This is a genomic window from Marinifilum sp. D714 (genome assembly GCF_030851345.1).
In the GTDB taxonomy this organism is placed as follows: Bacteria; Bacteroidota; Bacteroidia; order Bacteroidales; family Marinifilaceae; genus Marinifilum.
This window is the reverse complement of the sequence record NZ_JALPNU010000014.1, coordinates 1-57,671: the sequence shown is the minus strand read 5'-3', so window position 1 is coordinate 57,671 and position 57,671 is coordinate 1. Positions and strand designations below refer to the sequence as shown.

The 57,671-nt window shown below is 34.9% G+C and carries 47 protein-coding genes and 1 riboswitch (1 of these 48 running past the window's edge); of the genes, 25 read left to right on the top strand and 22 right to left on the bottom strand.

Annotated elements, in window-relative coordinates; genetic code table 11:
* The 9 genes from M0051_RS13305 to M0051_RS13265 all read right to left on the bottom strand — a co-directional run.
* Positions 1–753 carry the 5' portion of a galactokinase gene (locus M0051_RS13305; protein WP_306742004.1) on the bottom strand. 411 nt of this gene lie to the left of the window's left edge, so the window shows 753 of its 1,164 coding nt (coding positions 1–753); it begins with the start codon at positions 751–753; the stop codon falls past the left edge of the window.
* 126 nt (positions 754–879) lie between these two features.
* Entirely contained in the window at positions 880–1,893 is a 1,014-nt protein-coding gene (locus tag M0051_RS13300) for a GntR family transcriptional regulator (RefSeq protein WP_306742003.1), read from the bottom strand.
* 89 nt (positions 1,894–1,982) lie between these two features.
* Positions 1,983–2,891: a substrate import-associated zinc metallohydrolase lipoprotein gene (locus M0051_RS13295; protein WP_306742002.1), complete on the bottom strand. Its 909-nt coding sequence runs from the start codon at positions 2,889–2,891 to the stop codon at positions 1,983–1,985.
* A 2-nt stretch (positions 2,892–2,893) separates the two neighbouring features.
* Positions 2,894–4,315: a RagB/SusD family nutrient uptake outer membrane protein gene (locus tag M0051_RS13290; protein WP_306742001.1), complete on the bottom strand. Its 1,422-nt coding sequence runs from the start codon at positions 4,313–4,315 to the stop codon at positions 2,894–2,896.
* A 21-nt stretch (positions 4,316–4,336) separates the two neighbouring features.
* Positions 4,337–7,966, bottom strand: a complete 3,630-nt coding sequence (locus M0051_RS13285) for a SusC/RagA family TonB-linked outer membrane protein (protein WP_306742000.1) — start codon at positions 7,964–7,966, stop codon at positions 4,337–4,339.
* A gap of 122 nt (positions 7,967–8,088) precedes the next feature.
* Complete coding sequence (locus M0051_RS13280; RefSeq protein ID WP_306741999.1) at positions 8,089–9,249, bottom strand: FecR family protein; 1,161 nt, start codon at positions 9,247–9,249, stop codon at positions 8,089–8,091.
* Positions 9,250–9,345: 96 nt separating this feature from the next.
* A complete protein-coding gene (locus M0051_RS13275; RefSeq protein WP_306741998.1) occupies positions 9,346–9,900 on the bottom strand; it encodes an RNA polymerase sigma-70 factor in 555 nt (184 codons plus the stop codon).
* 152 nt (positions 9,901–10,052) lie between these two features.
* Positions 10,053–11,225: an aminopeptidase C gene (locus tag M0051_RS13270; protein ID WP_306741997.1), complete on the bottom strand. Its 1,173-nt coding sequence runs from the start codon at positions 11,223–11,225 to the stop codon at positions 10,053–10,055.
* Positions 11,226–11,255: 30 nt separating this feature from the next.
* A complete protein-coding gene (locus tag M0051_RS13265) occupies positions 11,256–11,609 on the bottom strand; it encodes an MmcQ/YjbR family DNA-binding protein (RefSeq protein ID WP_306741996.1) in 354 nt (117 codons plus the stop codon).
* Positions 11,610–12,043: 434 nt separating this feature from the next.
* Between M0051_RS13265 and M0051_RS13260 the strand changes: the two genes are divergently transcribed.
* The gene (locus tag M0051_RS13260) at positions 12,044–12,445 is read left to right on the top strand and encodes a response regulator (protein ID WP_306741995.1); all 402 of its coding nucleotides are present in this window, start codon (positions 12,044–12,046) and stop codon (positions 12,443–12,445) included.
* Here M0051_RS13260 and M0051_RS13255 read toward each other — a convergent pair.
* Together M0051_RS13255 and M0051_RS13250 are read right to left on the bottom strand one after the other, a co-directional pair.
* The gene (locus tag M0051_RS13255) at positions 12,442–12,807 is read right to left on the bottom strand and encodes a YraN family protein (protein ID WP_306741994.1); all 366 of its coding nucleotides are present in this window, start codon (positions 12,805–12,807) and stop codon (positions 12,442–12,444) included. The two genes, M0051_RS13260 and M0051_RS13255, sit on opposite strands and share 4 nt — an antisense overlap.
* A gap of 7 nt (positions 12,808–12,814) precedes the next feature.
* Positions 12,815–13,723, bottom strand: a complete 909-nt coding sequence (locus M0051_RS13250) for an LD-carboxypeptidase (protein WP_306741993.1) — start codon at positions 13,721–13,723, stop codon at positions 12,815–12,817.
* Between the two features lie 193 nt (positions 13,724–13,916).
* Between M0051_RS13250 and metG the strand changes: the two genes are divergently transcribed.
* A complete protein-coding gene (gene metG, locus M0051_RS13245; protein WP_306741992.1) occupies positions 13,917–15,947 on the top strand; it encodes a methionine--tRNA ligase in 2,031 nt (676 codons plus the stop codon).
* A 69-nt stretch (positions 15,948–16,016) separates the two neighbouring features.
* On the opposite strand, the gene M0051_RS13240 is transcribed toward metG, so the two are convergent.
* Complete coding sequence (locus M0051_RS13240; RefSeq protein ID WP_306741991.1) at positions 16,017–16,964, bottom strand: HU family DNA-binding protein; 948 nt, start codon at positions 16,962–16,964, stop codon at positions 16,017–16,019.
* Between the two features lie 175 nt (positions 16,965–17,139).
* Here M0051_RS13240 and galE point away from each other — a divergent pair, with 175 nt between their 5' ends.
* A complete protein-coding gene (gene galE, locus M0051_RS13235; RefSeq protein WP_306741990.1) occupies positions 17,140–18,174 on the top strand; it encodes a UDP-glucose 4-epimerase GalE in 1,035 nt (344 codons plus the stop codon).
* 17 nt (positions 18,175–18,191) lie between these two features.
* On the top strand, positions 18,192–19,247 hold the full coding sequence (gene rfbB, locus M0051_RS13230; RefSeq protein WP_306741989.1) for a dTDP-glucose 4,6-dehydratase: 1,056 nt from the start codon (positions 18,192–18,194) through the stop codon (positions 19,245–19,247).
* 54 nt (positions 19,248–19,301) lie between these two features.
* Here the strand turns inward: rfbB and glmS are convergent, their stop codons facing one another.
* On the bottom strand, positions 19,302–21,137 hold the full coding sequence (gene glmS, locus M0051_RS13225; RefSeq protein ID WP_306741988.1) for a glutamine--fructose-6-phosphate transaminase (isomerizing): 1,836 nt from the start codon (positions 21,135–21,137) through the stop codon (positions 19,302–19,304).
* A 261-nt stretch (positions 21,138–21,398) separates the two neighbouring features.
* Complete coding sequence (locus M0051_RS13220; protein WP_306741987.1) at positions 21,399–22,208, bottom strand: glycogen/starch synthase; 810 nt, start codon at positions 22,206–22,208, stop codon at positions 21,399–21,401.
* 193 nt (positions 22,209–22,401) lie between these two features.
* On the opposite strand from M0051_RS13220, the gene panC reads away from it, so the two are divergent.
* The 5 genes from panC to M0051_RS13195 all read left to right on the top strand — a co-directional run bounded on the left by panC (position 22,402) and on the right by M0051_RS13195 (position 26,314).
* The gene (gene panC, locus M0051_RS13215) at positions 22,402–23,241 is read left to right on the top strand and encodes a pantoate--beta-alanine ligase (protein ID WP_306741986.1); all 840 of its coding nucleotides are present in this window, start codon (positions 22,402–22,404) and stop codon (positions 23,239–23,241) included.
* Positions 23,242–23,259: 18 nt separating this feature from the next.
* Positions 23,260–23,610, top strand: a complete 351-nt coding sequence (gene panD / locus M0051_RS13210; protein WP_054723000.1) for an aspartate 1-decarboxylase — start codon at positions 23,260–23,262, stop codon at positions 23,608–23,610.
* Between the two features lie 145 nt (positions 23,611–23,755).
* On the top strand, positions 23,756–24,253 hold the full coding sequence (gene rfaE2, locus M0051_RS13205; protein WP_306741985.1) for a D-glycero-beta-D-manno-heptose 1-phosphate adenylyltransferase: 498 nt from the start codon (positions 23,756–23,758) through the stop codon (positions 24,251–24,253).
* A 68-nt stretch (positions 24,254–24,321) separates the two neighbouring features.
* Positions 24,322–25,695: a DNA repair protein RadA gene (gene radA, locus M0051_RS13200; protein ID WP_306741984.1), complete on the top strand. Its 1,374-nt coding sequence runs from the start codon at positions 24,322–24,324 to the stop codon at positions 25,693–25,695.
* A gap of 223 nt (positions 25,696–25,918) precedes the next feature.
* Positions 25,919–26,314, top strand: a complete 396-nt coding sequence (locus M0051_RS13195; protein ID WP_306741983.1) for an HU family DNA-binding protein — start codon at positions 25,919–25,921, stop codon at positions 26,312–26,314.
* A gap of 195 nt (positions 26,315–26,509) precedes the next feature.
* Positions 26,510–26,712: riboswitch (cobalamin riboswitch) on the bottom strand.
* Between the two features lie 148 nt (positions 26,713–26,860).
* Here M0051_RS13195 and M0051_RS13190 read toward each other — a convergent pair.
* Complete coding sequence (locus tag M0051_RS13190) at positions 26,861–29,275, bottom strand: transglycosylase domain-containing protein (RefSeq protein WP_306741982.1); 2,415 nt, start codon at positions 29,273–29,275, stop codon at positions 26,861–26,863.
* 203 nt (positions 29,276–29,478) lie between these two features.
* On the opposite strand from M0051_RS13190, the gene topA reads away from it, so the two are divergent.
* The 6 genes from topA to gldN all read left to right on the top strand — a co-directional run bounded on the left by topA (position 29,479) and on the right by gldN (position 38,034).
* Complete coding sequence (gene topA, locus M0051_RS13185) at positions 29,479–31,902, top strand: type I DNA topoisomerase (RefSeq protein WP_306741981.1); 2,424 nt, start codon at positions 29,479–29,481, stop codon at positions 31,900–31,902.
* A 374-nt stretch (positions 31,903–32,276) separates the two neighbouring features.
* A complete protein-coding gene (locus M0051_RS13180; protein WP_306741980.1) occupies positions 32,277–33,209 on the top strand; it encodes a type IX secretion system membrane protein PorP/SprF in 933 nt (310 codons plus the stop codon).
* Between the two features lie 45 nt (positions 33,210–33,254).
* Positions 33,255–34,589 (top strand): SUMF1/EgtB/PvdO family nonheme iron enzyme, encoded by a 1,335-nt coding sequence (locus M0051_RS13175; RefSeq protein WP_306741979.1) that lies wholly within the window; start codon positions 33,255–33,257, stop codon positions 34,587–34,589.
* 46 nt (positions 34,590–34,635) lie between these two features.
* Positions 34,636–35,589, top strand: coding sequence for a gliding motility protein GldL (gldL, locus tag M0051_RS13170; RefSeq protein WP_306741978.1), 954 nt, complete (start codon positions 34,636–34,638; stop codon positions 35,587–35,589).
* Between the two features lie 24 nt (positions 35,590–35,613).
* Positions 35,614–37,173, top strand: a complete 1,560-nt coding sequence (gene gldM / locus M0051_RS13165) for a gliding motility protein GldM (RefSeq protein WP_306741977.1) — start codon at positions 35,614–35,616, stop codon at positions 37,171–37,173.
* 15 nt (positions 37,174–37,188) lie between these two features.
* The gene (gene gldN, locus M0051_RS13160; protein ID WP_306741976.1) at positions 37,189–38,034 is read left to right on the top strand and encodes a gliding motility protein GldN; all 846 of its coding nucleotides are present in this window, start codon (positions 37,189–37,191) and stop codon (positions 38,032–38,034) included.
* A gap of 70 nt (positions 38,035–38,104) precedes the next feature.
* On the opposite strand, the gene M0051_RS13155 is transcribed toward gldN, so the two are convergent.
* On the bottom strand, positions 38,105–39,193 hold the full coding sequence (locus tag M0051_RS13155; protein WP_306741975.1) for a mannose-1-phosphate guanylyltransferase: 1,089 nt from the start codon (positions 39,191–39,193) through the stop codon (positions 38,105–38,107).
* 155 nt (positions 39,194–39,348) lie between these two features.
* Here M0051_RS13155 and M0051_RS13150 point away from each other — a divergent pair, with 155 nt between their 5' ends.
* The 4 genes from M0051_RS13150 (at position 39,349) to M0051_RS13135 (ending at position 42,530) form a co-directional block, all read left to right on the top strand.
* A complete protein-coding gene (locus tag M0051_RS13150; RefSeq protein ID WP_306741974.1) occupies positions 39,349–40,089 on the top strand; it encodes an ABC transporter permease in 741 nt (246 codons plus the stop codon).
* The gene (locus M0051_RS13145) at positions 40,086–40,838 is read left to right on the top strand and encodes an ABC transporter ATP-binding protein (RefSeq protein WP_306741973.1); all 753 of its coding nucleotides are present in this window, start codon (positions 40,086–40,088) and stop codon (positions 40,836–40,838) included. Before M0051_RS13150 ends, M0051_RS13145 begins: the two co-directional genes overlap by 4 nt.
* Positions 40,839–40,905: 67 nt before the next feature.
* Entirely contained in the window at positions 40,906–41,739 is an 834-nt protein-coding gene (locus tag M0051_RS13140) for a DUF4296 domain-containing protein (RefSeq protein WP_306741972.1), read from the top strand.
* Positions 41,736–42,530, top strand: coding sequence for a hypothetical protein (locus M0051_RS13135; protein WP_306741971.1), 795 nt, complete (start codon positions 41,736–41,738; stop codon positions 42,528–42,530). Before M0051_RS13140 ends, M0051_RS13135 begins: the two co-directional genes overlap by 4 nt.
* Here the strand turns inward: M0051_RS13135 and M0051_RS13130 are convergent.
* Entirely contained in the window at positions 42,527–43,816 is a 1,290-nt protein-coding gene (locus M0051_RS13130; protein ID WP_306741970.1) for a glycosyltransferase family 4 protein, read from the bottom strand. The genes M0051_RS13135 and M0051_RS13130 overlap by 4 nt on opposite strands.
* A 169-nt stretch (positions 43,817–43,985) precedes the next feature.
* Here M0051_RS13130 and M0051_RS13125 point away from each other — a divergent pair, with 169 nt between their 5' ends.
* Entirely contained in the window at positions 43,986–44,882 is an 897-nt protein-coding gene (locus M0051_RS13125) for a hypothetical protein (RefSeq protein WP_306741969.1), read from the top strand.
* Between the two features lie 22 nt (positions 44,883–44,904).
* The gene (locus M0051_RS13120; protein ID WP_306741968.1) at positions 44,905–45,363 is read left to right on the top strand and encodes a hypothetical protein; all 459 of its coding nucleotides are present in this window, start codon (positions 44,905–44,907) and stop codon (positions 45,361–45,363) included.
* Positions 45,364–45,448: 85 nt separating this feature from the next.
* Here M0051_RS13120 and M0051_RS13115 read toward each other — a convergent pair whose 3' ends face one another.
* The 4 genes from M0051_RS13115 to M0051_RS13100 form a co-directional block, all read right to left on the bottom strand.
* Positions 45,449–46,324 carry a hypothetical protein gene (locus M0051_RS13115; RefSeq protein WP_306741967.1) on the bottom strand — a complete coding sequence of 292 codons (876 nt, stop codon included), beginning with the start codon at positions 46,322–46,324 and terminating at the stop codon, positions 45,449–45,451.
* Between the two features lie 250 nt (positions 46,325–46,574).
* On the bottom strand, positions 46,575–49,022 hold the full coding sequence (locus M0051_RS13110; RefSeq protein ID WP_306741966.1) for a TonB-dependent receptor: 2,448 nt from the start codon (positions 49,020–49,022) through the stop codon (positions 46,575–46,577).
* A 147-nt stretch (positions 49,023–49,169) separates the two neighbouring features.
* Positions 49,170–49,529 carry a hypothetical protein gene (locus M0051_RS13105; protein ID WP_306741965.1) on the bottom strand — a complete coding sequence of 120 codons (360 nt, stop codon included), beginning with the start codon at positions 49,527–49,529 and terminating at the stop codon, positions 49,170–49,172.
* A gap of 125 nt (positions 49,530–49,654) precedes the next feature.
* Entirely contained in the window at positions 49,655–50,959 is a 1,305-nt protein-coding gene (locus M0051_RS13100; protein WP_306741964.1) for a hypothetical protein, read from the bottom strand.
* A 76-nt stretch (positions 50,960–51,035) separates the two neighbouring features.
* Between M0051_RS13100 and M0051_RS13095 the strand changes: the two genes are divergently transcribed.
* From M0051_RS13095 to M0051_RS13085, 3 genes are all read left to right on the top strand, one after another.
* Positions 51,036–52,904, top strand: coding sequence for an Ig-like domain-containing domain (locus M0051_RS13095; RefSeq protein ID WP_306741963.1), 1,869 nt, complete (start codon positions 51,036–51,038; stop codon positions 52,902–52,904).
* A 66-nt stretch (positions 52,905–52,970) separates the two neighbouring features.
* A complete protein-coding gene (locus M0051_RS13090; protein ID WP_306741962.1) occupies positions 52,971–53,282 on the top strand; it encodes an MTH1187 family thiamine-binding protein in 312 nt (103 codons plus the stop codon).
* Positions 53,283–53,371: 89 nt separating this feature from the next.
* On the top strand, positions 53,372–54,184 hold the full coding sequence (locus tag M0051_RS13085) for a DUF3108 domain-containing protein (protein ID WP_306741961.1): 813 nt from the start codon (positions 53,372–53,374) through the stop codon (positions 54,182–54,184).
* 2 nt (positions 54,185–54,186) lie between these two features.
* Here M0051_RS13085 and M0051_RS13080 read toward each other — a convergent pair whose 3' ends face one another.
* On the bottom strand, positions 54,187–54,921 hold the full coding sequence (locus M0051_RS13080) for a DUF6261 family protein (protein WP_306741960.1): 735 nt from the start codon (positions 54,919–54,921) through the stop codon (positions 54,187–54,189).
* Between the two features lie 1,051 nt (positions 54,922–55,972).
* Between M0051_RS13080 and M0051_RS13075 the strand changes: the two genes are divergently transcribed.
* Positions 55,973–57,526 (top strand): S41 family peptidase, encoded by a 1,554-nt coding sequence (locus M0051_RS13075; RefSeq protein ID WP_306741959.1) that lies wholly within the window; start codon positions 55,973–55,975, stop codon positions 57,524–57,526.
* Positions 57,527–57,671: the final 145 nt, after the last annotated feature.

Sequence of the window (57,671 nt, the reverse complement as noted above, 5' to 3'; positions counted from 1 at the left end):
CGGGCATAATTCACCCAGATTAGCAATCTTTTTGGAGGGAGAGATTGCTTTTACTGCTGCCCGACATTCAGCAACTCGTTCATTGTATTTTCCTTCATCTAAACTATGAGGGCTATTGGTGTTTCCAATAACTATTTTAGCACCCTCTAAATTTACAGGCACTAATTCGTACTCAAGATTATCACAGTTCAAATATATGGCATGATCTTTCTGTCCCATTCCAGATGCAAATTGATCCATTATACCACACATTACACCAGCAAATTCATGCTCAGCTTTTTGGCTATATTTCACAATACTCAACTGATCTTTGCCAAAATTATATTCTTCGTTAATTGCTACTCCTGTAACAACCTCTAAAGAAGCCGAAGATGATAAACCTGCACCATTAGGTACGTTTCCCCAGAATAACAAATCCGCACCACAATTAGGAATTTGCCCATCTTTTTTAAATTGAGCAATTACGCCAAGAACATAATTTGCCCAGTTTCCTTTTCCTAATCGTTTTGTTATTTCCTCAAGTGATATCTTGTAAAATTTATTCTGATTTAAAGATCTAAGTTGGATATAATCATTATCTGTTTTCCTAATCAAACAATAGGTTCCAAATGACAATGCACATGGAAAAACAAATCCTCCGTTATAATCGGTATGTTCTCCAATTAAATTTACACGACCCGGAGAAAAATACACATGACAATCACCTTGCCCATATAATTTTTCAAACTCAATCTTTAATTCTTCAACTTGCATATTTATTTCTTACTGGTTGGTACTGGTAGGCAAATTTAGATTTTTTTTATATAAATACAAACGATCTAAAAAAATAAAAGCCCTAATTCATCAGAATCAGAGCTTCACAACTTATTTAATTATTTTTTACAAGGAATTTCTTTTTATCAACTTAGACTCATTTTCAATTAACTCATTTTTAGAATTAATAACCATGTCAGCCAATAACCTACCCATTTCTTTAAAATCTGTACTAATTGTGGTAATTCCATCGGCAACTACTTCTTTTAATGGCGTATCATTGTAAGAAATTATACCTAAATCTGAACCAATTTTCAATTTCTCAGACTTTGCTTCCTTTACAAGAGTTACCAAATCATTATCGCTAGGAACTATATAAACCTCACCTATTGCAATTTTATGACTTTCTAAAGTTTCAATCACTTCTAATTCCCACTTATCCTGATAATGTGTAGCAAACTTTTTAAATCCTTTCAATTGTCCTATTGGCTCTTTTCCTCCAGGATATACAAAATAGATTTTCTTATATTTTTCCAATAGGTTCAATCCTGATTCTAGAGCATTAAATACATCCTTTTCAAAATTCTGATATATCGCAGGGTAATGTTTTTTTAATGCAGCATTAGTTTGGTCAAGAATATAGACTTCATTTTCAGGCAGCTGTTGCAATACATTATAAGCATCATTAAACTTTGCAGGCATAATTATATAAGAAGTATACTTGCCATTGTTGTTATCAATTAACTCTTTAAAAACTTTACGGTTAAAATGATGAAAATAAATATCAACATTTGCCTTATCGTTTAAATTCTCAATAAAGGAATTGTATAATATCTCTTTGAATACATTAAATTCTTCGAAGAGTAGAAAAATATTCTTTTTAAATCGAGTTGAAGTACTTGCCAAGTAGTAGCCCTTACCAGGAACTGAAGATATTACTCCTCGAATTTTTAACTCATTATATGCAACAAGAACAGTATCTCTGGATAAACCAAATTCTTTACAAATTGCATTAATCGAAGGTATCCTATCTCCAACATTTACAAGTCCTTTATCAATTGATTGTAGTAAAGAGTTGATTAACTGTTTGTATTTCGGAATGCCCGAATCAGTACTTACATTAAATATTTTAGAAGGCATCTTTATTGTATTTATTTGCATGCGTATAAATACAAAGGTAACAAATTCCCAACTGATACGAACCAGTATGGTGGATGAAAGATTCTATATTAATTCTTGTAAGCTGACATTCTACTTTGAATCGTATCTCTTAGCACATCTATATTAATGCTAAATTCTTCTGAATAAAACTTCCTGATCAAATCCAATTTTGTTCTAATTAATTCCTTCCCATTGTTAAATTCTATACACGAATTAGGATCGGAAAAATCTTCACAATTCGAATCTTTTAGGTAAGTCGAATTAAAATAAACAGTATCCTGAACAAAAAAGTGAGACGTAAGTTGAGCAAAATCTTCAAATTGATTTTTCGTAGCATAAGCACTCACCATCCCTCGCTTAATCGCATCTGATAATGATACTCCATTTCTCCAACCTTCTCCTATATATCCTGAAGGTGAAATATTATTGTACTCATTGGGTAATCCTTTCTTTTGATGAACAATATGGGAAAATTCATGATGCATTGTTATCAATTGATTTTCTAACCAAATTCGATCATTCAAATCAAATGAATTTAAATTTATTAAAATAACTCTGGCGCCACTTTCGGCATACCCCAACATCCTTTCCCCTTCACTTTCATAAATATATGATCCTATATATACCAACTCTTTAGGCATATATTCATGAATGAATAATTTTGAATCATCAGACAATACAAGAAAAGGTTTTATCCACAGTTCCTCTATCAATTTAGTTACTGGAATAACCAAATCTTCCTTAATTGGATCTGCTGTTTGATCCTTATTCAAAAAACGTTGATCCCACTCCCATCTTATTGCCGTTCCATATCTGTTAAGAATATTCTCCCTTATATAAATATCATTTGGATGGTTAGACAATATTACGTCCGGTGCTTTATATTCGACATCATCTGATTTATTACATGCTGTAATAAGCATTGTTATTACAATACCAATTAAAAAAAGTCCAATATTAAAGTTTCTGTAGTTCATCTCTATCTTGGATTAGGAAATAAACCATTTACTCTGGCAGATTGTGGAATTTGTACTGCAGTTCTTATATCATTCGGAATAAGTTGAAAAGTATTATTCTGAATGTCTTTATGTGTAATCGAAAGTTCGAATCTCTTAATATCAAACCATCTTAATCCCTCATCTAAAAACTCTTTTCTTCTTTCATCCAGTAAAAAAAGTTTCATGGCATTTTTTACATCTGACAGAGAATAATACTCTTTTATTTTATTCAAATCCAGCTTACCTCCATCCAAATATCTTTTTGCCGCAAGAGTATGATAATCCTTTAATGCAATTTCATATTCACCTTGCATAATGTAACATTCCATTCTATTCAGAAGCACCTCTTCTCCTTTTAATTCACTTTGAATAAAATAGGGAAAACCTGTATTGGAAGTTGTATAGCGGAACAGCTCATGGTATTTTGGAACAACAATAGCTCCAGTACTATAACTCCACCGCTGATCCCTAACATCTAATTCCTCTTGAATATTATTATTAAAAAGGTCATTGAAAATCTTTTTATCACTCCTGTAACCATAATTAGCCCTGGCATAAAATGATTCTTTTCGTATTGCAATTAAATTGGATTTTTCATTTACGTCGGAGTTTTTAGCCGCCATTTCATCAAAAGTAGTTCCTTGGTAAATTTTAAATAAATCCCTCACATAAGCATTTGGATCACCATCAAGAACCAAATTACAGTACTTTAAACTACTTGAATAGTCTTTTTTATAAAGAAAGAATCGTGCAGCAAAGGCATACGCTGCTTTTCTTGTGAAATGATATTTTTTTGATCCAATAAAATAATCATCCCTTAATAAAGAGAGTCCTGTAGTTAAATCTCTTTCAATTTTATCGTAAACATCTTTAACCGAACCTCTTGAATAGCTTTTAAACAGTTCATCCTCTACTACTTCCACGTAAGGAATGCCCAAATCATTTTCTGATGTTTCCTCTTTATAATGTTTTGAAAAAATATTCACCAATATGAAATGATTATAAGCTCTCGATATTAATGCTTCACCTCTAACAACTGCTCTAAAATCATCATCACCAGAAACGTTATCAATAACAGCCAAAGCTTCGTTACAATGAGCAATTGCATAATATGAATTTTCCCAAAAGTAAGTAGTAGATTCCTGAGCTTCATAAGAATCCATTGAACTCCATTGAAAGGCCTCTGTCATATGATCTCTTTGTGTATTGTCGGGAATGGCCGACACATTATCTGTCATCCATTCGATAAAAAGATATGTACTTTCATTGTACGAATTAGCAACTAATTTGGCAACATCTTTAACTGTTTGCAGCTCTTTTCTATCATCTGGATTTTCATCAAGATAAGAATCACATGAAATTGAAAATACAGTTATGAGTAATATGCCAAAAATTCTATTCATGAAAGAGCAAGTAGTTTAAACTTAGAAGGCTAAGTTAACAGAAAAACTGTAAGTTCTGGACATTGGAAGTGAAATTCCTCCTGACTGAAAAAACTCAGGATCAACTCCATTTAATTTTTTATCCGAATAAAGTAAGGCAATATTGTAGGCCTGTAATTTTAAACTTGCCGAACTCAAATTCATTAAATTTAGCCAAGATTGTGGCAATTGATATACTATTCCAATATTTTTAAGTCTAACAAAACTTCCATCTGCAACACGAACAGTACTTTTATTATATAGTTTATATGGATTTAATCCTGAATCATTTAATTCTTCAGATTTCCATCGGGTTAATACAACCGGAATATTGGTTCTATTCTCATCGCCGGCTTTCTTCCATCGATTCTTTAGTCCACCTGGAAGGCTTGAATAATCATCATAGCTATTGCTAAATGCATCTTCAAGTCTAATTTTATTTCCAAATCGATAATTTAATCCTATTGATAGTGTCCAATTTTTGTAATGAAAAATGTTCTCCAAACCTCCAAAACCTTTTGGTGTAGTTTGTCCCTCATATTTCAGATATTTTAGAATATCAATTCTCTTCTGTAAATTAAGCTTTTGAATTATTTTACCATTTGGTCCATAAAACTGAGGAATTCCATTAGCATTTAATCCTGCAAATGGTATCGAAAATAAACTATTTGAAGAATAACCTTCGAGATTTGTTCCCAATGACTGAATGGCATCTGCAATTCTAGGTTCATCAAAGTATTTAGAAACTTTATCCTTGGCATAACTAAACGTAAAATGCGTATCCCAATTGAAATATTTTGTATTTACATTTTTTGTGCTGAGTGTAAATTCAATTCCATTAATTTTCATTTCGCCAACATTACCGTACTTCTTTCTTATTCCTCCAATACCACTTGTTGTAACAAAACCAAGTAAATCTTTAGATCTTCTTCTGAAATACTCAATATCAGTATAAAATCTTCCATTAAACATTTCTAATTCTACCCCCAAATTGAACTCATATAATTTTTCCCAGGTAAGACCTTTATTGGCCAATTCATCTATATATAAAATATCTTCTCCATCTTCATCATTGGATCTTAAAGGTGCTCCAGATTTTAAAATTAAAGAAGGACTCACTCCAATTCCATTATCTCCAGATAATCCATAAGTTGCCTTTAACTTTAAACGATCCATAAAGCCAATTGACTTCATAAAGTTTTCACCATGAATATTCCAAGCCCCACTAACATTCCATGTAGGTAGGTATCTTGAATCACTATTTTTCCCTTGTCGATTGTCTCCATCATACCTGAAAGTAGAGTTGAGAATGTATTTGCCCTTATAAGAATATGCTCCTGTTAAAAACACTCCAGCAAACCTGTACTTTTCTTTCCTTCTGTAATAATCTGTTTGATCACGAAATTTCAGATATTTTACAACCATTGGATTGGTAATACTTATTCCTCCTTTATCGTATAAATGACCCCAAATTTCGTTGTGAGTCTCTTTTCTATTTGTATATCTTATTTCCTGTCCGAACAACAGATTGACAATATGATTCTGATCTGATTTCAGGTTCCAATCAATTATATTTCTGATAAAATAACTGGTCAATGAATTTTTAGTGGTGTTATAAAATCCTCCCTGATCTAAAACTGTATATGGCTCTTTTTCTGGATAATCCGGATCATCAAAAAGAAAACTGTTCCTATTAACAAACAAAGGATCATCAGCTCTGTACGCTTCAGCATGATTAGATTTTTCATGAATTTTTTGCTCCCGTAAAGTATTTACCCAGCGTCCTTGAAAAATAGATCTAAATCTCAATTTAGAAGTAATAGCATATTGAACCTCTCCCTGAAATAAAAGATCATCCACATCTACATTTACATAATTGTGATCCAATTCATAAAGAATATTAAAGGGAGTATAATTCCTTCTAAAATACTCTAGATTACCGTTATCATCAAATGGTCTAATACTTCTACTAGTATAGAGTGCATAATTATACGGGTTAACATCGAAATTACGCTCATAAAGTCCATCAATTGGTTCAAATTTTCTATCTTTTGATCCTGGTAATCTTTGATCTCTAATATTCCCTGATACTTTAAATCCCAATTTCAAGCGCTTCGACACATCAAACTCTCCTTTTAACAAAGCAGTATAATTTTTCACTTCATCAGCTAAAGTTTGTCCTTCATCTGTATAATATCCAATAGAGGTATAAAATCTGGATTTATCCGATCCTCCAGAAATACTAAAAGAATGCTGTTGCGATAAAGAATTTCGAAATAAAACATCAAACCAGTCAGTATTCGAATTGGCATATTTTGATAAGAACTGATAATTCAAGCCTCCATGGGGTCCCCAACTTACATTATTGTTAGCAATCTCATAAAACATTTTGCTCATGGCTCCATGGTTTGCCGCTGATGCTGCTTTAGCAATATCGATCCAACCTTTATCATACAACTCTTCATAAACTTCCATTTCTTCATCAGAAGATAATATATCGAACTGTGAATAAGCAGGTTTTTGTCTTACAATTGCACTTCCTGAATAGGTAACTTTTAATTTACCTGTTTTTCCTTTTTTGGTAGTAATTACAATTACCCCATTCATTGCCTTTGCACCATACAATGCAGTAGCCGAAGCATCTTTCAGAATCTGAAATGATTCAATATCATCAGGATTTAAACCTACTACACCTGAACTTAAAACCGTAGAAAGGTTACCTGAAGTTAAGTCATTATTGGTCAACTCTATTATATCTTCCTGAACAACTCCATCAACTACCCACAAAGGTTTATTGCTACCATTTATCGAAGCTTTTCCTCTAATTCGAACAATAGGAGAAATGCCAAAGGTTCCCGAGATATTATCTACCTGAACTCCTGATATGTGACCTTGTAATGACCTACTTACATCTGCAATTCCATTTAAAGCAATATCAATTTGGTTTAACTTATTAGCAGATCCTGTAAATAAGCTTCTATCAATTTTCTGAAACCCAGTTGTAACCAACACTTCATTAAGTTTTTGGTCAGATGGAAGCAGCTCTACATTTATTCTTTCCAATTCACCAACACTTACCTCCTTGGTTTTCATTCCTATAAACGAAAACACCAATACAATATCAGGATCATTTGATGCAATAAGAGAGTAATTACCGTTTATGTCAGTTGATGTGCCAAAATAAGTTCCCTTTATCATTACGGAAACTCCTGGTAAAATCATTCCTTTATTATCAGTAACATTCCCATTAAGCTTTTTTATTTTTTTAATCGCTTTATGAAGTTTTGGATCAGGAATTTTGATATTAGAATCAGGCTTTAAAATAATTACCTTATCACGGATTTCATATGTCAAGCCAGATCCGGCTAAACATTCTTTAAGAATTTCCTTTACACTTTTAGGAATACCAGAGAGGCTAATATTGCGAATTTTCTTAATATCATCAACATTATACAAAAATGTATAATTTGTTTTTTCTTTGATCTCGGACATTACCTCAATCAAACTTGCACCTTTCATTCGCAACTCTAACCTTTCCTCTTGTGGAAATGCTTTAGATTTTAGTCCAAAACACACAAATAGAAAGAAGAAAAACAGGAGTCTTATTGCAAAAAACTCTTTTCTTTTCTGCATAAACCTCTAATTCCGATTTTTTTTAATATTTTTGAGTTGTGATTTGGTTAGTATTACACTCCTAGCGATAGTGGTGTTTATTGGCTTTAACCGAGATTTGTAGCAGCAAATCTCGGTTTTTTTTACCCTTCTTCAACCAAAAGGGTTCTATCCTTAATTGTAAATTTCACTTTTTGAGTAACCTCAATCAACTCTAATATTTGATCGATATTATCGTATCTAGTCAGATCTCCTGAAAATCTTAATTTTTTAACAGACTCGTTTAAAAAGGACACCTCTACATTGTACCATCTTGAAAGTCTTGTCATTATATCTTCCAAACTCTCATTTTCAAAAACAAACCTACCATCTTTCCAAGCAGTATAAATGTCAGTATTAACTACCTGCTTCAATATTTCTCCTGTTGATTTATTAAAACGAAATTGTTCATTTGGTAACAATTTCACCTTGTTTCCAAACAAAGTATCACTAACTTCAACTCTACCTTCAACCAGGGTAGTTACAATTTCATTTAAATCAGAATAGGCATTAACATTAAACGATGTACCAAGTACTTTAACCTGAGCTTTATTCGCATTGACAACAAATGGATGAACAGAATCCTTAGCTACTTCAAAGAATGCTTCCCCTTTAAGCTCAACTCTTCTTATCCCCGATCCAAATTCTGAAGGAAACCGTAGTTTCGAATTGGAATTAAGCCATATTCTGGTTCCATCCATTAGTGTCAACTTATATTCCCCCCCTCTGGGAATAATAATTGTATTGTAGGTTAATTGTGATTTGGTAATATTTGATTTTTTCTGATAAATTAATTCTTGAGTTTTATTTGAAATAAATACATCTCCTTCTTTAATTATAATTTCTTCATCCAGCTGATATCTTTCACCATCACTTGTTATCAGTATAGCCTGCTGTGTTCCCGGACTAATAATATTGGAAACCTTATTCTCCAGTATATTGGAAAAGAAAAGTGTAGAACCAATTGCAAGAATAAGTACTGCTGCAATTTTTAAAAGGTTCATATTTAACTTTCTAACCTTATCCTTTTTAATTTTAGCTTGAATTTTATCCCAATTTGCTCTTTTATTGGATTTCTCCAATTTTGATTCTCTTTTCAAATATTGCTTTTCGGGATTCATAGAAAGCTTTTGGAACAGAATTGCATTTTCTTCATTATCTTGCTTCCATTCCTCCAGGTACTGACATTCCTCTTGAGTTAATCGATTCTCTAACCGTTTAACGATTAAATCAGCAATTTTAAATCCTGAATTTAAATCCTTCATCTTCATTTCGCATTTACATGTACTATAACAGTTTCTCTCAAAAAAAGGGTGACAAACATTTTAAATTTTGTCACCTTCGTAGTTCTTGGATATTTTTCACAAAAACATCAACATTGTAAATAAATCTTTTAGATTCTCTTTCAGAAACTTACTTGCTCTTTGTTTTTGAGTTTTTACCGTGTTTATAGAAATATTTAGGTCTTCTGCAATTTCTGCATTTTTAAGCCCCCTTAAACTCAATAAGTAAATAGCTCTCGCCGATTCAGGAAGTTTTCCAACCGTATCTGCAATGATTCTGTTCACTTCCTCTTCAATAACATTGTTTAAAAAATAATCCTCACTCAAAACATCAGTCTTCGTCTGAGCTACATAATTTCTTTCAACTCTCTGATGATCTATATAGTTTAGACAGGAATTACGAACAGTTTTATACAAAAAGGCTTTGAGTGGTGCTTCATGATAAAAGGAAGATTTTTTTTCCCAAACCTTTATAAAACTCTCTTGGACTAAATCTTCAACAACCTCACTATTGGATATGTATTTTTGACCAAATAAAAACAATGCTTCATAATACTTATCGTATAAATTCTTAAAAGTGGATTGACTTCCTCTTCTGAATTTTTCGATGGATATGTTGGCAGTTGTTGGCATAGGTTCTATTTACAAATGGACAGACAATATTATAAAATAATTTTAGATTACAATAATTGTATATTTTAGATTAGATAAATTAATTAAATAGCATGTTATACAATAAAAAAAGGGTGTCTAAAACAGACACCCTTTTAACGATATAACATCTTCTATAGGTTTAACTTTTTCTTTAAATGCTTTGGCAGTGCATCTTTGTGCACCATAATGGCAACTGTTTTTAATTTAACGTATGCTTCACTCATGTTCAAGTATCCGCCAAATTTATTACTATCATCGGCCCAAGAATTTTTTGTCTTATAGTAAAGCATTCCATTTTGATCCTTTACAATACCTGTTAAATGCATCAAATGATCATCAGTTGTCTGGAAATTATCAAAAGTTTTCTGACGCAACTCTTGCGTTACCTTAGGCTCATTGGTATTTCCTTTACGATTTTCTGTTTTATTCTCAACACCATCTTCCCATTTGGCAATTTCGGAGTTACTCATATCTGTTTCTTTAACAGCGGGTAATACTGCATATCCTTTTCTATGAGAGAATCCTTTTTCACTAACATCTCCATCCCAACAAACAGAATATCCATTTTCTAATGCGTAATTCATAACCTCCATCAATTCATCAATTGGTACATTGTAATATAAATCATCTGACCAATTATCTGGAATCTCAAGATTAATTTTTGAATAAAAAGGATGATGATTGTAAGATGTAAGCTCTACATAATCCGAAGGGTTAAATCCCACTTCTTCGGCAAACTTTTGCGGACTATACGCTTTTCCATTGTACTCGAAAGATTCTGGTAGTTTACCCATATAAGTATCTAAAACACCATTTACTGATGAAAGCCAAACCGGTGTAATTGTTTTATTAGGATTTTTAACAATTTCATCCAACATGGCTTTTGTCGATTTCACCATTTCTCTGTGAATGTGAAAATCTCCTTCATATTGATTTCCTGAATAGATTGATTCCGGCACAAATCCATGAGTTTTTACAACATTCATTACATCATGAGCTTGTCCACCCTCACTAAAATTACCTTTTCCATGCAATCTAAAATATCGCTTGGCTTTTTTTGAATAAGCTTCACGCACAATATACATTTCAGATAAATCCATTTCAGGAGCACCCATTCTTAATAATTCAGTTTCGATAAACGAAGTAGTTGCAAAACTCCAGCAAGTACCTGTACTTTGTTGATTTTTAACCGGTGTAGTCTTTACTTCTGTAACAGTAGTAAATTTCTTTTCATCCTGTTGCTCCTGTGCATTTGCCACATGCAAACCACTTATCAACAACAGTGTAAGGAGTAATTTGTTCATTTGTTTGTGTTTAAGTTTAAAGGTATATTTTTACAATTTTTCTAATTCTAACTGTTTCTTTTTCGGCATTTTCTCAACAACCAATTTATACGATTTATCAATCCATTCTTTTAATAAATCATCCGATACACTTCCATCCATCATTATTGTATTCCAATATCTTTTATTCATATGGTAGCCCGGTAGAACTGCAGCATATCTTTCTCTTAATTCAATTGCCAAATCCTCTTCGCACTTTACATTCATGCTCAATTCTTGATTGATATTTGTAAGCAAAAACATTTTATCTAAAACTTTAAATACCAAAGTTTCTTCATCAAAAGGAAAACTCTCGGTAACGGCTTTTTTCGATAGACAATACAGTCTTAATTCTTCGATATTCATGATTTAATCGTTTATTAAAAATCTGTGCAATTGAAGACTAACAAATATAACGAGTTTTAAAGATATCTGTAATCGCACTTTAAAATTCTAACGGAAAATTTATTCTCCTATTAGTAATCTATTGGCAAAATGTATAAATTACTTTCTTTACTTCATTCAATTTTGACAAAACGATATGATTTGAAGGCAAAGAAATAATAATTGTTTATCAACATAAAGCAAAGTTCCACTCAAACTCCCATTCGGTGTATATTATGATATATTAATTCTTGTTTAAGAATTTATATACTCCATCACAAACCCTCCCAATTCGTTGAGTTTTATCACATATCAGTATAATTACGAATAAGAGCTCTTAAAATGATTTTTTTTTAAACTAGTCTCGATTTCGTATATTTATACCACAAAAACGCTTTTTAAAAGTAGGTTAAATCATGAATCAAGTTAGCTATACTCAAAAATATAACTGGAAGGACAAGAGAATTCTCATTGTTGAAGACGAGGAAATTAATAACATGTTCTTTGATGCTGCATTAAGCAGAACCAAATCTGAATTACTTTGGGCAAAAAATGGCAAAGAAGCAGTTGACATTGTAGATATTACAGAAGATGTTGATGTGATATTAATGGATATTCGCTTACCAATAATGGATGGTTGTGAAGCAACCAGAAGAATTAAAAAACGTCATAGCGAAATTCCTATTATTGCTCAAACTGCTTATGCATTGGAAGGTGATCGTGAACGAATCTTAGATGCAGGCTGTGATGATTATCTTGCAAAACCAATCCGTTTTGAAGAGTTACTAGCAACAATTGATAAATACCTTGCTGACTAATCCACTGGCGCAATAAATGCATCTTCGATGTGTTCTATTACGTACTTCTCTCCTTTTTTTATTACGCTAACAACATCAAATCTGACTTCTTGTTTAATTTCTTTTAAATCTACATATGCCTGTGTAGCTTTTACCAGAAATTTAATTTTTGATAAGGTAATAGCATCAGCAGGATGCTCAAAATAATCCGTCGATCGGGATTTTACTTCTACAACAACTAAAAAATCATTATTTAAGGCAACAACATCGAGCTCTTTTTTTTGGTAAATCCAATTCCTATCCAAGATCTGGTAACCTAATCCGATCAAGTATTTTACAGCCAAGTCTTCTCCTAATTTACCTAATTCGTTGTGCTTTGCCATTATTAGATTATCGTTTATCCCAAATAAATTTAACCTCTTTCTCGTCCACCGATATTTTTACATACCTGCCCAAAGGTATTGTCCAATTATCATTAATATGACCAGCTGGAAAATTATAAACAACCGGGTAAGTATAGCTTTCCACAACTTCATTGATGATTTCATAAGCAGCTTTTCCAAATTTAGGATCTCCTTCTTTCATACTACTAAAACCACCAACCACAAGAGCCTGGAGTTCCGACAGTTTTCCTCCCATTCTTAAATTATGCATCATCCTATCTAAATGATATAACTCCTCGCCAACATCCTCTATGAATAAAATTTTGCCATGAGTTTCAAAATCCATATTGGTACCACGTAAGCTATACAAAATAGATAAATTACCACCAATCAATTCACCTTCAGCAATGCCTAAACGATTCGATTCATGAGGTTGAATTTTATAATCCTCAAATTTTCCCATCATTGCTCCAAATAAACTTTCAACCGATTTTCCAGTTTCATCTTCTATAAAATTAATAGGCATTACAGAATGTAAACTTTCAACATCTAAAATATTATTCAAATAGCTGTGAAATACAGTTATATCGCTATATCCAATAATCCATTTGGGTTTGCGAAGAAATAAGTCAAAATCTAAATGCTCCAGTATTCGTATGCAACCATACCCTCCTCTGGCACAAAGAATTGCTTTTATATCCGGATCATCCAGCATTTGCTGAAAATCCTTCAACCTATTTAAATCCCTACCTGCAAATTGGTGATATTCATCAAACACATGTTTGCCCAAAACTACTTTTAAGTCCAAACGCTCAAGCATGGTAACTGCAATTCCCACTTTTTCTGGCTCTATCTTTCCTGCTGGTGAAATAATCCCAATTTTGTCTCCTTTTTTTAAAGCAGTAGGCTGATACATATTTATTTAGTTTTTATTGTAAACTGTGTTCAAATTAAGAATAAAATACAAAGCAAGAACAATATTTTTGATAATTCTATCTTATCTTTGCCAACGATTTGCTAAATAAGGTGCTAATCAACTAAAAAGTAACCAAAATAATAGTTGGAACAGATTTTTATAACTCTTGTTCCATGTGTAAAAAATATCTCAAATGAAGAAATTTAACAGAACTCTTGTAACTACAGCTCTTCCATATGCCAATGGTCCTGTTCATATTGGACACCTGGCAGGTGTATATGTTCCTGCCGATATCTATGTAAGATACCTAAGGATGAAAGGCGAGGATGTTCTTTTAATTGGAGGTTCCGATGAGCATGGTGTACCTATTACTATTAAGGCTCAAAAAGAAGGTATTACTCCTCAAGATGTTGTTGATAAGTATCACAATATCATTAAAGATTCATTCGAGAAATTTGGTATTTCTTTCGATGTTTATTCTAGAACAAGTAACAAAGTTCATCATGAAACGGCTTCTGAATTCTTTAAAACTTTGCATGAAAAAGGCGAGTTTGTTGAGAAAACCAGTGAGCAATATTATGATGCTGAAGCAAATCAATTTCTTGCTGATCGTTACATAACCGGAACTTGCCCTCATTGTAAAAGTGAAGGTGCATATGGAGATCAGTGTGAAAGCTGTGGAACATCATTAAATGCAACAGATCTTATTGATCCAAGATCATCAATCACAGGAAATAAACCTGAATTAAAAGAAACCAAACACTGGTATTTACCACTTGACAAATATGAGCCATATCTAAAACAGTGGATTCTGGAAGAACACAAAGAATGGAAACCAAATGTTTATGGTCAGTGTAAATCATGGTTAGACAATGGACTTCATCCACGTGCCGTTACACGTGATTTGAACTGGGGTGTTCCGGTTCCTGTAGATGGAGGAGAAGGAAAAGTATTGTACGTTTGGTTCGATGCTCCTATCGGATATATTTCAGCAACCAAAGAGCATACTCCTGATTGGGAAAAATATTGGAAAGCTGAAGATTCTAAAATGGTTCATTTCATTGGAAAAGACAATATTGTTTTCCACTGTATCATTTTCCCTTCAATGCTAAAAGCTGAAGGTTCATACATTCTACCAGAAAATGTTCCTTCGAACGAATTCTTGAATTTAGAAGGAGATAAAATCTCTACATCAAGAAACTGGGCGGTTTGGTTACACGAATACCTTGAAGAATTTCCAGAGAAGCAAGATGTATTGCGTTATGTACTTACAGCCAATGCACCTGAAACCAAGGATAATGACTTCACCTGGAAAGATTACCAGGCAAGAAATAACAATGAGTTGGTTGCAATTCTTGGAAACTTCGTGAACCGTGCATTGGTACTAACACACAAATATTTCGATGGAAAAGTTCCTGCTGCTGGAGAGCTTAATGATTTCGATAAAGAAACATTAGCTGAAATTCCAACGATCAAAGCACAAGTAGAGAAAAATCTTGAAACTTACCACTTCCGTGAGGCTTTAAAAGAAGCAATGAATTTAGCTCGCTTAGGAAATAAATACCTTGCAGATACTGAGCCTTGGAAAGTGATAAAAACAGATGAAGAAAGAGTTAAGACAATCATGAACATTTGTCTTCAGATCTCTACCAACCTTTCTACTTTAATGGAGCCGTTCTTGCCATTCTCGGCTAACAAATTAAGAGAGTTCTTAAATATTGAACCTTTAGCTTGGGAAAATATTGGTGAAAATGTAATTGAAGTAGGTCATCAAATTAACAAAGCTTCATTGTTGTTCGAAAAAATTGAAGATGCAACCATTCAGGCTCAGGTAGATAAATTGTTAGCAACCAAAGCTGCTAACGAAGCTGCTAATAAACCAGTTACTCCAGCAAAAGAAAACATCAACTTCGATGATTTCATGAAGATGGATGTTAGAGTTGGTACCATTACTGAAGCTGAAAAAATTGCAAAGACCAAGAAACTATTAAAATTAACTGTTGATACAGGTATTGATCAACGAACAGTAGTTTCTGGTATTGCAGAGCATTATAAACCAGAAGAAATTATTGGCAAACAGGTAAGTATCTTGGTGAACCTTGAACCTAAAAAATTAAAAGGAATCGAATCGCAAGGTATGATTCTAATGGCTGAAGATGCTGATGGAAAATTATCATTTGTTTCTCCTGATCAAGCTGTAAAACCTGGCTCTGAAATTAGATAAGAAATATCATATAAATAGAAAAGCGCTTCCTAATGGGAAGCGCTTTTTTTATATCGATAAAGTTTATCCTTATTGTTTCAAAACCCAATATGAAGATTTTGGATTGGCTGCAATGGCCTTTTTCTTAAATTGGTCAACTGCCTTTCTATTATTAAATTTGTTAATTGCAACAGAAAACAAATTCTTATTTTTAATGATCTCTGCGGGATAAGATTTAGAAATTAACTCTTCTTGCAAGATTTTAGCATTTTCAATAGTTGTAAAACTTCCAGCAATCAAATAAAATTTCCCTTTACTAGTTTTTGAAATCTTAGCAGGAACTTTATTCTTTTCAATTTTTGGATCAAACTTCACCAATTCTTCTGGAGGAGAAATTTGAGGTTTTAATTGCACATGATTTTCTGTTAAAGAATTCTTATCTCCGGAAAAACCCATCGAAGCCGAATCTAAAACAGAATTTCGCTCCGAATTCAAAGGAAGTAAAGCTACCGCTAACAAAACTGCAGCAGCGGCAGAAGCATACCAAATTCTTTTTGTAGTAAAAAATCCTTTTACCTGATGATCAACAATTGAAGGAATTCTTTCTTCAACTGTCTTATGAAGTTTGGGAAGCTCAAGTTGTTCCAATCCCAAACTATCAACCAAATAATTCAAGTTTGCCACTGGTTCAAATTGTAAATTATGTTTTCTGTCCTTACAAAATGATCCGATGCCATCGATCACAACTTTCTCTCCACGCTGAATTTTCACTCGAATGTCTTCTACAAAAAACATCACAGCCTTCTCAGCTTCAGCATAACTTAAATTCTCCAAGTCGGCCAAATGATTTATCAAAAGACCATCGTTTTGTGTAAGATTGCGATTGAACCCTAAATCTTTCGAAGGAGGAAAAACCATTTGCTGATTTTCATCAATTCTGGCAGAACGATAATTCGCTACAAATCCACCAAAACCAGGCAAAATCACACAATCGTGCACAAATAATAAATCTTGTATGTATTTTGATATCTCATGCATATTAGACAAATATAGTCAAAAATAAATGCCACTCAAATGGATTATTTACACACAAGAACCAACCAATTAAAAATCAACAAATTCCACATTTAATTTTAAATTAATTAAATTATACAAACATTTCGATAAAAAAGGGCTTAATTTTACTTATCAAATAGTTAGACGAATTGTAATTATGAAGAAACAAATTTTAGTTGCAGGTGGTGCAGGATATATTGGATCTCATACTGTTGTTGAATTACAAAACAGTGGGTTCGAAGTTGTAATTGCTGATAATCTGTCAAACTCAAAAATCGAAGTTCTGGATGGTATTGAAGCCATAACAGGAATTCGCCCAATATTTGAAAAAACAGACCTTAGCAAGAAAGAGGAAACGGCTGAATTTTTCAAAAAGTATCCAAACTTATCTGCCATTATTCACTTTGCGGCATCGAAAGCTGTAGGTGAATCGGTTAAAAAACCTTTGCTGTACTATCGCAACAATCTTAATTCCTTGATGAATATTTTGGAGGCCATGAAAGAGCACAATATTCAAAATTTGGTATTCTCGTCATCATGCACAGTTTATGGACAACCTGATAAACTACCCGTTACTGAATCGACTCCACGAAAAGAAGCTGAATCTCCTTATGGAAATACCAAATCAATTTGTGAAGATATTATTCGCGATACAACCAAGGCTCATCCTGAATTGAAGGGAATTGCTCTAAGATATTTTAATCCAATCGGTGCTCATCCAAGTTCTAAAATTGGAGAATTGCCGTTGGGTGTTCCAAACAACCTTATTCCATTCCTTACTCAAACGGTGGCAGGAATTCGTCCTGAACTTAGTGTTTTCGGAAATGATTACAATACGCCCGATGGATCTTGCATTAGAGATTACATTAATGTAGTAGATTTGGCAAAAGCTCATGTAGTAGCCATTGATCGTTTGTTACAAAATAAAAATGCATCCAACTACGAATATTTTAATGTTGGAACAGGATCTGGTGTTTCTGTGCTGGAAATCATTGAATCATTCGAAAGATCAACAGGTGAGAAAGTTCCTCATAAAATAGTTGGCAGAAGAGCCGGAGATATTGAGCAGATATATGCAGACACTTCATATTCTAATAGAGAGTTGGGGTGGAAATCAGAAAAAAGTCTTGATGAAACTTTGCTTTCTGCCTGGAATTGGCAAGTAAGCATTATGACGCAAGAAGAAAAATAATCCATAAACTTATATCCATGAAAAAGAAAATATTAATCACAGGTGGAGCAGGTTTTATTGGCTCTCATGTTATTCGTCTATTTGTAAACAAATACCCTGAATATCAAATTGTAAACCTTGATGCTTTAACCTATGCTGGTAATCTTGAAAATCTTAAGGATATTGATTCAAAACCAAATTACACCTTTGTTAAAGGTGATATTACCAATTTGGAATTTGTAACTGAATTGTTCAAGGATTTTCAATTCGACGGAGTTTTACATTTGGCAGCAGAGTCTCATGTTGATCGCTCTATTTCTGATCCTTTGGCATTTATCACTACCAACATTGTTGGAACAGTTAATCTTCTGAATGCAGCAAAAGAAATTTGGGAAGATAACATGGACGGAAAGAGATTCTATCATATCTCAACCGATGAAGTTTATGGTTCGTTAGGTGAAACCGGGAAATTTTTGGAAACTACTCCATATGATCCAAGAAGTCCATACTCTGCATCAAAAGCAAGTTCAGATCATTTGGTGAGAGCATATTTCCACACCTACAACATGCCTGTGGTATTATCAAACTGTTCAAACAACTATGGAGCAAATCAATTTCCAGAGAAGTTGATTCCTTTGGTAATCAATAACATTAAAAACTCTAAACCACTTCCAATTTATGGTAAAGGTGAAAATGTTAGAGACTGGTTATTTGTGGAGGATCATGCCTTAGCGATTGACATGATTTATCACAAAGGAAAAATCGGAGAAACATACAATATTGGAGGAAACAACGAGTGGACCAATATCGATTTGGTAAGAAAGCTTTGCGATATCATGGACAAGAAATTAAACCAGGAAATCGGAACTTCTCAAAAGCTAATTACCTTCGTAAAAGATCGTGCTGGTCATGATTTACGTTATGCAATTGATGCTTCCAAAATTAAAAATGAATTGGGCTGGGAACCTAGCATTCAATTCGAAGAAGGTTTTGAACAAACTATCAATTGGTATCTTGAGAATACCGATTGGCTGGAAAATATCCTTTCCGGAGATTACGAAAAGTACTACGAACAGCAGTACGAAAAGAGATAAAAACAAAGAGCGATGTCAATTGACATCGCTCTTTTTGTATCTGATACTTTTGATTTATTCTACAGTAACCGATTTTGCAAGATTTCGCGGTTGATCAACATTACACCCGCGTAACACCGCGATGTAATAAGAAATCAACTGGAATGGAACTACAGTTAATAAAGGAGCTAAAGCTTCCAATGTTTCCGGAATTTCAATCACATAATCCGCCATATCAGCAATTACAGTATCACCTTCGGTAACAATTGCAATCACATGACCTTTACGAGCTTTTACCTCCTGAATATTACTTACAATCTTTTCGTAAGATTTATCCTTAGTAGCAGCTACAAATACAGGCATGTGCTCATCAATTAAGGCAATAGGTCCATGCTTCATTTCTGCTGCAGGATAACCTTCTGCATGGATGTATGAAATTTCTTTCAATTTCAAAGCTCCTTCCAAAGCAACCGGGAACAAGAATCCACGACCTAAATAAAGTGCATTTGTAGATTCAATATATCTCTTCGATAATTCTTTAATATCCTGATCTTTTTCTAAAATCTTAGCAATTTTCTCTGGAAGATTAGCAAACTCCTCGATTAACTTGTGGTATTCTTCTTTAGCCAAAGTTCCTTTTCTGTAACCTACCAACATAGCCATCATGGTAAGAACAGTAACCTGAGCAGTAAATGCTTTTGTTGAAGCTACCCCAATTTCCGGTCCTGCGTGAGTATAAACACCCGCATCAGTTTCTCTTGGAATACTTGAACCAACAACATTACAAATACCCAAAACAGTAGCTCCTGCTTCTTTTGCCAACTTAATTGCAGCTAAAGTATCTGCAGTTTCACCACTCTGGCTGATTGCCAATACAATATCATCCTCAAAAATTACAGGATTTCTGTAACGGAACTCTGAAGCATATTCTACTTCAACCGGAATTCTGGCAAATTCTTCGAACAAATACTCGCCAACCATACCTGCATGCCACGATGTACCACAACCAATAATTAAAATTCGTCGTGCATTCACCAATTTTGGAATTACATCGTTAATCCCGCCAAGGAAAACTTCTTTATTTTGAGGTGATACTCTACCTCGAATGGTATCATGAATTGAACTGGTTTGTTCAAAAATTTCCTTAAGCATAAAATGCTCATATCCACCTTTTTCAATCTGCTCGATATCCAAATCCAATTGCTGAACGTGAGGTGTTAATTTATCGTTCTGTAAAGTTTTCAATACCAACTCATCACGATTAATAATAGCAACATCATCATCGTTAAGGTAGATTACACTCTGAGTATACTCAATAATTGGAGTTGCATCTGAAGCTAGGAAATACTCACCATTTCCAACACCAACCACAAGCGGACTACCTTTTCTTGCTGCAATTAACTGATTTGGTTCATCTTCACAAATAACAACCAGACCATATGCACCAACTACCTTAGTAAGTGCCAAACGAACCGCTATTTCCGCAGTAACTTCACCTTTTAGGTAGATATATTCAATAAGGTTAGCCAAAACCTCAGTGTCTGTTTCACTTTGGAAGGAATAACCTCTTTTTACTAGTTTTTCTTTTAAGAAGGCATAGTTTTCAATAATACCATTGTGAATAATTACAAATTTATTATTCATTGAACGGTGAGGATGAGCATTTTCATCATTTGGTTCTCCGTGAGTTGCCCAACGAGTATGCCCTATACCTATGGAACCTGAAATATCGTGTCCCTTTACATGATCTTCTAAATCTTTTACCTTACCCTTGCACTTAAATACCTGAGTTTGGTTAGTTCGAAGTGCAATACCTGCAGAATCATATCCGCGATATTCTAATCTTTTTAAGCCATTGACCAATATAGGATAAGCATCCTTATCGCCAATATAACCAACTATTCCACACATAAATACATAAATTTCAATCTCGGTACCACTCAAGATTGGTTTAATAATTCTAAACTGAAAATCGCACTACAAGTCTAATTTTATATGAGTTAGCCTTAAACCTACAGCCTTATTTCAATTATCAATAAATTTCTCCTAAAAATATAATAAGTTAGCCTACTCACCAAACTTAACCGCAATTTATATCGAACTCACATGAAATAAAAAAAGTGCATTAAAACCGAAGTTAAAATGCACTTTCAATTATATTTTAGAGTTTTACTATTCAGCTACTAATTCATCGTAAAAATCAGAGTAAGCTGTAATGTATTCTTCTTTGTTCTTATAAGGCATAAATGGCTTTCCTGAAGCTTCAGCATAAGCTTTAATTTCCTCATTAATATTTTCACTCCCCATGATAATTGCATCAGACTGGTCGATAGCCAATTTGTGAAGTGCCACATAATTTGCATCCTCCAAAACTTTCACATCATCTTCTTCCACTCCTTCAATAATCGCTTTGGCTTTGAAATCAGAGCTAAATGGAGTTGAGAATTCATCATCGTAAATAGAGAACACCACTTTTGTATCCGTAAACAATGGATCTTCATTAAATGCTTTCTTCAAATACAAAGGAGTCAACCCGGTAAACCATCCCTGGCAGTGAACCACATCAGGAGCCCAACGCAATTTCTTAACAGTTTCTAAAACTCCACGAGCAAAGAAAATCGCTCTTTCATCATTATCTGCAAATCCATCACCGTTTTCGTCCGTCAAAATTTGCTTTCTGTGGAAGTAATCTTCGTTATCGATGAAATATACCTGCATTCTTGCAGCCTGAATAGAAGCAACCTTAATGATCAGCGGGTGATCCGTGTCATCAATAATTAAATTCATACCAGACAAGCGGATTACCTCATGTAACTGATTTCTTCTTTCATTAATGCAACCGTAACGCGGCATGAAAGTTCTAATTTCTTTTCCTTTTTCTTGGATTCCTTGAGGAAGATATCTTCCTATTTCAGACATTTCAGTTTCAGGCAGGTAAGGGGTAATTTCTTGTGAAACAAACAATACTTTTGTCTTTTCCATATAGTCGCTAAATATTAATACAGATTATCTGCGCAAAATTAATAAAAATATTTAACAAACATGATCTTTAGTAAGGGTTAAAGAACCTACAAAACAATTATATGCACTTATTATTTCTCAAATATTATTTATTTATTTTATTTGCAGTCTTAACCGAAAAACCGAAATGGTTTTGTAAGATTTTTAAAATAGGATGGAAATAGTAAAGCTTGTTGCTGAAACAAAAGCAAAAATCAGCAAGTTTATTGAGGAAGGAAAAAGTATAGGATTCGTGCCAACTATGGGAGCTTTACACGATGGTCACTTGTCACTTACAGCCGAATCTGTAAAAGAAAATGACATTACAGTTGTAAGTATTTTTGTGAATCCTACACAGTTTAATAATCCTAACGATTTAAAAACTTACCCAAGGTGCATTGAGGAAGATCTTGAAAAACTTTCAAAATACAATCCTGATTTAATTTTTATCCCTGAAGTGGAGGAAATGTATCCCGAACCAGATACTCGTGTATTTGATTTTGGACACCTTGATAATGTTATGGAAGGCAAAAATCGTCCAGGACATTTTAATGGAGTAGCGCAAGTTGTTAGTAAACTTTTTGACATTGTTACCCCTCACAAGGCCTATTTTGGGCAAAAAGATTTTCAACAAGTAGCTGTTATTAAGCAGATGGTGAAAGATCTTAAGTTAAACGTAAAAATCGTTCCATGCCCTATTATCAGGGAAGAAGATGGTTTAGCAATGAGTTCCAGAAATTTACTACTTACAGAGGATCAAAGAAAAAATGCATCTAAAATATCTGAAACTTTATTTAAAGCTTGTAACTTAGCAGCCGATTTAAGTGTAAACGAATTGAAAGATTGGGTAGTTGATGAAATCAATAAAAACCCATATCTTTCGGTCGAATATTTTGAAATCGTTGATGATACATACTTGCAGCCTATTAAAAGCTGGGACGAAAACAAGGTAAAAGTTGGATGTATCACCGTTCAGGTAGGAAAAATTCGATTGATTGATAATATAACTTTTTAAATATTAGTTAAAATTAAAATGTACATTGAAGTTTGTAAATCGAAGATTCACAAGGCATCGGTAACTGGTGCAGATCTTCAGTATGTTGGTAGCGTAACCATTGATGAAGATTTAATGGATGCAGCAAACCTAATTGAAAATGAGAAGGTTCAGATTGTGAATATTAACAATGGTGAACGCTTAGAGACTTATGTGATTCGTGGCGAAAGAGGTTCAGGTACAATTTGCTTGAACGGGGCTGCTGCCAGAAAGTGTGCTGTTGGTGATGTAATTATCATCATCTCGTATGCATCTATGGATTTTGAGGAAGCTAAAAACTGGGAACCAAGCTTGGTATTTCCTGATACAGCAACTAATAAATTGATCTAAATTCATTTAGAATACATGCAAGGGCTGTTCTTTCGAGATCAGCCTTTTTTTGTGAATGAATCTAAGAAACTTCGAACTCCTCATTCATTAATTCTTTTGCTACTCTCTTAACGATAAATTACCTTTAAGCAAAATCTAAAAAAAAATGGATAAACTACAATTGATAAAAGATAAAATCATCTTCAAGAAAGAAGATGCCTTTAACCAATTACAAACATGGCGATTTAAAGAAGAAAAGATCGTATTCTCCAATGGATGTTTCGACATTGTTCATCGCGGACACCTTGAATACCTTGCTTCGGCAGCCTCAATGGGAAATAAAATGATTATTGGTTTAAATACCGATTCATCAACCCAAAGACTAAAAGGTCCTACTCGTCCAATCAACGATGAATACTCGCGCGCACTTCTATTGGCTTCATTGGGATTTATTGACATGGTAATTCTTTTCGAAGAAGATACGCCATACAATTTAATTGATTTCGTTCAGCCAGATGTACTGGTAAAAGGAAGCGATTATAAAGCTGAGGATATTGTGGGATATGATATCGTTAAAGCAAAAGGTGGAGAAATTAAAACTCTAGACTTTATCGAAGGATTCTCGTCAACAGGAATCATCAAAAAAATACAACAAGAAGGATAAATTTAAGATTCAAACACAAATTTGAATTTATTACACATTGTTAATTACTAATTGCTAATTGTATCAAAGTGGTTGCCAAAGCGAAAACAAAAAGTGCCTGGTTCTGTCAGAATTGTGGAGTCGAATCTGCCAAATGGGTGGGAAAATGTCCTTCCTGTGGTGAATGGAACACATTTGTAGAAGAGATTGTTGTAAAATCAAAAAACGTAAATGTTGTTGGTTCAAATGGCGATTCCAAAAACAAACCTTTAAAGATTTCCGAAATTTCATCTTCCGAAGAAAAAAGATACAACACCCAAAATATGGAGTTGAATCGTGTTCTTGGTGGTGGATTGGTTCCAGGCTCATTAATATTAATTGGTGGTGAACCAGGAATAGGGAAATCGACTTTGGCACTTCAAATTGCTTTACATCTTAAAAGCTACAAAACGCTTTACGTTTCGGGAGAAGAAAGTGCACAGCAAATTAAATTGAGAGGGAATCGAATCAATGCCGATAACGACAATTGCTTAATTGTTAGCGAAACCTCGATGGAAAACATCTTCTCTCACATAAAAAATACCAATCCGAATATTGTGGTTATTGATTCTATTCAAACTTTGGCAACAGAAAGAATAGAGGCAGGTCCGGGAAGCGTTTCTCAAATTAGGGAATGTACTTCTCAACTGCTACAATATGCCAAACAATCGGCAGTTCCGGTTCTTTTAATTGGTCACATTACCAAAGATGGAAATTTGGCCGGACCAAAAATTTTGGAGCATATGGTCGATACCGTTCTTCAGTTCGAAGGCGATCAGAATCACATGTACCGAATTTTGCGAGCTACTAAAAATCGATTTGGCTCTACATCCGAAATGGGAATTTACGAGATGCAGCACACAGGTTTGAGAGAGGTTTCCAACCCTTCGGAATTGTTGCTTTCGCAGGAAGATGAAAGCCTGAGCGGAACAGCCATTTCTGCTTCAATAGAAGGCATGCGTCCATTCCTGATTGAAATTCAAGCACTGGTAAGTTCTGCTGCATATGGTACACCTCAACGATCATCCACTGGTTTCGATTTGCGCCGTTTGAATATGCTTTTGGCAGTATTGGAAAAACGTGCTGGTTTCCGACTATCTACCAAAGATGTTTTCCTAAACATTGCCGGGGGAATTAAGGTTAACGATCCTGCTATCGATTTGGCGGTGATTATTGCCATACTTTCTTCAAGCACCGATATTTCCATTCCTAAAGAGGTCTGCTTTGCAGGCGAAATTGGTTTATCAGGCGAAATTCGTCCTGTTAACCGAATCGATCAACGCATTAGCGAAGCTGAGAAATTAGGATTCAAACAAATCTTTATTCCAAAACACAACTTAAAAGGCTTGGATATCTCCAAGTTTAAAATCAAAGTGCATTTGGTAAGCAAAGTTGGCCAGGTATTCCAAACCTTATTCAGATAGCAAGTAATTGCAGAAGACACAGTAAAAAATCTACATTCTAAACTGTGAACTTAAGGGTTTTCAAACTTTGGCTTGATTTTTTAATACGTATTAAAATATACTTTAACAGCTATTAAATTTATTTTTAATAGCTATTATAATTTCATAACTTGGGGTATCAAGCTTCTATTTGTAGGCATAAGTTCTTTAAAACAACACAATAAATTACCCCAAACCAAATGTTATGAGTGTAGAATATAAAGTAGTAAAACATGCAAGTCCGGGTGTTAAAGGTGGCGGAAAATACAAGTATTACCCTCGAATTACCAATCGAAAAACCGTAAAAATGAAGGAGCTGTGTGAGCACATTGCCTTAATGTCAACTTTTAGCGAAGGGGATGTTATGGGCGTACTACATACTTTCATAACAGAAATTCCTGATTTATTAAAAGAAAATTGCAGTATCGATTTGGAAGGTTTGGGCATTTTCTCTCTTCATGCATCGGGGGAAGGATGCGATACGGTAGAGGAAGTTACTGCACGAAAAATTACAAGTACCAAAATTGCCTTTCGACCAAGTAAAAGATTAAAAACTGAAGTATCAGGTACGCAGTTTATAAAGGCAAGGAATTTTAAATGATGATTATATCGACTTTTTGACCATTTGACTGTTTGACTTTCCTAGACTTTTAAGAAAAAAAGAGGATGCCTTGGCGAGACATCCTCAATAGTAAAACAGTTACTATGAATTTTTTCGAATCGGCTTGGCGTACCGAATCTGCTAGCATCGGAATAGAAAGAATAAACTGAATCTTTCCGCTTTTCATGCCCGAAAGCTAAAATCCATAACCCAGGCAGGTCTTCTGGCTTGTTCCGGTCTTCAACTCCTTCCCATCCCGAAGTATCGGAACAGTGGAACATTTGTTAAAAACACAGATTCACATTTGAATCGGAACTTACAGCTGCGGGGACAGCTCCTGATTTAAACAGGATTCCCTATTATTCTCCTGTCGGAGAACCTGAATCGCAGTACAATTTTAAAAAAAATTACTTGATCTTACAACAGATTTTAAATCTGATTTTTATACCGATTTGTTTCTAAAATGTCGTTCAGTTTCTCTACCCTCACTTTACTCCTTTAGAAATCTATCGGCATAATACATATAAGCTTCTATTTAAAATTGTATTAAAAGAAGTCTTCATCATCAAAATCCTCAGTGGTGCTGTTCGAATTATCATTGCTAACAGCTTCACAATCCAAGTTAATATTAACCCCTCGAGGTTTTTCAAAATCTCCTTTTTTCATGCCTAAGCTTTCATCGGCATATACTTTTTGCATGTACAATCCCCAGATTGGCAAGGCCATATTGGCTCCCTGCCCATAAGTAATCGTTTCAAAACGAATGGCTCTGTCTTCGGCACCAACCCAAACTCCTGAAACCAACTCAGGGGTAATTCCCATAAACCAACCATCGGAATGATTCTGTGTGGTCCCCGTTTTTCCTCCAATAGGATTATACAGATGATATTTAAATCTTAATCTTCTACCAGTTCCTTCTCTAACCACACCTTGTAACAGGTTGGCCATTAGGTATGCGGTTCTTTCATTCATTACTTCGGCTTTTCGTGGAACCGATTGAGCAATTAAATTGCCCTTGCTATCCTCAATCTTGGTAATGAAACGCGGTTTGATATACACTCCTTTATTTGCAAAAGTACCATAAGCACCAACCATTTCGTAAACCGAAATATCAGAAGTTCCCAAGTATATAGAAGGTACAGCATCAATATGACTAACTACTCCCATTTTACGAGCCATTGCAACCACGGCTTCTGGATTGGTTTGTTTCAACACCCATCCCGAAATGTTATTTACCGAATTGGCCAATCCCCATTTAAGGGTTACCATTTCACCACTATGGGCACTCGTTGAGTTTCGTGAAGTCCATGGAGTACCATCAGGCAAAATAAAAGTTTGCGGAATATTTGGCACTTTATCGCAAGGCGTTAAACCTTCCTGCATTGCCAATGTATACAAAAATGGTTTAATGGTAGAACCCACTTGGCGTTTACCAAGCGTAACCATATCGTACATGAAGTGCTTGTAATTTGGACCACCTACATAAGCTCTTACCTCTCCAGTTTGTGGCACCATCGACATGAAACCAGCTCGTAAAAATCCTTTGTAATACAACATGGAATCCATTGGCGAAATAATGGTATCTCGCTCACCTTTCCATGTAAATATTTTCATTTTAACAGGCTTTTTGAAATTTTCTTTGATCTGCTCAAAAGACAAGCCCTTCTTTTTCAGCACACGGTGTCTTTCACTTCTGCGAATCGAAAGATCCATCTGGTGTTCGAATTCTTCATCGCTCAAATCATCCGAGAAAGGTGGGTTTCTATGATTCTCTTTTTCCCTGTCGAATACCTTCTGTAAATCAAGTCCCAAGTGTTCCTCCACAGCTTGTTCTGCATACTTTTGCATTCTCGAATCCAGAGTGGTGTATATCTTTAAACCATCCTTATATATATTGTATGGTGTTCCATCCGCTTTCTGATTTTTATTACACCATCCGTAGAAAGGATTAATTTCCCACTCCAAAGAATCCTGTTCATACTTTTGCATATTCCATGAAGGATAACTTTTTCTTTCCGGCTTATTGGCAGTAAGAGACATTCTTAAATACTCTCTGAAATATGGAGCCATACCTCTTTTGTGATCCACTTTTTGGTAATCGATTCCCAAAGGCAATTGTTTTAATGAATCAGCAATCTGATTTTCCAAATAACCATACTTCACCATTTGAGAAAGAACCGTATTTCGTCGTCCTTTGGTAAGTTCGGGTCTTCTAAGTGGATTGTAGTATGACGAGTTCTTTGCCATACCAACCAACATAGCAGCTTGTTCCAACTTTAATGAATCAGGAGTTGTGTTAAAATATACATTCGCCGCCGATTTAATACCAACCGCAAGATTCAAGAAATCATACTTGTTAAAATACATTGTCATGATTTCTTCTTTGGTATAGCTTCTTTCCAACTTAACTGCAATTACCCATTCCCTAAACTTTCGGAATACGATATCTAATTTATTCTTGAACTCCTCTCGTGGGAACAACATTTTTGCCAACTGCTGAGAAATGGTACTACCTCCACCAGCACTACTATCACCAGTTATCAATCCCTTAAAAACACGTCCCAATCCTCGAAGGTCAATTCCAGAGTGACTTTCGAATCGAACATCTTCTGTTGCAATCAGTGCATCAATCAAATATGGCGACAGCTCATCATGATCAATAAAAGAACGGTTTTGAAAATAAAATTTCCCTAATAATTCTCCGTCTACAGTATAAACTTCGGTAGCCAAACTACTTTTAGGATTTTCCAAGTCTTCAAATGTTGGCATAAATCCGAAAGTACCTTTGGATACTCCTGCAAAAAATAATACCACACAAATAAGTCCTACAATAAAGATCGACCAAAATATAAGCAATGGTTTTTTGTAAATCTTAATTTTAGATTTACTGCACACCTCTTCATTACCAGGATTAAACTCTTCATTAGGATCTATTTCCATATTTGAATTGATTTCAGACATACTTCTGCATTTTTTATGAGCTGTAAAAATAGCAAATTAAATTCTAACATATAAGACGTATTTTTCGGCATTTTATTGGATTTTTGACCTACATTATAATAAGGTAGTATCAAAATAATTACAACAAAATTTTGAACTTAGGTCTCTTATTGTTTTACTTTGCAAAAAATTTTAACCTAAACTTCCCAAAGAACAGATTCGAGATGGTAGAGAATTTAGTAATAGTTGAGTCCCCTGCAAAAGCAAAAACAATCGAGAAATTTTTAGGCAAAGATTTCTTGGTTAAATCTAGCTTTGGGCATATTCGGGATTTGGAAAAAAAGGATTTTGGGATTGATATTAAAAACAATTTCACACCTAAATATATTGTATCTACTGACAAGAAAAAGGTAGTTACCGAATTAAAAAAACTTGCAAAGGAAGCCAAAACGGTTTGGATCGCATCCGATGAAGACCGCGAAGGAGAAGCTATTGCATGGCACTTGTTTGAAGTGTTAAAATTGAAAAAAGAGAACACCAAACGAATTGTTTTTCATGAAATTACCAAGCCTGCAATCCTAAAGGCAATCGAAAATCCTCGCGATATTGATGATAATCTTGTTAACGCACAGCAAGCAAGAAGAATATTAGATCGTTTGGTAGGTTTTGAGATTTCCCCGGTTTTGTGGAAAAAAGTAAAACCTCAACTTTCGGCAGGTCGTGTACAGTCCGTAGCTGTTCGACTTTTGGTTGAAAGAGAAAGAGAAATTATTGCATTTAAACCAGAAGCTTATTACAAAGTAGTTGCCAACTTCTTTATAACTGAAGAAAAAGGAAATCAGAAAACTTTAAAAGCTGAATATCCAAAACGTTTCTCTACAAAAGAAGAAGTTCTTCAATTTTTAGAAAGTTGTAAAAATGCAGAATATAAGGTTAGCGATATTGAGAAGAAACCTTCAATTCGTAAACCTGCAGCTCCTTTTACTACTTCAACTTTACAACAGGAGGCAAGTAGAAAATTAGGATTTTCGGTAGCACAAACCATGGCCGTTGCCCAGCGTTTGTACGAAGCCGGAAATATCACATATATGAGAACTGACTCGGTAAACCTTGCTGATACTGCATTGGCTGCAGCTAAAGAAGAAATTACCAAGCGTCATGGCGAAGAGTATGTGAAAATCAGAAAATATCAAACCAAAAATAAAGGTGCGCAAGAGGCTCACGAGGCCATCCGTCCTACCTATTTAAATAAAGAGGTAATTAATGGCGAATCAAATGAGATTCGTTTGTATAACCTAATTTGGAAAAGAACCATTGCTTCTCAGATGAGCGATGCAAAATTGGAGAAAACCAATATAAAAATTGCTGCATCAACCAATGGCGAAGAATTTATCGCAACTGGAGAAATGATCAAATTCGATGGTTTTCTAAAAGTATACATGGAATCTACCGATGATGAGAATGGAAAACAGGAGGAAACTTTATTACCAATGGTCAAAGTTAACGATCCTGTTACAGAAGATTTCTTGAATGCAACTCAAAACTTCACCTATCGTCCACCACGATTTACCGAAGCTAGTTTGGTGAAAAAACTGGAAGAACTTGGTATTGGCCGTCCGTCTACTTATGCTCCAACCATTACTACCGTTCAAAATCGCGGATATGTAGTGAAAGAATCGAGAGATGGTGTTGAGAGAAAGTATGAGGTAATCAACCTGAAGGAAAACAACATTTCTGAGGAAGTAAAAACTCAGATCACTGGTGCTGAGAAAAGAAAACTTTTCCCAACTGATATAGGAATGGTGGTTACCGATTTCTTGAATGAGCACTTCCCGAATGTAATGAATTACAACTTTACTGCTGATGTAGAGAAAGAATTTGATGATATTGCCTTGGGTAAGTTGATTTGGCATGAAATGATTGGAAAGTTTTACAATCCTTTCCATGATAATGTAGAAAAGACACTTGAACATTCAGAAAGATCAACAGGTGAAAGAATTTTAGGTGAAGATCCTAAAACAGGCAAGGTGATTTTGGTTCGAATCGGAAGATATGGTCCTATGGCTCAATTGGGAGAAACGCCAGAAGATAAAGAAGCTGAAGCTCCTAAATTTGCAAGCTTACGACCAGGACAACATTTGGAAACCATTACGCTTGAAGAAGCCATTGATTTATTTAAACTTCCTAGAGATCTTGGTTTGTACGAAGATAAAAAGGTAGTTGTGGCTATTGGGCGATTTGGTCCATACGTGCGTCACGATGGTAAATTCGCATCTCTTAAAAAGGATATAGATGATCCTATGGAAATCGATCTTCCGAGAGCTATTGAATTAATTGAAGAAAAGAGAAAGAAGGATAGAGAAAAATTCATCAAAGCTTTCGATGAAGATCCTGATTTACAAATATTAAACGGTCGCTGGGGACCTTACATTTCATACAAAAAAGAGAATTTTCGATTAGCAAAGGATATCGAAGATCCTAAATCTTTGAGCTTTGAAGATTGTATGAAAATTATAAAAGAAGGTCCTAAAAAGAAAACCACAAAAAAGGCAGCAAGTAAAAAGACAACTGCCAAAAAAACTGTGACCAAAAAGAAAACTACAACGACAAAGAAAAAAACTACAACTGCCAAAAAGGCAAAAAAGTAAATTTCTGAAAAAAAGTTCAGGGCTGTTCCAATCAACGAACAGCCCTTTTTTATTGCTATTCTAGAAACTCTTCCTTTATATCACGCTCACTATATTGTTAAGCTTGAATTAAAAAAATAAAAATACATTAACAAAATAATAAAATCATCGTAAATAAAGATTACGTAATTCATATACGTTAATAAGACTTATAATGAGTTATACAATTTATTTGTTTAATTTAATATTTTGACAGCTAAATATTTTTCAAAAATAGACATCTTAAAATTGTTGATAAAAGCACTTGAACCTCTGATAAAACTTGTAAGGACGATTTATTTTTATTTACTTTACTCCTCACAGTTTTTGAAAATTACTGAACTATATAAAGTTGCATGAAAAGAACATTTTTCGTCATAATATTTATTTGTTGTACTCTGATTTTAAGGGCACAACAGGATCCTCAGTTCAGTCAAAATATGTTTAATATCCTTTCCGTAAACCCTGCATATGCAGGTGCCGAGAAGGATATTGTTGTATCAGCAATCAATCGTCAACAATGGGTTGGCTTCGAAAATGCTCCCGTTACAACGGTGGTAAACCTTAGTGCTCCTGTTCGTTTTGGTGGCAGAACTCATGGTTTAGGATTAAGCATTGTTAGAGACGAATTGGGTTTTGAAAAAAATACTGGTTTTAGACTAAGTTACTCCTATGAGAAAAAACTTAGCACAGGTTCTTTGTACTTTGGAGCAAGTCTTGGATTACAAAACAATGCATTAAAAGGTGAATGGTTTGTTCCTGAAGGAGATGATTATGTTTCAGCTCAAGATGATTTAGGAAATGGAACTATTGATGAAGGTAAAATGGTTTTCGATCCGGGATTGGGATTTTTTTACCAAACGCATAACTTTTATGCCGGAGTTTCCGTATTGCATGTCACGGAGCCTTCTGTTGCTTATAGTGAATCGGTAGAAACCTATTTGGCAAGACATTATTATGCGACTGCCGGATATACCTTCAATCTTGATGAAAGTTGGGAAATTATGCCATCTGTATTTTATAAAACAGATGCTGTTGTTTCTCAAATTGATATAAACAGTTTGCTACGATACAATAAAAAGATTTGGGGAGGCGTTTCATATAGAGTTGATGATGCAATTGTTGGAATGGTAGGTGTATTATTCAATAATGGAATTCAAGTTGGATATGCATATGATATTTCAACATCGAAAATTGCAAAAGCATCTCATGAGTTTCTGTTAACGTACAGATTCAACACGAAATTGGAAAGCCGAAATCAAAAATATAAGAGTATTCGATTTTTATAACAAAATATTAAAAATCTGTGCTTTAGCACAATTTACAAAACCACTATGAATAAACTACTTACAACACTAGGTGTAATTGTTTTATTGTTCTTATCATCGTGTGGAAGCCGCACAGGAAATGGAGAACTTGTTGGTGTCGGTCAGAGAGGAAAATGGTTTGAGCCGAAACCTTACGGTATGGTACAAATTCCGAGAGGAAGTTTTACTATGGGGCCAAACGACCAGGACGTAGCTTGGGCACTGAACGCAACAACAAAAACTGTTTCTGTTGAATCATTTTGGATGGACGAAACAGAAATTACCAACAATGAATACCGTCAGTTCGTATACTGGGTGCGCGACTCTATTGCACGACAGTTATTAGGGCAACAGTTTGAAGAATTCCTAATTGCGGAAGACAACAATGGTAACCCTATCGATCCTCCTTTCATTAACTGGGAAGAAAGATTGGATTGGAATGATGAAGAATATGTTGAAATTCTTGAGGAAATGTATCTTCCCGAGCATGAAAGATTTTTCCGCAACAAAGAAATAGATACCAGAAAACTGAAATATCAGTACGAATGGGTTGACCTTCAACAAGCGGCTAAAAAATCGAACCGTTACAATTACGAAACGGGCGAGTACGAAGGTATGGTAGATGACTACAAAGGTGGTAGAAAACAAATTGAAGACAGATCTTCTTTTATCATGAAAGAAGCATTAAATATTTACCCAGATACGCTGTGCTGGATTCAAGATTTTACTTATTCATATAATGATCCTTGGACAAAGCAATATTTCTGGCATCCAGGATATGATGATTATCCAGTAGTTGGGGTATCATGGAAACAAGCAACAGCTTTCTCTATTTGGAGAACTCGTTTCCACAACTCAGCACTTAAAGCTGAAGGAGATTATCCAGTTCAGGACTACCGCTTACCAACCGAATCGGAATGGGAGTATGCAGCCCGTGGTGGAATTGCACAAAACATGTACCCTTGGGGTGGTAATTACACCAGAAACGATCAAGGTTGTTTCTTGGCTAACTTCAAACCTTTGCGAGGTAATTATGTAGACGATGGTGGTTTGGTTACTCTTCCTGTTGGAAGCTACGAACCTAACGAGTATGGTCTTTACGATATGGCAGGTAATGTTGCAGAATGGACTTCCGGAGCTTACGATGAATCAGCCTATTCTTTTACACACGATATGAACCCGAATTATGAATACAATGCACTTCCTGATGATCCTCCAGCATTGAAAAGAAAGGTGATTAGAGGTGGATCCTGGAAAGACATTGGATACTTTATGCAATGCGCAACCAGAACATACGAATATCAGGATACTGCAAAATCGTATATCGGTTTCCGCTGTGTGAGAACTCATTTAGGTAGATAATCTACTCATTAACTATTTATTTTTAGACCTATTCAATAAATCCGACATGAATATTACAGAACTGGTACAATCTCCGAGATGGAAAAAATTTATGGGCTACGTGTATGGTTGGGGGGCTTCCGTCGTACTAATTGGTGCCTTATTTAAAATTATGCATTACCCTTATGCAGGCCTACTTCTATCAGTAGGTATGTCTGTTGAGGCAATTATTTTCTTCTTTTCAGCATTTGAACCACCACACGAACAACCAGATTGGAGTTTGGTATATCCTGAACTAATTGGCTTAGAGCCACGTGAACAAATGGTAAAAGGTGGCGGCGTTCAAGTTGAAGGCTTAGAGCAGTTGCAACAACTACTTGAAAAAATTAGTGTTGAACCTGATAAATTGTCACACCTAAGCCAAGGCCTAGCTAAGCTTACAAATGCTGCTGATAGTTTGTCAAATCTTTCAGATGCCGCTACAGCTACTGATGGATACATTCAAACCGTGCAAAAAGCTTCAGAATCTGTTGGGGAATTTTCGGGAAAATATGCTGATACTACACAGCAGCTTTCTGATTCTGCAAATCAACTAAGTGCTTCATACCAAAATGCAGCTTCTTCTGTTGAAAATTCAGGAAAAGAATTTGCTGATAAAGTAAACGAGTCAGGTAATAACCTATTGAATTCATATCAGAAAATCGATCAATCCTTACAGAATGACTTTGGTAAAATTTCTGAAAACAGTGGCAATTTCAATACCTCAATGGAGGCAATGAACAAAAATCTTTCATCGTTGAATGCGATTTACGAATTGCAATTAAAGCAAGGTAATCAGCAGATGGAAAATGCCAAAAATGTACATCAGGATTTAGATAAGGTACTTCAAACTCTTACTGCAACATTAGAGAATGCACAAACTTATCGCAAAGAAACTGAACAATTGAATCAAAATCTATCTGCATTAAATACCATCTACGGTAACATGTTAAGTGCAATGGATCATTCTAAGAAGAACTAGTATTAACAATCAAGCTAAGCTGAAATGGGAGCAAGTAATTGTAAAGAAACGCCACGGCAACGGATGATTGGGATGATGTATTTATTTCTGACAGCAATGTTGGCGATAAATGTATCAAACGAAGTACTGGACGCTTTTACAACAATTGATAATGGTTTATCAAAAACCATATCGACTTTTGAAGAAAAAACTCAAGCTACTTACCTTGATTTTGATATGGCTTTACAGGCCAACCGAAATAAGGTAGAGGAATCATGGGATAAGGCTCAAGTTATTAAAGCCAAATCTGATAGCTTATTCAACTTTATTCAGGAATTAAAAGAAAAAATCGTTGAGAAAGCTGATGGACCAGAATATGATATGAAGAATATCAAAAGTCGTGATAATATTGATGTACCTGGTGAAGTCATGTTAGTTGGAGGTAAAGGAAAACAACTGAAGGCTGAAATTGTATCATACAGAACACACGTCTTAAATCTTGTTGAAGATTCAACACTGTATCATGCGATACAAGAAACATTAGATACTTCAAAACCTGAGAAAAGTAAAAAAGGAGATCCCAATTACTCCTGGGAATCCAAACTATTTAATCATACTCCTTTGGTAGGAGCAGTTACGCTTCTATCAAAAATGCAATCGGATATCAGAAATACAGAATCAGACATTGTAAACTATCTGTATAATCAAATTGAAGCGGAATCATTTAAATTTAATGATTTAAAAGCTGAAGTTATTGCAAAGTCAAGTTATGTATTGAAAGGTGATACTTACGAAGCGGAAATTTTCTTAGCGGCAGTAGACACTACGCAAAACCCTACAATATTTATTAATGGTGCTGGAAAACTTAGTGACAAGAACTTTAATAAAGAAAAAAGAGGTGTCTATAAGGTAAAAGCAAATGAAATTGGTGCAAAAACTTGGGGAGGAGAATTAGTATTTAGAACACCTTCTGGGCGAGAGATAAGAAAGCAGTTTAAAGCAGAATATACAGTAGCAGAACCAAACGTAGTGGTTTCTCCTACCAAAATGAATGTATTCTATGTTGGAGTTGATAATCCTGTTAGTGTTTCGGCACCTGGTTTTACATCAGACAGAATTAGAGCATCAATTTCAAATAAAAATGGCCGCTTAATCAAAAAAAGTGATGACACGTATATTGCAAAGCCACAAGTTGTGGGAAGAGATGCAAAAGTTTTAGTCGAAGCCAATTTTGATGGAGAATGGAGACCGCTAAGAACGGTTGATTTCAGAGTGAAACCTATTCCTGATCCTGTTGCCAAGATTGCAGACAAGAGTGGTGGTAAAATCAAGAAGAATTTATTATTGGCTCAACAAGGAGTTGATGCTGTAATGGACAATTTTGATTTTGATTTGACATTTAAAATCACTGGTTTTACTGTATCAACCATCCAAAAAGGATTTACTGTTGATGAAGTCTCAAGAACGGATACCTTCACTCCTGAACAAATTAAAATGTTCAGAAATCTGAGAAGAAATAACAAAGTTTATATCGAAGACATTAGGGCGGTAGGTCCCGATGGTGTTACCAGAAATCTACCTGCTATTGTATTTAGAATAGAGTAATAAAATTTACATACGATGAAAAAAAGCTTATTACTATTAATTGGTCTGGCACTATTTTGTTCTGCGAATGTAATGTCGCAAACAAAAGCAACCAGTGTGTACAGTAAAAATCACATTAAGAATCGTAAACCAATTCCTTTCTCAAACATTCGTGAATCGGATGTAATGTGGTCGAAATTGGTTTGGAGAATTGTTGATTTAAGGGAGAAAATGAACCTTCCTATGTATTATCCAACTACTCCACAAGACGATCGTTATAGCTTAATTGATTTATTGATGTACGGCATCGAGAATGAAGGTTTAACTGCCTATTCAACAACCAATGATGAATTTAAAGAGCCAATGACATTGGACGAAATTCATGCAAAATTCGATGCTCAAGCTGATACCATTATGCAACGCAACAGGCTAACCGGTGAATTGGAACCAGTAATTATTCCTGGAGAAATGCACACCGATGATGTAAAGCGCTATATGGTAAAAGAGCAATGGTTCTTTGATAAGCAAACTTCAACCATGCAAGTTCGAATTATTGGTATTTGCCCAATTCGTGAGTATGTAAAAGATGGAGATACAGCAATGGATGGCGTTCAAAAGAAACAGCTATTTTGGATTTACTTTCCAGAAGCAAGGCCATTGCTAGCAACACACGAGGTATTTAATCCTTTTAACGATGCAGCTCGTTATTCTTTTGATGATTTATTCATGAAAAGAAGGTTTTCAAGCTACATCACTCAAATCTCTAACGTACACAACAACCGAGGAATTAGCGAATATACAGTTGGTATTAATTCGATGCTAGAAGCTGAAAGAATTAAGAACAATATTTTCGAATATGAGCATGACCTTTGGGAATGGTAGAATTTAATAAGCATTCAAAATAATAAAGGACCTCAAATTGAGGTCCTTTTCTTTTGCTGATATATTGAGTTTAAATGTACTCTTCTCCTTTTGTTATTTTTACATCGTTCACGAACTTTCGAATCTCCTGTTCATCACGCTTACGGCAAATTAGAAGTGTCTTGTCGGTATCTACAACAATGTAATCCTTTAAACCTTGTACAACAACCAACTTTTCATTTGGTGCATTTACCAAACAATCTTTCGATTCGTACAACATTACATTTTCTCCTTGAATGGCATTTTGATTATCATCTTTTGTAGAATGTTCATACATTGCCCCCCAGGTTCCCAAGTCAGACCAACCAAATTCGGTACAGTATACATATACATTATCTGATTTTTCAAGAATACCATAATCAATCGAGATATTCTGACATTCAGGATAAATATTATCAATTGCATCTTGTTCTCGTGCAGTATCAATATCCTCAAGAATTGAATCAAATAATGCATTTACATCAGGCAAGAACTTATTGAATGCATTCTGAATGGCTTGCAACGACCACAAAAATATTCCCGAATTCCAGAAAAATTCTCCAGACTCATAAAATATCTTTGCCAAATCTAAATGTGGCTTTTCGGTAAATGTCTTTACCGGATAAATATCTGAAGATTTCTCTACTGATTTTTTTCCAACCTGAATGTAACCGTATCCAGTTTCAGGTCTGTTTGGCTGCATTCCTAATGTTAGAAGTTTATCCTCATTACTTACAAAATTGATTCCTTCTTTTAAAACCTCCAAAAACTTAACTTCGTTTAAAATTAAATGATCAGCTGGAGTAACAACTACGGAAGCATTGGGATTCCTTTTTAAAATTTTATAATTCGCATAAGCAATACAAGGTGCTGTATTTCTTCTTAGAGGCTCTAATAAAACTTGACCCTCTTTCATTTCAGGAATTTGCTCCAATACCAAATCCTTATAAATGGCATTGGTAACCACAAAAAAGTTTTCTACCGGACAAATCGAAGCAAACCTTTCAAAGGTGTGACGAATTAAAGTTTTACCTGTTCCAAGAATGTCAAGAAATTGTTTTGGTCGCAAATTTTTACTCAATGGCCAGAACCTAGAGCCAACTCCACCTGCCATTATTACGCAGTAGCTATTTGGATTCATATTTAATTATTAATAATATGCATATAAATATTAGATATCCTAAAATACAGAAAACTCAATTCAAATCAAAAATAGTTTTGGTATTACTAAACAAGAACTGCTCAACTGATTCTATAAGTAAATTATTTGTACTTTTATCGTAAACAAGTTAAGTTATGAATCTGTTTGAACACGTTGGTAAATTCTCTAGATTCCTTCTTTTGGTCCTTTCAAAACCAGAAAAGGGAAAATTATTTTTCTCACAAATTGTGAAGGAAATTCATAAGCTTGGAATCAATTCAATTGGCATTGTAGTAATTATTTCCCTGTTCATGGGAGCCGTTATTACACTGCAAACAGCATACAATATGCTTAATCCACTTTTGCCAGACTATTTGGTAGGCTATACGACCAGAGAATCCATGCTCCTTGAGTTTTCATCAACTATTGTAGGTTTGATTCTTGCAGGTAAAGTTGGTTCAAATATCGCTTCTGAAATTGGATCGATGAGAGTTACAGAGCAAATTGACGCTTTGGAAATAATGGGTATTAACTCTGCTAACCACTTAATTCTTCCAAAAATAGTAGCTGCCATTTTTATTAATCCATTCCTATATGTTTTAAGTGTATTTGTAGGAATATTGGGTGGATTATCAGCAGGATACTTAACTGGTACGGTACCGGTATCAGAATTCATTTATGGTATTCAATATGGTTTTATCCCCTATTATATCACTTACTCATTAATAAAAACAGCTGTTTTTGCCTTTATTATTACAGCCGTACCATCATACTATGGTTATTACGTAAAAGGCGGAGCACTCGAAGTTGGTAAAGCCAGCACAAAAGCGGTTGTAAACAGCAGCATCTTAATATTATTGGCTAACGTGATACTTACACAAATACTCTTAAAATGATCAGACTGGAAAACGTAAATAAATCATTTGGCGATTTAAAAGTCTTAAACGATATCTCCATTACCTTCGAATCAGGTAAAACCAATTTAATCATCGGCCAAAGTGGATCAGGTAAAACCGTTTTGCTTAAATCGATAATTGGTTTGCATGATATAGATAATGGTGCAATTTATTACAACGACAGAAATTTTACTGAGCTAAATCACAAAGGAAAAAAAGAAATCCGAAAGGAAATGGGAATGGTTTTTCAAGGCGGAGCATTGTTCGATTCTTTAAATGTAGAAGAGAATGTGAGCTTTCCATTGGACATGTTTTCAACCATGTCTGAAAAAGAGAAGAACAAAAGGGTAGCCTTTTGTTTGGATAGAGTAAACATTCAAAATGCCAACCACCTTTTTCCTGCTGAAATTAGTGGTGGAATGCAAAAACGTGTTGCAATTGCAAGAGCAATCGCTTTAAATCCCAAGTATTTGTTCTGTGATGAACCAAATTCGGGTTTAGATCCAGTAACAGCAATTGTTATTGACAATTTGATTCAAGAAATCACCAAAGAGTTTAATATAACCACTATAATTAATACTCACGACATGAATTCAGTTATGGAAATTGGTGAGAAAATACTGTTTATTAACAAGGGTTTTAAGGCGTGGGAAGGAAACAAAGATCAAATATTCAATACCGAAAATCAGGCCTTAAATGATTTTGTATTTGCTTCCGATTTGTTTAAAAATATTAAAAAATCAACCTGATTGCTTTTAAATCCAAAGATTACGTAAGCAATTGTTATCTTTGCCCAACAAACAAGTCAAGTTTTCGATGAATAAAGTATTGATAATTACCATAACCACCATTTCGGTTTTTCTATTTTCTTGCTCTAAGGAAAAAAAGAATCCTCCTAAACTAAATCAGGAAGAATTTACAAAAATGCTAATCGATATTCACATTGCAGATGGTACTATGTCTGCACAGAATATTTACCGAGCTGGTAAAAATTATCGACCAAGTTATTACTACAATTCCATCTACGAAAAGTATAACTTACAACCTGCTGAATTTGATTCATGCGTAGCATACTATGCTGAAAACACTGCAAACTTCACAAAAATTTACGATAAGGTAATTGACTCTCTAAACCGATTAGAGACCAAATATCGTATTGATATAAAAAATGCAAAGCTTGAACAGGATACCGTTAACCTGTGGAAAAGAAAAAAACACTGGATTGTTCCAAAGCAAGGTAAACCAACTTTTAGTTTTAGAATTCCTATCAAAGAAAGGGGTATTTATACAGTATCTGCCGATATCAGAATATTTCAAAAGGATCAAACGGAAAATCCTACAATGGAAGCCTATTTCTGGAAAAAGGATACCACTAATGGTCCGCAAAAAGTGCTTTTCGATCCAATTAAGATTGAAAAAGATTCCATTTTTAAAACTTACAGCATCCAGTTAGAATATCCTGATACTACTTATACACATTTGGTAGGTGATCTATTTAAATGGGATAATGATCTTAAAATATTTACTCAGGAATATGAGATTAAGAATATTAAAATTTATAATCCTGAAATGAAACCTGATACAACTGAGATTGAAAGAGAATTAAAACGACACATCGATCGAGGAGAATTTATTCCTGATTTAAGATGAGAAAAATCACTGCAAATTATATTTTTCCAGTCAACTCAGGCCCATTAAAAAAAGGCATAATTGTTCTTGATGATACCAATCGAATTGTTGACATTATTGACACCAAGAACAACTTTAAGGAAATTGAAAATCTTGAATTTTATGGTGGAACCATAGTTCCTGGATTTGTTGATGCCTTTACATTACTATCTTACAGCAATTTTACAGCCCAAGATTTTAATGAGTGTACTGCTGGAGATTTTCATGCCAACCTTAAATCAAAAGTAAATTCATTACCAACTGATTTACCTTCTGTACAAAAAGGCATTAACCATTTGGAAGCTTTTGGAACAAAAGCTGCAGCTGATCTATTTCCTCATCAAGATTCACTATCGAAGAAAGAGAAGTCAAAAGTTCATTTTGTTACTCCAGATGAGAATTTATTCTATCAACTTGCAGGAAATGAAAACACACGCACCAATTCCATTACTTTATTAAATCACTTAATAATGGACAAGTGTGAAATGGAAGTCAGCAAGAACAATCAATTTTGCATTGGAACCGGATCGCTTGGCACACATCAAAGGCTTTCAATCTTTGAAGAAATGAAGCTGATTCAGCAAAAATTCCCTAAACTATCTGTTTGGGAAATGATAAAATGGGCAAGTTTATATCCTGCACAAAATTTAAGAATCGATAATGATTTTGGATCTTTAGAAATCGGCAAAAGACCAGGATTAAATCTAATTTCAGGAATTGATTTTAGCAGCAATCAGCTAACCAATCAAGCTGAACTTAAAATATTGATTTAGGAAGAGAATCTAGCAGCTTTATCCAAAATTTCAACCAATTTTTCTTCAAGAGTATCAAAAGAGAAATATTTCTTCCCTAGCTGATAATTAAACTCTCCTATTTCCTGATTTAGCTTTTCATTATGAATTACTTCATTCATATCGGCTAATGCTTTATCGGTAATAACATTATCCTCAAGCATAACTGTTTTAAATCCCTTGCTTCCTATATCAGGCCAATAAACCGGTTTGTAATTGTTCACGAAAATTGGACATTTTCCCAATACCGATTCAATAAATGCATTTCCAAACCCTTCATAAGTACTGAAATAGGTACTTGCCTTAGCATGAGCATAGGCATCGGAAAGAGCATAAGATTTGCTTCCTTGTATTTGTCGTCTATTGTTCTTGATAATATGCGATGCAAACATCACTTGTCCTTCCAATTTCAACTCATGAATCTGTTCAATCAATTCATTGTAGTAAACATTTCCCTCATCATCAGAATGGCTGCCTGTAATTACCAGTTTCGCATTTGTATCATCGAGCATATGGATTAGCTTAATGGCTGTTTCAATCCCTTTACGACGAACAATTCTAGTAACCTGAGCAAGAATATAATCATTCTCCTTAAAACCTAGATTCCTCTTTAAATTGATATTGGTTTCATTAATCTCTCCAAAAGGCAAGTCAAAATTCATAACATTGGGTACAACAACAGATTCCCTGCCGAATCTTGTTCGTAATGTATCTTTTCCGTAAGTATTAATTACTGCATGAAAAACATTTGGCAGTCGCAATGGAAAATTATCGGCAACAATTTGATTAATTTCTTCATATGGAGAAAGGTATCTGTCTCCTCTTTCCCAAAAAAAATCATGATCGTGAGTAATGGTAGGTAATCCGAGCTCAACTATTGCTTTCTTAATTCCTAAGCCCATTTCCAGATGTGCTGGCAAAGCTGAAGCATTTTCAGAAACGAAAACATCAATTTTCTTTTCTCTTGCCCAATCAATAATCTTGTTTCCAATTAAATCGGCATAAAAATGTATGTGCTCCAAAAGTTCAGGCAAGTTATCATCAGGAAAATGAAATGCTTTTTTTTGTCCCCAAAATCCTTCAGGAGAGAAAAAAGACATTTCAGGTACCAATGTTTCAAACTGAGGATCAAATTTTCGTTCCTCGTATTGTCCAGACAATATGAACACTTCGTGTCCCATTTTTCGAAATACTTTAATCCATTTTTCTGTTTCCAACGCAACTCCATCTACACCTCCAATTCGTCCTATTAGTATTCCTATTCTCATGTCTATTTCTTTTTGTAACTTTTTATTTGATAGTATTTTTCAATTGTTTCTACAAGTTAAATGTTTTTCACGGAAGGTGCGATATATTATTTTTTTGCTTGCTTATTGACAGTAAAAGTATAACTTTAAGTTTATTACCATTAGAAAACTTAGAGTAAACACACATACTATGTTAAGAATTACGATCAGAGCAATCTGTTTTTTACTGATTTTCACAAATACATTGCTGTGCTTTTCGTGCAACAACAATACCAGTACAAAAAAAAATACACTGGAAAATAATCTCGTACCGCCACAAAAATTTGGTCCGGTAAAAAACCTCTTCTATAATGTTCCAAGTCCATTGCAGGTAACAGAATTGATGAAGGAAATGAACCTCCCCTATCAGCCAGATTTAATGAACTCTGTCAACAATGCCGACAACTATTTATCACAAGCTGATATGGCCATCAATGTTGGAATTTACGGTGCTGATTTATGTTACATTAGAATCTACAACCAGTTTCAGGATGCTGCCCGATATCTAGCAGTTATTAAGAAGTTTACCCGTGAACTAGGCATTCCCGAAGAGCAGGAGAAAATTACAGCCAAGCGGGTAGAGGAAAATATTGAAAATCAGGATTCCTTATTAAATATCATATCGGAAACATTTACCACATCAGATAGTTATTTAAAAGAAAATCAGCGTGGTGGAACTGCTGCACTCATTATTTTTGGAGGATGGATAGAAACCCTATATCTAGCCACAAATATTATCAATTTAGAAAAACCCCAAAAAGAGTTGGTAAGTTTAATTGCACAACAAAAGCATTCTGTTAAAAATTTAATTGGTCTGCTAAATCAATATCGAAATGATAAAAAAATCAATGAGATTTTACCTGATCTAAAAAAGCTAGATGCCAAGTTCAAAGAAATTGAACAAGTGAAAAAAACACCATCTAGCTTAAAATCGAAAAATGGAAAAACTATAATTCAAAATAAAGTTACACTAACCGCTTCGAACGAAACGATTAAAGGCATTCATGAAATTAACAATCGAATAAGAGCCAAACTTACCGAATTATAATTTCTGTTTAAACTCACTACTTATGAAGATATTAATAAAATTCGCCATATTTTCTATTTGCATTTTGGCTTTAACAGAATTCACTTTGGCCCAATGCAATGAATACACAAAAAAGGAATGTATTCCTCAATTGAATCCATACACTTTTAATGGGCAATTAAATAATGCAGTACTATCGCAAGGAGAAACTGCTGAACTGCAATTGACTTTTTATAAGAATCAAGAATATAGAATACTTGTAAAAGGAGAAGAGCAATTGGGAAAATTACAGTTCCAATTCTTCGATACGGAATACAATCTACTCTACGATAATGCAGATGAAGACCATACCAACATATGGGACTTTATGGTTGAAAGTACCGATGATTTTATCATACGTGTATTGGTTCCTGAAAACATGACCAAAGAGGAGGTTGAAAGTGGATGTGTTTCGATTCTAATTGGATTTAGAGCATTCGGTTCGAGAACCATATTTAAGTAATAATGGCACTTGACAAAAATTTAGAGCAAAAAATAAGCTTGCCAAAATTGGCAAGCTTATTTTTTATCTTGTAGGGCAAAATATTCTATTTCAGTAAAAACTTCGCGTTTCCGATATGATTTCCTTCTGCAAATACATCAACTTTGTATTCGCCGGCAATTAAACTTCCATCATTGTCCCAGAAAATTGAAACTTCCAGCTCGTCTCCTTCATAATCAATTTCACGCTTGGCAGAGTACACCAACTTGGTATTTTCAAAGTCGAATAACAGATTCTGAGGATTTCCAAGAACCACCTCATCAGGACGAGTTAAACGAACAAATATTTCTTTAGCCCCTGTTGAGGCAGTAATATTCTTACGCAAAGTAAAACTAGTTTTCAATTTTTCTGTTTTAGAAATCTTTTTAACCGTTCTACCCTTTCTATTGATTGGATAGCAATTTAGTTCGGCAACATCGAGAGCAGCAGCCTTACTAATTACTTCTTTCATATTCTCGGTTGATTCCTCAAGTTTTTGATTTCTCTCTTTTACCCAATCAATTTGCTTTTTCACTCTCTTGTTTTCAGCAGTTAATAATTGGTTTCGAGTATTCAAAGAATCGATTTGAACAATGTAATCCCTAAGAACTTCTTTTAGTGTACCTAACTCACGCTTGTATTTGTTAATTTCTGCATACGAATTGTTTCGAAATACTCTCATTCTTTCCAAAAGCTCTGAGATTTTCTCTTGTTCCATTTTTAACTGAACATTTAAAGTATCGTTGCTGGTTTGCAAAGAATCATAGTCAGCAGAAAGCAATTCAAGTTCGTTTTGCAAGCTTAATTTTTCTGCGGTAATTTCTCCAATATATCTCTTGTTTTCACGGTGTTCCGAGTAGTACATTACTGCAATAACAACCAATACTATTCCCAATCCTATTAATACACCTTTGTAAATCTTATCTTTCTTCTCGTTTTCCATATCTCCCGTGGTAATTCAATCTTTTTTTAATGTTTCGTGCAAATTTACTTATCTTTTTTAAAAAATCGTTCTATACAACATATTATCAGTTCATAATTTCTGATTTATAATGATAACACAATAAAGCTTTATTCAATTATTGTACCAAGTCAAAAATTGAAACACAAAAAAACGGAACTGTCATAAAATGAAACAGTCCCGTTAAAACTAACCCACAGTTTTTACTATAATCGTGTGTAGAAATTTTCTACTAAAAGTTGCCAATTTTCACACCCAGGTAAATGGTTCTTGGATTTAATGGTCCGTAAATGTATCCTGCATCTCGACTTGGTCCTCTGTCAAAATCATCCTGGAACGAATTGAAAATGTTCTTCACACCAAAATCGAACTGTAGTTTTACTTCTCTACCCAAATCAAAATGGTAGGCAAAATTGATTCCCATATCCATAAAATCATCAGACTTTACGATGCTTTCTGTTGAAATTTCTTTTTCGTTTGGATCTAATCCGCCTGCAAGGTGAAGAACATCCATAGCTCCTGTATACGAACCGCTAAATGTTGCTGTAAACTCGTGTATTGGTTTCCAGTTCATTGCAAAATACCCGTAACGCTCTGGAGTTCTTAAAATATTTTTACTCGAACTATTTGATGCATCATCATCGTCACCATGGTCGATTACCTCATCGTACTTGCTTGATTGAAGTGTCATTCCCATTTGGAAGTCTAACTTGTACGATGGAGCCAATTTCAATTCAATATTCGCTCCTTTTACCACAGCTCCTTCAGCATTTTTTCTTAAGGATACAACATTTCCATCTGCATCAGGATCGCTAAACTCATTCACAAAAGGATCTTTTAAATCTGTATAGAATCCTTCTACCAAGAAATAGGTTTGAGTTTTGCCAAAAGTTTTGGTAAAGTCTAAAGAAGCTGTAAAACTGTTCGATGTTTCCTCTTTCAGGTTAGGATCATTCTCGTGAATGATTCGTCGTGCACCAGAGGCTTCGATATGTAAATCTTCGTTAAAAATTTGAGGAGCTCTAAATCCTCTTGCATAGCTAAAACGAAGTTGAGTTGGCTCTGATAATTTGAACAATACATTGGCACGTGGGCTAATTACAACATTCGAATCATCACTTCCATTCTCGTCATTGGTAATGCTGTACGAATCCATTCTAACTCCCAAAAGGAAATTCATAAATCCTAAATCCCATTTACTTTGAGCAAATGCACCAATGGTATTCGATTTTTGATCAGCAATATTGGTAGTTGGAACAAATTTCGAAGTTTCAATATCGTAATAGCCCAACTTATCATCTTTCAATTGGTTGTATACATTCTCAACACCAAAAGTTAAATCAGCTGGAGAAAGCAATAGATTAGCCACTTTTGTGTGAAGCTGGGCTCCTAAAGAAACCGCCAAATCATCAGTTTTACCATATGAGCTAAAGTCCGGAATTGGTACATCCAATGGATTTCCATTATCATCTTCCAAGGTAGCAGCACCATAATAACTATCTCTGTCGATATGCTGGGCAGATGCATAAACAGATAGTTTGGTATGGCGATCTTGATTAAAGAACTGATCCCAAACAACTCCCCCTGAATTAATTCTGTGTTTCACCTGCTCTGCAACCAAAGCCTGATGTGCAGGAATGTTCAGCTGATCTCCTCCTCTACGAAATTCATCAACAATATGGTATTCAAGCGTAAGTTTGCTTAATTCACTAAATCTGTGATAAGCTCTTAAACCTGCACTTAAATTTTCGATCTTCACCAAATCAGAATATCCATCTTCATTGGCATCCCAATCGTCACGTTGGCGGTTCATACCGAAAATAAAGATTCCACTCTTGTTATCCTCTGAAACAACCGAAGCATTAAAGTCAGCAGTAAAATCATTTGCTACACTTCCCGCTCCATCGGCACCAACTCCTACAGCACCATATTTAAAACCCGCTTTAAACGAGTTACTAACAGGATCTTTTGTGATGATATTAATGGTACCTGCAATGGCATTTCCACCAAAAAGAGCAGATCCTCCACCACGCACAACTTCCACACGCTGTATCATATTTGAAGGAATGTGTTCTAATCCGTATACTGCAGCCAAACCACTAAAAATTGGACGACTATTAATCAAGATTTGAGTGTAAGGTCCTTCCAAACCATTCATTCTAACCTGGGAGAATCCACAATTATTACAGTCATTTTCAACACGCAAACCTGGTGAAAATACCAAACCATCAGCCAGGTTAGCTGCTGATGTTTGCTCCAATAATTTTGTTGAAATAGAATTTACCACAACCGGCGCATCCTTACGTTGTATATTATTTCTATCGGCAGTTACAACAACCTGCTCTAAACCAATAAAGTCTTCTGCTATAGAAAATTCAAGAGATATTCCCTTGCCTTCTTTCAAGTTGCACTCTTTTGTTTTGATTTGATATCCTACACAACTTGCTACCACATGGTAATGACCCATAGGAACATCTTCAATTACAAATTCTCCTTCGAAATTGGTTACGGCACCAACGGAAGAACCTTCAAGTGCAACCGTAGCGTAAGGAATAGGTTCTTTGCTGTTAACATCAATAACTTTTCCTTTAATGCTAGCGGTAAGTTTTTCTGCATTTGCAGAAAACGAGAAACCAATCAGCATGCACATGCCGACAAGTAGATGAGTTAAAATTCTCATTTCTTAGTATTTATAGTTTATGTAAATGTTTGTCAGAATTGACGTGTGCAAAATGTTCTACAGAGCCATAAAAGCACCGCATCATCAATCTTACACCAATAAATAATAGGGTTCTGTACTCAAGCCTTTGAATACAGCAATGAATTACTATGCCAATACAGGAGGAGCCCGATTGGGTAAAAGGGTAGCAAGTAAATTTTTCTTTACATGGTAATGATAGACTTTCGATACATCAACCAATTTACCAAGTTGCAGAGCTACAATAATAACCGCAGCCAGTATAAATAGGAAACTTGTTAGTTGATTAATCGAAAAACAATCCTGAGCGGAATGTGAATGACCATTCGCTCCCTGGGTATTTCCTGAATTGTGAAAAGGGTGAGCGTGAACAATTAATTGTCCCTGATCATTTTTATGAACGTGCCAGTTGAATACAGCATTTCCTGCCAGCATCAACATGGCTGGTAAAAGGATGCAGACAATTGCCTTCTTGTATTTCTCAAACAAATTCACGTTCTATTCTAGTGCATTATATTAATAACGCAACAAAAATAGACCACCTATGTTCAGCAAACAATACCTAATAGTTGGTATATTTTATAAACAGTATGTTTTACAACACTTTTGAGTGATTATACGAAAAGACACTTATTCATAACCTCTTCATCGATAGATAAATTCGATGGATTTGTCTTATCTATAGAATTTATTCGAGCATAATAATCATCCATTCTACAAATCATTTCATGCTTGTACAAGTACCATAACTGTACATTTTGCCACAGCTTTTCACCAGGACCATATTTTGCTCGCCACTCATAAGCCAGTTCGGTTAATTGTTCCGATTCTGAACCAAATCGGTAAAAAACATTTTTAAAAGAAATGGGATCAATGCCTGTTTGTTTCGCCTCATCGTATTTAAAGTCGGCAAATTCTATCAACTCCTGTATCTCTTTTCGGCCTTCGAAGTGTGAATCGACAATGGAAAACTTGTGCAATCGCTCTACAAATTCTGATCCTGAAACATTCAGATACTGCTTGCAATACTTCTCTAATGCTGAAAGCTGCTCTTTTAAATTGGCTTTGCCATCAACCGAAACAATCTGAGAAGAAATAATATCATCTTCGCTAAAAGCAATTTCGTGTACAAACATCGAACTCAATTCATCCAATACTTTCGTTACAAAATCAAGATTCATATTATCACTTTCGCAGATCAACAAGAAATGATCCTGATATCTGATCAATCGAACCAATTTATCTTCGACATGAAACTTTAAACTTCGCTTTAAAAACAGACCTTTCTTATTCAAGTAAATGTGCAGTTCGGTTCTTTGCTCATTATCTGGATTAGAAAACTGCACCAGTTTGTCGTATTGAATCGAATAAGAATCCTCAATCAAATTCAATCGATCCGAAACAATTAATTCCCCTTCGCTTCCTGTCTTGCAAACCACATGATTTAGAATACACACCCCATTCTCAACTGCCGATTTAATAATCGATATCAACAATCGATTGGCATTTATTTTGAATTCACTTTCCAAGCAAACAAAAGCACCTGAGCTTAATTGCAGGCTTGATTCATATCGAGGTAAATCCTTTTCTTTTATGGCATTGGAAAATAACCCTGCAAAACGTTTCTTCTCTTTCTGCACATGAAGGTATTCATCCGGAAGAATCAAATGAGGAAAACGCTCGCGCAAACTGATAACGGATTTTCTGCCTGCATCTTTGTTATCTACCACGGTGTGTAGCACATTTTCAAAGTCGAACTCACAAAATAAAGCACAACGAAAGCCCAAGCCCGAAGCAATTAAGCAGAACAAAGCCTCTTTGAAACCACAGCTTGTAAATACAAAATCATACTTATTGCCTGTAGCTTCCTCTAAAAATTTTTGCCTGTTTTCTATCGAAAATGAAGATGAATCAACCATTTTACTTTTATTAACTTATTTTTGTACTTAAACTTTGTAATTTTGTTACGAATTTCAATTATCAAAACCAATTAATTTGAAAAAGATAGCTTTAAATATCCTTCTGGGATTATCAGTTTCGTTATTTATATATTCTTGTGCTAATCAGGGTTACCCAACCGGTGGACCTGAAGATAAGACCCCTCCAAAGGTTACGGAAACTAAACCTGAAAATTACGCTCTAAATTTTAAAGGCGGAAAAGTAGAGATTTTCTTCGATGAATTTGTCAGACTTGAAAATATTAATGAAAAGTTTGTGGTTTCACCTCCTTTTAAGAAAAATCCGATCGTCAAGTTAAAAGGAAGATCGATATATGTAAAACTAGAAGAGGAATTAAAAGAAAATACCACTTATACTCTTGATTTTGGCGATGGTATTGTGGACAACAACGAAGGAAATCCTCTGGGTGACTACCAATTTGTATTTTCAACAGGCGAAACAATCGACTCTTTAAGTATTAAAGGGAAAATTGACAATGCCTTTGATGAATTGCCGGTTGAAAAATCGATGGTAATGGCATACCTGAATACTCACGATTCGGTACCTTTAACCACCATTCCCGATTACATTGCACTAACCGACTCGGCAGGATATTTTCAATTGAATAACCTACGCGAAGGAACTTACAAACTATTTGCCATTGTTGATGGCAACAAAGACTATTTGTACAATGGTCCGGGCGAGATGATTGGCTTTTTCGATGAATTGATCGTTCCTTCTGCTCATCGTTTTGAGCAATTGGATTCAATTGGTGGCGATTCTGTGGTGGTAAGCAAAGCAACCGCTTTGGAGCCAAACAACATTCACATCAGAATGTTCGACGAAGAAAATCCATTGCAATACCTTACCGGATATAAACGACCAAGAAGAGAGAAACTAGAATTTGAATTCAATGCCAAAAGAACTGATAGTTTAAAAATTGATTTTATAGGATTTGAAGAGAATCCAGATTGGTTTTTGGCTGAAATCAATCCAACAAAAGACACGCTTTCTTTCTGGATTACCGATTCGACCATATACAAACGCGATACTTTATTGGCAGCATTGCAATACCTAAAAACCGACTCTACCAATCAACTTAGCTTATTTCAAGATACCGTAAAGCTGAACTTTAAAGACAAGAAGAAGGCAAAACAATCGAAGAAGAAACAGAAGCAAGTAAAAATTAAAAAGCCAACATACAAGTTTAGCTTTAAAACCAGTTCGTCGCAAGATTTGCACAAAAACATCGCAATGCGTTTCGATGAACCTTTGGCTAAAATCAATTACGACAGCATTCATTTTTACCAGTTGAAAGATACCTTGGAAATTCCTGCTGATTTTAAAATCGAGAAAGATCCAAAAAACCTGTTGCAGTACAATTTCATTGTTGACTGGCAGCCTGAAACCAAATATAAAATCGACATCGACTCAACGGCATTCCAAAACATTTACGGTGTTTACAGCGACTCGTTCGAAGGAAAAATTACCACTCGTGATCTGGAACATTACGGCAAGCTGTTCATGAATGTATCGGGTGTAAAAATGCCTACTTTGGTTCAGTTGCTTGAAAGTGGAAAGAGTGAGAAGTTAGTTCAAACCAAGAAAATAAAATCCGATCAAACCATAATTTTCAATTACCTGGAGCCAAAAACTTACATCATTAAAATAATTGAAGATCGTAACAACAACGGTGTTTGGGATACTGGTAACTACAAAGAAAAAGTACAGCCAGAACAGGTATACTATTTCTATAAAGAATTAAAAGTACGATCGAATTGGGAAGTTGAAGACAGAATCATGATTCCTGAAAGCAAGGAGGTGATATTCCAAACTCATGATCACGAGCACGACCACGATCATGAGGCAGAAGAGATGAAAAAGGCAATCGACAAAAAAGCCAAGAAGAACAAACGTAAAAAATAATACCGATTTTTTAAGGAATAGATCGGCATTGTATCAATCATTAATTTCTCACATAAACAATATAAGATGTCAGTTTTAGTTGAATTTGCAATATTCCCAACCGATAAGGGCGACAGTGTTAGTTCGGAGGTTAGCAAGGTAATCGACCTGATCCGCGAAAGCGGTTACAACTACCAACTTACTGCCATGGGAACTTTACTGGAAACCGATACCATGGCTCAGGCTTTAGAAGTGGTGAACAAATCGCACGATATTTTGGCCGAAAACTCGAATCGCATATACTGTACCATGAATATCGACAGTCAAAAAGGCAAAGACAATCGCCTAAAAACGAAGGTTGAAGCCATTGAGGAGAAGATTGGTAAGGTTAGTAGGTAATGCGAGGTTAAAGTAATAAGGATAAAGTATTGTTGATAAAGCTGATATCCCCCCCAAGACTGCAATATGTTCTCATATTTGTATTGCTGTTGCCTGTATTTTTTGGCAACAATACTTCGGCACAATGTCTCGAAAAGAATTTTGCATTCGAGGCTGGCGAGAAGTTAAGCTATCGTGGTTATTACAACTGGGGATTTATATGGGTTGCTGCCGGCGAGGTAAACCTTAGTGTTGAAAAAAGCAAATACAAGGAAAAGGATGCCTACAAATTTTACGGTACAGGTAAAAACCTAAAGGCCTTCGATTGGTTTTTCCACTTGCGCGATACGCTTACGGCCTATACCGAAGTTGAGAACCTAACTCCATTGTATTTCGATAGACGAACCCATGAGGCAAAGTACCATGCCCATCATGAATATTGGTTCAACTACTCCGACAGTACCATACTTTCAAAAATTCAGAAGCGTGAAAAGCCGGTAAAAATAGATACTCTGGCCAACAAGCCATGTACCTTCGATATTCTATCGGTGGCCTACTATGTGCGAAACCTGGATTTTAGCCAATATAAGAAGGGCGATAAAATTCCATTATCCATGCTGGTTGATAACGAAATTCATTCGTTATACATTCGCTACAAAGGAGTGGAGGTTATTAAAACCAAATCGGGCGAAAAGTTCGAATGTCTTAAGTTTTCGCCACTATTGGTGAAGGGAACCATGTTTAAAGGAGGAGAAGACATGACCGTTTGGCTGAGCAACGACGACAACCGCATTCCTATACAGGTTGAAGCCAAGGTTTTGGTAGGAAGTGTAAAAGGAATTCTGGATTCCTACGAGGGATTGAGAAACTCCAAGAATTCCTTTTTCAAAAAGCGCAATGGCAAATTAGATATTGAGGAGTAGGTTTATTCCACCACAACTTCCTCATCGGTGGTCGAGCGACCAACTCTTTGTGCAATAATATTATTGGTTTCTTCAGTTACAATATTGATCTCTTTTGCCAAATTGGAATATGCAGCATCCGTTTCGATATCACACATCACGTCGAGATATTTGTAGAATGCTTCAAACTCCTTTTTAATTTGTTTGCAAGCCACAACACTATCATCATCATTTCTTTCCGTTTTGGCCTCATCCCTTTTTGCAACAGAAGCTTCGAAATCTGTCTGTGCGCTTTCCAGCTCATCCAACCAGTCTGCACCATTCATCTTTTGCAGTGCATTGGCAAGTTTGGTTACGGTTTTCATTTTTTCAATCATACCATTAATTATGGCAGATTCTTCCAGCATTGGCTTGCGAACAATGCCCGAACCCAAACTATCAATTTCATTTAAAATGATCTTTCCAGATTCGCTGATTTCAGCATCCAACCTTTTCGAACATGCCATGGCAAAATACTCCAAAGCTGCAAATGCCTGGTCTCTTCTGGCATCACGTTCTGCTACATTTATGGTTAGCAACTGGGTGTTTACTTTTTCGGTTGCCTTCTCCAATTTTTCAATCCCATTCTTAATTCTGCTTTTAAAAGGCTCAAAAGTGATGCTTTCGCTTACCGATTCAGATATTAACTTAAAAATACGGTTTGAATAGGTTAGGTACTCCGCAATTCGCATGCGGTAAAACATAGGAATTTTAATCATTTCAGGTAATTTTAGTTAGTAAAATTTAGAATTATTCATATCTAATTTATAAAATCAAATCAGCACGAACAAATTTATTTTGTTTATTATTAATAGCGCCGTCTAAATTTTAACATCTATTTATTAGCAACTTATCTAACCTCTACCTACATAACACATGATATTTATATATATTGTATTGTTTTTAAAAATAAAAAAATCTTGACTCTTTTATTGACTTCCTAAGAAGTTATTCCTAACATATATGTACGTATTTAAAACCTTACAAGAGCAAGAAAAACACGATTACATAATGATAAAAATAACGTGCTATGCTTCTCCATACTATCAAGGGAAGCATTTACTTGAACTGTTTACCCCTTTCTTACGAGCATGCAAGCCCCCTGCATATTGGTTTACCCCTTTACAGCCATAAAGTAATATGCTTTAAACTCTTGTTTACCCTCTCGGCACTATTGGCTAAGGCAGCTACAATTGCCATGAGCCCATTTCGCAATTGCAGGCAGGCAGTATTAAAAAGAAGTTTACCCCTTTGGCGATTCCAAGTAGCCCTCCTGCACTTGTGCGTGCATACTTCATACTAACTGGGCCAGGCTAAACAAATGTGCAGGGGCTATACTTGTTGTTAGGCAAGGGGCTTGCAAACTTGCGAGACACCTACTCACCATCGCCGAGAGGGTAAACATACTTGCAGGAGCTTTGCTCAACATCACCCAAAGGGTAAACAAGCATGCAGGGGCCTTGCTCAACATCACGAAGGAGGTAAACAAGCTTGCGAGAAAGCTAACTTTCTTATTTTTATTGATAATTAATTAGCTTACCTGCCAATATCTTTGGTGATTTCTAATTAAATTTATAATCGCTGGCAAAAATTGATGAAGAGTTTACACTCTTGCAAAAATCAGAATGTATTTTTCATCAATATTAGCACACAAACAAAAGATTTTAAACAACTTACAAAAAGCAACAGATAAGAGATATAAAGTGCATTGCACCTTATACATACGTTGCCAGCAAGCACTTAGAGAATTGCATATAAAAATTTTAAACTATGATTATAAAATGGATTGGAAGTTTCTTTAAAAAAATTGGGATACTTTTAGTAGTTTTAATAATCTTTTATTTCGTTTCTTGGTCAATAACGACAGACCCTTCAGAGAGTTCGTATAGATTTAATGAGATTGACCCCAATGCAACAATTAGCAAAGAAAAAGCATTAGAAGATTTAAATGATTATTACCACGCTATTGCAACAGCGCATCCTAAACCGTATCGTTATGTTTCCAAATTGGAATTCAAAAGAGTCAAAGATTCACTGAGCAATATTGTCAGGAATCATCCCAATGATAGTGTAAGAAAGGTCGTTTTATATTTTCTACTACGATCTTTGGCGGCACAGACAAAAGACACCCATACTATTATTTTCATGTCACAAAATAGGGATATCAGATATTTCCCATACGGCATAAGAATTTTAAATCAGAATATTTATGTGGTAGGAAGCGATTCTACTAGCCAACAATTACCTGTCGGAACAGAGATTACATCTATCAACGGAATTAAAACAAATAAGATTTTAGCTTCTTTATCGAGTTTTGAGAGCACGGCATTGGAGCATACTAAAAACAATAAAATTGCCAGGAACTTCTCGTTTTATCTCAACTATTATTACAATATCAAAGATGCAGTTCAATTGGAGGTAAAATCGCAGGGCAAAGACACAATCATAACCGCTAAATTAATCGATCATAAAGCTAGTTTTCGCAGAAAAAGAAAATCTGAGTCCAAGTATCAATTTTCTAACCTGGCTATGAGTGATAATTCTGTTCCTGTAATTGACTTAAATGACTTTTCTAATATTGATCTGAATGAATTCAAAAAGGAAATCGATCTATTCTTTGAAAAACACCATGAAGAAGATTTTATAATAATCGATGTAAGAGACAATGCAGGTGGAAGTGAAGAATATGGTCGCTACATTTTAGCTTATCTTACTGATAAGAGAATTAAAACCTATGAGAATTACATCTGGAAAATGAGTGATGTTGCACGATTGCAAATCCTGCAAAAAAAGAATAGAAGCTTTTACAATATGAAAGTTCCTTCGGTTTTATGGAATCTGCCTATTCACAAGCTTCATCAATATGGCAACTATATTGAGGACAAACTAAGCATGAGTAATGGTGAGATCAGAAATTCAGGTCCATCCTATTTTGAAGCTCATAATACAAATTATCGATTTAAAGGTCATGCCATAATGCTTATTAATCATGGAACTGCGTCGGCAGCACAGGATATTGCTGCCATATTCAAAAAGAATGAATTGGGTACTTTAATCGGTAGCGAAACCAAAAATTCCATGTCATTCGGAGGAAACATATGGGTTGATTTGGAACTTAAAAATTCAGGAATAAGATATTATATGCCGATGACCTACGGTGTTATGGATTTAGCAGATACTGTAGCAGGAGTACAGCCAGATATTAAAGTAGACTATTCATTTAAAGAGTATATTGGAAAAGTAGACAAAGAAATAAAAATAGTAAAGGAATATGTAAATAAGATAAAAAAAATGCCAGCTGGCAATCGAGTAGGCAGCCGCTAGGTGATTAACCTAGCGGAGAACCTCTCACACCACTGTACGTAAGGGTCTCATATACAGCGGTTCATTAAGTTGTGGGGATTTTCTTTTGTAAATGTCAAGCATCGATTCATAACCACGCTTCTTCAAGCGATTAAGGGTAATTGTA

Bases quoted from the DNA above. Each gene is read 5' to 3' on its own strand.
- M0051_RS13300 (WP_306742003.1), bottom strand. From the start codon at position 1,893: ATGCCTTCTAAAATATTTAATGTAAGTACTGATTCGGGCATTCCGAAA.
- M0051_RS13295 (WP_306742002.1), bottom strand. From the start codon at position 2,891: ATGAACTACAGAAACTTTAATATTGGACTTTTTTTAATTGGTATTGTA.
- M0051_RS13290 (WP_306742001.1), bottom strand. From the start codon at position 4,315: ATGAATAGAATTTTTGGCATATTACTCATAACTGTATTTTCAATTTCA.
- M0051_RS13285 (WP_306742000.1), bottom strand. From the start codon at position 7,966: ATGCAGAAAAGAAAAGAGTTTTTTGCAATAAGACTCCTGTTTTTCTTC.
- M0051_RS13280 (WP_306741999.1), bottom strand. From the start codon at position 9,249: ATGAAGGATTTAAATTCAGGATTTAAAATTGCTGATTTAATCGTTAAA.
- M0051_RS13275 (WP_306741998.1), bottom strand. From the start codon at position 9,900: ATGCCAACAACTGCCAACATATCCATCGAAAAATTCAGAAGAGGAAGT.
- M0051_RS13270 (WP_306741997.1), bottom strand. From the start codon at position 11,225: ATGAACAAATTACTCCTTACACTGTTGTTGATAAGTGGTTTGCATGTG.
- M0051_RS13265 (WP_306741996.1), bottom strand. From the start codon at position 11,609: ATGAATATCGAAGAATTAAGACTGTATTGTCTATCGAAAAAAGCCGTT.
- M0051_RS13260 (WP_306741995.1), top strand. From the start codon at position 12,044: ATGAATCAAGTTAGCTATACTCAAAAATATAACTGGAAGGACAAGAGA.
- M0051_RS13255 (WP_306741994.1), bottom strand. From the start codon at position 12,807: ATGGCAAAGCACAACGAATTAGGTAAATTAGGAGAAGACTTGGCTGTA.
- M0051_RS13250 (WP_306741993.1), bottom strand. From the start codon at position 13,723: ATGTATCAGCCTACTGCTTTAAAAAAAGGAGACAAAATTGGGATTATT.
- metG (WP_306741992.1), top strand. From the start codon at position 13,917: ATGAAGAAATTTAACAGAACTCTTGTAACTACAGCTCTTCCATATGCC.
- M0051_RS13240 (WP_306741991.1), bottom strand. From the start codon at position 16,964: ATGCATGAGATATCAAAATACATACAAGATTTATTATTTGTGCACGAT.
- galE (WP_306741990.1), top strand. From the start codon at position 17,140: ATGAAGAAACAAATTTTAGTTGCAGGTGGTGCAGGATATATTGGATCT.
- rfbB (WP_306741989.1), top strand. From the start codon at position 18,192: ATGAAAAAGAAAATATTAATCACAGGTGGAGCAGGTTTTATTGGCTCT.
- glmS (WP_306741988.1), bottom strand. From the start codon at position 21,137: ATGTGTGGAATAGTTGGTTATATTGGCGATAAGGATGCTTATCCTATA.
- M0051_RS13220 (WP_306741987.1), bottom strand. From the start codon at position 22,208: ATGGAAAAGACAAAAGTATTGTTTGTTTCACAAGAAATTACCCCTTAC.
- panC (WP_306741986.1), top strand. From the start codon at position 22,402: ATGGAAATAGTAAAGCTTGTTGCTGAAACAAAAGCAAAAATCAGCAAG.
- panD (WP_054723000.1), top strand. From the start codon at position 23,260: ATGTACATTGAAGTTTGTAAATCGAAGATTCACAAGGCATCGGTAACT.
- rfaE2 (WP_306741985.1), top strand. From the start codon at position 23,756: ATGGATAAACTACAATTGATAAAAGATAAAATCATCTTCAAGAAAGAA.
- M0051_RS13195 (WP_306741983.1), top strand. From the start codon at position 25,919: ATGAGTGTAGAATATAAAGTAGTAAAACATGCAAGTCCGGGTGTTAAA.
- M0051_RS13190 (WP_306741982.1), bottom strand. From the start codon at position 29,275: ATGTCTGAAATCAATTCAAATATGGAAATAGATCCTAATGAAGAGTTT.
- topA (WP_306741981.1), top strand. From the start codon at position 29,479: ATGGTAGAGAATTTAGTAATAGTTGAGTCCCCTGCAAAAGCAAAAACA.
- M0051_RS13180 (WP_306741980.1), top strand. From the start codon at position 32,277: ATGAAAAGAACATTTTTCGTCATAATATTTATTTGTTGTACTCTGATT.
- M0051_RS13175 (WP_306741979.1), top strand. From the start codon at position 33,255: ATGAATAAACTACTTACAACACTAGGTGTAATTGTTTTATTGTTCTTA.
- gldL (WP_306741978.1), top strand. From the start codon at position 34,636: ATGAATATTACAGAACTGGTACAATCTCCGAGATGGAAAAAATTTATG.
- gldM (WP_306741977.1), top strand. From the start codon at position 35,614: ATGGGAGCAAGTAATTGTAAAGAAACGCCACGGCAACGGATGATTGGG.
- gldN (WP_306741976.1), top strand. From the start codon at position 37,189: ATGAAAAAAAGCTTATTACTATTAATTGGTCTGGCACTATTTTGTTCT.
- M0051_RS13155 (WP_306741975.1), bottom strand. From the start codon at position 39,193: ATGAATCCAAATAGCTACTGCGTAATAATGGCAGGTGGAGTTGGCTCT.
- M0051_RS13150 (WP_306741974.1), top strand. From the start codon at position 39,349: ATGAATCTGTTTGAACACGTTGGTAAATTCTCTAGATTCCTTCTTTTG.
- M0051_RS13145 (WP_306741973.1), top strand. From the start codon at position 40,086: ATGATCAGACTGGAAAACGTAAATAAATCATTTGGCGATTTAAAAGTC.
- M0051_RS13140 (WP_306741972.1), top strand. From the start codon at position 40,906: ATGAATAAAGTATTGATAATTACCATAACCACCATTTCGGTTTTTCTA.
- M0051_RS13135 (WP_306741971.1), top strand. From the start codon at position 41,736: ATGAGAAAAATCACTGCAAATTATATTTTTCCAGTCAACTCAGGCCCA.
- M0051_RS13130 (WP_306741970.1), bottom strand. From the start codon at position 43,816: ATGAGAATAGGAATACTAATAGGACGAATTGGAGGTGTAGATGGAGTT.
- M0051_RS13125 (WP_306741969.1), top strand. From the start codon at position 43,986: ATGTTAAGAATTACGATCAGAGCAATCTGTTTTTTACTGATTTTCACA.
- M0051_RS13120 (WP_306741968.1), top strand. From the start codon at position 44,905: ATGAAGATATTAATAAAATTCGCCATATTTTCTATTTGCATTTTGGCT.
- M0051_RS13115 (WP_306741967.1), bottom strand. From the start codon at position 46,324: ATGGAAAACGAGAAGAAAGATAAGATTTACAAAGGTGTATTAATAGGA.
- M0051_RS13110 (WP_306741966.1), bottom strand. From the start codon at position 49,022: ATGAGAATTTTAACTCATCTACTTGTCGGCATGTGCATGCTGATTGGT.
- M0051_RS13100 (WP_306741964.1), bottom strand. From the start codon at position 50,959: ATGGTTGATTCATCTTCATTTTCGATAGAAAACAGGCAAAAATTTTTA.
- M0051_RS13090 (WP_306741962.1), top strand. From the start codon at position 52,971: ATGTCAGTTTTAGTTGAATTTGCAATATTCCCAACCGATAAGGGCGAC.
- M0051_RS13080 (WP_306741960.1), bottom strand. From the start codon at position 54,921: ATGATTAAAATTCCTATGTTTTACCGCATGCGAATTGCGGAGTACCTA.
- M0051_RS13075 (WP_306741959.1), top strand. From the start codon at position 55,973: ATGATTATAAAATGGATTGGAAGTTTCTTTAAAAAAATTGGGATACTT.